At 72.6% G+C, this 57,671-nt stretch carries 52 protein-coding genes and 1 riboswitch (1 of these 53 only partly in view); of the genes, 35 read left to right on the forward strand and 17 right to left on the reverse strand.

Annotated elements, in window-relative coordinates; genetic code table 11:
- The first annotated feature begins 92 nt into the window (after positions 1-92).
- Both C1701_RS18480 and C1701_RS18485 read left to right on the forward strand, forming a co-directional pair.
- Entirely contained in the window at positions 93-1,382 is a 1,290-nt protein-coding gene (locus C1701_RS18480) for an acyl-CoA thioester hydrolase/BAAT C-terminal domain-containing protein (protein WP_026418507.1), read from the forward strand.
- Between the two features lie 132 nt (positions 1,383-1,514).
- Positions 1,515-2,168: an RBBP9/YdeN family alpha/beta hydrolase gene (locus tag C1701_RS18485; protein WP_051313860.1), complete on the forward strand. Its 654-nt coding sequence runs from the start codon at positions 1,515-1,517 to the stop codon at positions 2,166-2,168.
- Positions 2,169-2,231: 63 nt separating this feature from the next.
- On the opposite strand, the gene C1701_RS18490 is transcribed toward C1701_RS18485, so the two are convergent.
- The 7 genes from C1701_RS18490 to C1701_RS27680 form a co-directional block, all read right to left on the reverse strand.
- On the reverse strand, positions 2,232-3,164 hold the full coding sequence (locus tag C1701_RS18490; protein ID WP_245588762.1) for an alpha/beta hydrolase: 933 nt from the start codon (positions 3,162-3,164) through the stop codon (positions 2,232-2,234).
- A 183-nt stretch (positions 3,165-3,347) separates the two neighbouring features.
- Positions 3,348-4,196, reverse strand: a complete 849-nt coding sequence (gene fdhD, locus C1701_RS18495; protein WP_026418505.1) for a formate dehydrogenase accessory sulfurtransferase FdhD — start codon at positions 4,194-4,196, stop codon at positions 3,348-3,350.
- Between the two features lie 131 nt (positions 4,197-4,327).
- Positions 4,328-6,643 carry an FdhF/YdeP family oxidoreductase gene (locus C1701_RS18500; RefSeq protein ID WP_103056337.1) on the reverse strand — a complete coding sequence of 772 codons (2,316 nt, stop codon included), beginning with the start codon at positions 6,641-6,643 and terminating at the stop codon, positions 4,328-4,330.
- A 367-nt stretch (positions 6,644-7,010) separates the two neighbouring features.
- Complete coding sequence (locus C1701_RS18505) at positions 7,011-7,406, reverse strand: hypothetical protein (RefSeq protein WP_103056338.1); 396 nt, start codon at positions 7,404-7,406, stop codon at positions 7,011-7,013.
- A complete protein-coding gene (locus C1701_RS18510) occupies positions 7,400-7,834 on the reverse strand; it encodes a hypothetical protein (RefSeq protein WP_103056339.1) in 435 nt (144 codons plus the stop codon). Before C1701_RS18510 ends, C1701_RS18505 begins: the two co-directional genes overlap by 7 nt.
- A gap of 33 nt (positions 7,835-7,867) precedes the next feature.
- Positions 7,868-8,053 carry a hypothetical protein gene (locus C1701_RS18515; RefSeq protein WP_103056340.1) on the reverse strand — a complete coding sequence of 62 codons (186 nt, stop codon included), beginning with the start codon at positions 8,051-8,053 and terminating at the stop codon, positions 7,868-7,870.
- Positions 8,050-8,190, reverse strand: a complete 141-nt coding sequence (locus tag C1701_RS27680) for a hypothetical protein (RefSeq protein ID WP_156038783.1) — start codon at positions 8,188-8,190, stop codon at positions 8,050-8,052. Before C1701_RS27680 ends, C1701_RS18515 begins: the two co-directional genes overlap by 4 nt.
- A 209-nt stretch (positions 8,191-8,399) precedes the next feature.
- Here C1701_RS27680 and C1701_RS18520 point away from each other — a divergent pair, with 209 nt between their 5' ends.
- Both C1701_RS18520 and C1701_RS18525 read left to right on the forward strand, forming a co-directional pair.
- The gene (locus tag C1701_RS18520) at positions 8,400-9,227 is read left to right on the forward strand and encodes a helix-turn-helix domain-containing protein (RefSeq protein ID WP_337661815.1); all 828 of its coding nucleotides are present in this window, start codon (positions 8,400-8,402) and stop codon (positions 9,225-9,227) included.
- Positions 9,224-9,406 carry a DUF397 domain-containing protein gene (locus tag C1701_RS18525; RefSeq protein WP_103056342.1) on the forward strand — a complete coding sequence of 61 codons (183 nt, stop codon included), beginning with the start codon at positions 9,224-9,226 and terminating at the stop codon, positions 9,404-9,406. The genes C1701_RS18520 and C1701_RS18525 overlap by 4 nt, the downstream gene beginning before the upstream one ends.
- Before the next feature lie 61 nt (positions 9,407-9,467).
- Here C1701_RS18525 and C1701_RS18530 read toward each other — a convergent pair whose 3' ends face one another.
- The 5 genes from C1701_RS18530 to C1701_RS18545 form a co-directional block, all read right to left on the reverse strand.
- Positions 9,468-9,782 carry a hypothetical protein gene (locus tag C1701_RS18530; protein ID WP_103056343.1) on the reverse strand — a complete coding sequence of 105 codons (315 nt, stop codon included), beginning with the start codon at positions 9,780-9,782 and terminating at the stop codon, positions 9,468-9,470.
- 317 nt (positions 9,783-10,099) lie between these two features.
- Entirely contained in the window at positions 10,100-10,414 is a 315-nt protein-coding gene (locus tag C1701_RS18535) for a hypothetical protein (protein WP_103056344.1), read from the reverse strand.
- A complete protein-coding gene (locus tag C1701_RS27685) occupies positions 10,411-11,070 on the reverse strand; it encodes a hypothetical protein (protein ID WP_337661816.1) in 660 nt (219 codons plus the stop codon). The genes C1701_RS18535 and C1701_RS27685 overlap by 4 nt, the downstream gene beginning before the upstream one ends.
- Before the next feature lie 531 nt (positions 11,071-11,601).
- Positions 11,602-12,576 carry a hypothetical protein gene (locus C1701_RS18540; protein ID WP_103056345.1) on the reverse strand — a complete coding sequence of 325 codons (975 nt, stop codon included), beginning with the start codon at positions 12,574-12,576 and terminating at the stop codon, positions 11,602-11,604.
- Between the two features lie 75 nt (positions 12,577-12,651).
- Positions 12,652-13,353, reverse strand: a complete 702-nt coding sequence (locus C1701_RS18545) for a hypothetical protein (protein ID WP_155886094.1) — start codon at positions 13,351-13,353, stop codon at positions 12,652-12,654.
- A 545-nt stretch (positions 13,354-13,898) separates the two neighbouring features.
- Between C1701_RS18545 and C1701_RS18550 the strand changes: the two genes are divergently transcribed.
- The 13 genes from C1701_RS18550 to C1701_RS18610 all read left to right on the forward strand — a co-directional run bounded on the left by C1701_RS18550 (position 13,899) and on the right by C1701_RS18610 (position 28,811).
- Positions 13,899-16,541, forward strand: a complete 2,643-nt coding sequence (locus C1701_RS18550; RefSeq protein WP_026418502.1) for a valine--tRNA ligase — start codon at positions 13,899-13,901, stop codon at positions 16,539-16,541.
- A 152-nt stretch (positions 16,542-16,693) separates the two neighbouring features.
- Positions 16,694-18,061, forward strand: a complete 1,368-nt coding sequence (gene folC / locus C1701_RS18555) for a bifunctional tetrahydrofolate synthase/dihydrofolate synthase (protein ID WP_026418501.1) — start codon at positions 16,694-16,696, stop codon at positions 18,059-18,061.
- On the forward strand, positions 18,058-18,534 hold the full coding sequence (locus C1701_RS18560; protein ID WP_026418500.1) for a DUF4233 domain-containing protein: 477 nt from the start codon (positions 18,058-18,060) through the stop codon (positions 18,532-18,534). The genes folC and C1701_RS18560 overlap by 4 nt, the downstream gene beginning before the upstream one ends.
- Before the next feature lie 736 nt (positions 18,535-19,270).
- Positions 19,271-20,020 carry an ABC transporter ATP-binding protein gene (locus tag C1701_RS18565; protein ID WP_026418499.1) on the forward strand — a complete coding sequence of 250 codons (750 nt, stop codon included), beginning with the start codon at positions 19,271-19,273 and terminating at the stop codon, positions 20,018-20,020.
- The gene (locus C1701_RS18570; RefSeq protein WP_051313859.1) at positions 20,017-21,294 is read left to right on the forward strand and encodes a hypothetical protein; all 1,278 of its coding nucleotides are present in this window, start codon (positions 20,017-20,019) and stop codon (positions 21,292-21,294) included. Before C1701_RS18565 ends, C1701_RS18570 begins: the two co-directional genes overlap by 4 nt.
- Entirely contained in the window at positions 21,291-21,917 is a 627-nt protein-coding gene (locus C1701_RS18575) for a hypothetical protein (protein WP_103056346.1), read from the forward strand. The genes C1701_RS18570 and C1701_RS18575 overlap by 4 nt, the downstream gene beginning before the upstream one ends.
- A gap of 145 nt (positions 21,918-22,062) precedes the next feature.
- On the forward strand, positions 22,063-22,821 hold the full coding sequence (locus C1701_RS18580) for an SDR family NAD(P)-dependent oxidoreductase (RefSeq protein ID WP_016700377.1): 759 nt from the start codon (positions 22,063-22,065) through the stop codon (positions 22,819-22,821).
- Positions 22,822-23,026: 205 nt separating this feature from the next.
- The gene (gene ndk / locus C1701_RS18585; RefSeq protein ID WP_026418497.1) at positions 23,027-23,437 is read left to right on the forward strand and encodes a nucleoside-diphosphate kinase; all 411 of its coding nucleotides are present in this window, start codon (positions 23,027-23,029) and stop codon (positions 23,435-23,437) included.
- A 12-nt stretch (positions 23,438-23,449) separates the two neighbouring features.
- A complete protein-coding gene (locus C1701_RS18590) occupies positions 23,450-23,992 on the forward strand; it encodes a GNAT family N-acetyltransferase (RefSeq protein ID WP_026418496.1) in 543 nt (180 codons plus the stop codon).
- A gap of 153 nt (positions 23,993-24,145) precedes the next feature.
- Positions 24,146-25,078, forward strand: a complete 933-nt coding sequence (locus tag C1701_RS18595; protein ID WP_026418495.1) for an ABC transporter ATP-binding protein — start codon at positions 24,146-24,148, stop codon at positions 25,076-25,078.
- Between the two features lies 1 nt (position 25,079).
- Positions 25,080-25,913, forward strand: coding sequence for an ABC transporter permease (locus C1701_RS18600; RefSeq protein ID WP_026418494.1), 834 nt, complete (start codon positions 25,080-25,082; stop codon positions 25,911-25,913).
- A gap of 4 nt (positions 25,914-25,917) precedes the next feature.
- Positions 25,918-26,766 (forward strand): ABC transporter permease, encoded by an 849-nt coding sequence (locus tag C1701_RS18605; RefSeq protein ID WP_026418493.1) that lies wholly within the window; start codon positions 25,918-25,920, stop codon positions 26,764-26,766.
- A 29-nt stretch (positions 26,767-26,795) separates the two neighbouring features.
- Positions 26,796-28,811: a TIGR03960 family B12-binding radical SAM protein gene (locus C1701_RS18610; protein ID WP_030105370.1), complete on the forward strand. Its 2,016-nt coding sequence runs from the start codon at positions 26,796-26,798 to the stop codon at positions 28,809-28,811.
- A gap of 141 nt (positions 28,812-28,952) precedes the next feature.
- On the opposite strand, the gene C1701_RS18615 is transcribed toward C1701_RS18610, so the two are convergent.
- Positions 28,953-30,401 carry a S8 family peptidase gene (locus C1701_RS18615; protein WP_245588761.1) on the reverse strand — a complete coding sequence of 483 codons (1,449 nt, stop codon included), beginning with the start codon at positions 30,399-30,401 and terminating at the stop codon, positions 28,953-28,955.
- A 288-nt stretch (positions 30,402-30,689) separates the two neighbouring features.
- Between C1701_RS18615 and C1701_RS18620 the strand changes: the two genes are divergently transcribed.
- The 7 genes from C1701_RS18620 to C1701_RS18655 all read left to right on the forward strand — a co-directional run bounded on the left by C1701_RS18620 (position 30,690) and on the right by C1701_RS18655 (position 40,584).
- Positions 30,690-31,664, forward strand: a complete 975-nt coding sequence (locus C1701_RS18620) for a TIGR03936 family radical SAM-associated protein (protein WP_337661817.1) — start codon at positions 30,690-30,692, stop codon at positions 31,662-31,664.
- A 99-nt stretch (positions 31,665-31,763) separates the two neighbouring features.
- On the forward strand, positions 31,764-34,766 hold the full coding sequence (locus C1701_RS18625) for a translation initiation factor IF-2 N-terminal domain-containing protein (protein WP_103056347.1): 3,003 nt from the start codon (positions 31,764-31,766) through the stop codon (positions 34,764-34,766).
- A 362-nt stretch (positions 34,767-35,128) separates the two neighbouring features.
- Positions 35,129-35,440, forward strand: coding sequence for a 50S ribosomal protein L21 (rplU, locus tag C1701_RS18630; RefSeq protein ID WP_016697098.1), 312 nt, complete (start codon positions 35,129-35,131; stop codon positions 35,438-35,440).
- A gap of 14 nt (positions 35,441-35,454) precedes the next feature.
- Positions 35,455-35,715 (forward strand): 50S ribosomal protein L27, encoded by a 261-nt coding sequence (rpmA, locus tag C1701_RS18635; protein ID WP_016697099.1) that lies wholly within the window; start codon positions 35,455-35,457, stop codon positions 35,713-35,715.
- Positions 35,716-35,939: 224 nt separating this feature from the next.
- On the forward strand, positions 35,940-37,421 hold the full coding sequence (obgE, locus tag C1701_RS18640; RefSeq protein WP_026418488.1) for a GTPase ObgE: 1,482 nt from the start codon (positions 35,940-35,942) through the stop codon (positions 37,419-37,421).
- Positions 37,418-38,548 (forward strand): glutamate 5-kinase, encoded by a 1,131-nt coding sequence (proB, locus tag C1701_RS18645; protein ID WP_026418487.1) that lies wholly within the window; start codon positions 37,418-37,420, stop codon positions 38,546-38,548. Before obgE ends, proB begins: the two co-directional genes overlap by 4 nt.
- Before the next feature lie 398 nt (positions 38,549-38,946).
- Complete coding sequence (locus C1701_RS18655) at positions 38,947-40,584, forward strand: DUF7937 domain-containing protein (RefSeq protein WP_026418485.1); 1,638 nt, start codon at positions 38,947-38,949, stop codon at positions 40,582-40,584.
- A gap of 13 nt (positions 40,585-40,597) precedes the next feature.
- Here the strand turns inward: C1701_RS18655 and C1701_RS18660 are convergent, their stop codons facing one another.
- Complete coding sequence (locus tag C1701_RS18660; protein ID WP_103057096.1) at positions 40,598-42,715, reverse strand: RecQ family ATP-dependent DNA helicase; 2,118 nt, start codon at positions 42,713-42,715, stop codon at positions 40,598-40,600.
- Positions 42,716-42,839: 124 nt separating this feature from the next.
- Between C1701_RS18660 and C1701_RS18665 the strand changes: the two genes are divergently transcribed.
- From C1701_RS18665 to C1701_RS18700, 8 genes are all read left to right on the forward strand, one after another.
- Positions 42,840-44,165 (forward strand): glutamate-5-semialdehyde dehydrogenase, encoded by a 1,326-nt coding sequence (locus tag C1701_RS18665; RefSeq protein ID WP_103057097.1) that lies wholly within the window; start codon positions 42,840-42,842, stop codon positions 44,163-44,165.
- A 136-nt stretch (positions 44,166-44,301) separates the two neighbouring features.
- The gene (nadD, locus tag C1701_RS18670) at positions 44,302-44,892 is read left to right on the forward strand and encodes a nicotinate-nucleotide adenylyltransferase (protein ID WP_030105358.1); all 591 of its coding nucleotides are present in this window, start codon (positions 44,302-44,304) and stop codon (positions 44,890-44,892) included.
- Positions 44,893-44,999: 107 nt separating this feature from the next.
- Positions 45,000-45,401, forward strand: a complete 402-nt coding sequence (gene rsfS / locus C1701_RS18675; protein WP_026418481.1) for a ribosome silencing factor — start codon at positions 45,000-45,002, stop codon at positions 45,399-45,401.
- On the forward strand, positions 45,398-46,027 hold the full coding sequence (locus tag C1701_RS18680) for a histidine phosphatase family protein (protein WP_026418480.1): 630 nt from the start codon (positions 45,398-45,400) through the stop codon (positions 46,025-46,027). Before rsfS ends, C1701_RS18680 begins: the two co-directional genes overlap by 4 nt.
- A 62-nt stretch (positions 46,028-46,089) precedes the next feature.
- Positions 46,090-46,950, forward strand: coding sequence for a DegV family protein (locus tag C1701_RS18685; RefSeq protein WP_026418479.1), 861 nt, complete (start codon positions 46,090-46,092; stop codon positions 46,948-46,950).
- A 240-nt stretch (positions 46,951-47,190) separates the two neighbouring features.
- Positions 47,191-47,400: a hypothetical protein gene (locus tag C1701_RS27690; protein ID WP_026418478.1), complete on the forward strand. Its 210-nt coding sequence runs from the start codon at positions 47,191-47,193 to the stop codon at positions 47,398-47,400.
- A gap of 676 nt (positions 47,401-48,076) precedes the next feature.
- On the forward strand, positions 48,077-48,916 hold the full coding sequence (locus tag C1701_RS18695) for a ComEA family DNA-binding protein (RefSeq protein WP_337661818.1): 840 nt from the start codon (positions 48,077-48,079) through the stop codon (positions 48,914-48,916).
- 1 nt (position 48,917) lies between these two features.
- Positions 48,918-51,278, forward strand: a complete 2,361-nt coding sequence (locus C1701_RS18700) for a ComEC/Rec2 family competence protein (RefSeq protein WP_103056349.1) — start codon at positions 48,918-48,920, stop codon at positions 51,276-51,278.
- A gap of 98 nt (positions 51,279-51,376) precedes the next feature.
- Here C1701_RS18700 and thrC read toward each other — a convergent pair whose 3' ends face one another.
- Entirely contained in the window at positions 51,377-52,660 is a 1,284-nt protein-coding gene (gene thrC / locus C1701_RS18705) for a threonine synthase (RefSeq protein WP_030105353.1), read from the reverse strand.
- An 11-nt stretch (positions 52,661-52,671) separates the two neighbouring features.
- A riboswitch (SAM riboswitch) is annotated at positions 52,672-52,800 on the reverse strand.
- Positions 52,801-52,905: 105 nt separating this feature from the next.
- On the opposite strand from thrC, the gene holA reads away from it, so the two are divergent.
- Positions 52,906-53,898 (forward strand): DNA polymerase III subunit delta, encoded by a 993-nt coding sequence (gene holA, locus C1701_RS18710; protein WP_026418475.1) that lies wholly within the window; start codon positions 52,906-52,908, stop codon positions 53,896-53,898.
- A 283-nt stretch (positions 53,899-54,181) separates the two neighbouring features.
- Here holA and rpsT read toward each other — a convergent pair whose 3' ends face one another.
- Complete coding sequence (rpsT, locus tag C1701_RS18715; protein WP_026418474.1) at positions 54,182-54,442, reverse strand: 30S ribosomal protein S20; 261 nt, start codon at positions 54,440-54,442, stop codon at positions 54,182-54,184.
- A gap of 226 nt (positions 54,443-54,668) precedes the next feature.
- Here rpsT and C1701_RS18720 point away from each other — a divergent pair, with 226 nt between their 5' ends.
- Together C1701_RS18720 and C1701_RS18725 are read left to right on the forward strand one after the other, a co-directional pair.
- Positions 54,669-55,475 (forward strand): sulfite exporter TauE/SafE family protein, encoded by an 807-nt coding sequence (locus C1701_RS18720; RefSeq protein WP_026418473.1) that lies wholly within the window; start codon positions 54,669-54,671, stop codon positions 55,473-55,475.
- A gap of 736 nt (positions 55,476-56,211) precedes the next feature.
- Complete coding sequence (locus C1701_RS18725) at positions 56,212-56,556, forward strand: hypothetical protein (RefSeq protein WP_051313854.1); 345 nt, start codon at positions 56,212-56,214, stop codon at positions 56,554-56,556.
- 133 nt (positions 56,557-56,689) lie between these two features.
- Here C1701_RS18725 and C1701_RS18730 read toward each other — a convergent pair whose 3' ends face one another.
- Positions 56,690-57,671 carry the 3' portion of a 3-deoxy-7-phosphoheptulonate synthase gene (locus tag C1701_RS18730; protein WP_103057099.1) on the reverse strand. It continues 122 nt past the right edge of the window, so only the last 982 of its 1,104 coding nucleotides appear in the window; its start codon lies off the right edge, out of view; it ends in the stop codon at positions 56,690-56,692.

Genomic DNA, 57,671 nt, shown 5'->3' on the forward strand with positions numbered 1-57,671 from the left:
GGGAGGGGCCGGAGGCCCCTTCCACCGGGCCGGACCGGTGCCGGGGCGGCAGGTGGCGGACACGCGCTACCTCAGCGCGGAGGTTGGTCCGCATGGAGTTGGAGATCGACCCGCTCGACGGGCTGGTCGACCGCTGCCCGGCGGTGCGGGTACGGGCCAACCCCCACGTCGGAGTGAAGCTCGAGGTGAGCGTCACCGACGCGGCGGGGCATGACTGGGGCTCCCTGAACACCTTCGGCGCGGACGTGTCCGGACTCGTGGACACCGCCAGGGACGAACCTCTCGTCGGGACCTACGAGGGGGTCGACCCGACGGGCCCGTGGTGGTCCATGTCCTTCACGAACCGGGGCACCGCCCCGACCGACTTCGTCTCCAGCGCCGACTGGCTCGACTACCGGGTCGTCGCGCAGGCGGGGCGCGTCACGGAGACCCGGTGGATCCGACGGCGGTGGGCCGCCGACGGGGTGGAGCGGCGCGAACTCAACGACAACGGGGTTCGGCTGACCGTCTTCACCCCTGCCGGCGACGAGCCTGCTCCCGGGGTGCTCGTGGTGCCGGGGTTCGCGGGAGAGGCGGCGATCCAGCCCCGGGCCGCCCTGCTCGCCTCGCACGGGTACGTCGCGGCCGTCGTCGACTACCTGCCCAACGGCCCGGGCCCGCCGCACCTGGTGGAGATCCCGGTGGAGGTGGTCACCACCGGGCTGTCCGTCCTCGCCAGGCAGCCCCGGGTGGCGGCGGACAGGGTGGGGGTGTACGCGTCGTCGGTGGGCACCGAGGGCGCGTTCGCGGCCCTCGCGCTCACCGACCACGAACCGGTGCGCTGCGTGGTGGCCATCTCCCCGAGCAGCGTCATCTGGCAGGCCTCCTCCGGTGAGGGGCCGTCGATCCGAACGTCCTCCTGGTCCCACCGGGGGGAGCCGCTGCCCTGGGTGCGGGTGCACGCCAACCGGCTGCTGCCCGAGATGTTGGCGCACGCGATCCGGGACAGGGTGACCCGCTACCCCCGTCCGTCCGCCCTGCACCTGCGGTCCTCCTACGCGGCGGGGCTGCGGGACTACACCGCCGTGTCCGCCGCCCGGATACCGGTGGAGCGGGTGCGGTGCCCGCTGCTGCTGATCAGCGGGGAGGACGACCAGCTGTGGCCCGCGCCCGACATGGCGGCCACCATCCTGCACCGGCGGGACGCCCACGGCGTCGGGGAGGAGGACGAGAACATCGTGTTCCCCGACGCCGGTCACTTCCTCCGGCCCCCGTTGGTCCCCACCACGGCCGCGTGGAACGAGAACCTGGTGTCGGGCGGGTCGGCGGCCGGCACGGCCTCGGCGGACCGGGCGGGCTGGGAGGCGAGCCTGCGCTTCCTCCGACGCCACCTCGGGGCCTGAGCCGGCCGCCGCTCTTTCGGGTGATGGCCCGCGTGGGTCGGGCGTGTGCGCGGGACCGGGCGCCGGTGCTCGGGGTATCACCGACGGGGTGCCGCGAGGGCGGTCAGGTGATGACCGAGGGGAGTCCCGGGGATGTCCGATCGTCATGTCCTGTTGGTGCACGGCTGGCAGAGCCCCACCCGGGGCCACTGGCAGCTCTGGTTGTCCGCCGAGTTGCGCCATCTCGGCTGGCAGGTCCACTTCCCCCGGTTCCCGTCGCCGGGAACCCCCGTGCTGCGGTCCTGGCTACCGGTGCTCCGCGACCGGTTGGCCTCGGTACCCCGGGGTGACGAGCTCGTCGTGCTGGCCCACTGCGTCGGCGCGACGCTGTGGTTGCACCACGCGGCGACGCTGGGCGGGCGGGACCGGCGGGTGGACCGGGTCCTGTTGGCCGGTCTCCCCGGCCGAGGGTGGAACCACCCCGACCTCGTCGGCCTCCGGCCGCCGCCCCCGCACAGCTGGAGCCTGCGACGCGCCGCCGGGATCACGCGGATGGTGTGCGGTTCGGACGACCCGATCGCGCCGGTCCGCGAGTCGGAGGAGTGGGCGCGGGCGCTGCGCATCGGGCTTGACGTGGTGCCGGACGCGGGGCACCTGGACGCCGAGTCCGGGTACGGGCCGTGGCCCGGTGCGTTGGAGTGGGCGCTGGACCCGAGGGCGGAGTCCGTGGCGGCGGCCGGGAACCCGGGTCCTCCCGCCGACCTGGGGGCCCTGCACCACCGGGACGTCCTCGACGCCCGCCGTTGAGGGGCGGCGGGGCGGCGGCGGGGTGGTCGGTGTCCGAGCACCCCGCCGGTTCGCGCCGGCGGGTCAGCCGAGGTGCCGGCCGAGGAAGCGGACCATCGCCGGCAGCGACCCGTTGAAGTACTCGAGGCTGTGGCCGCCAGGGGAGAGCGAGCTGATCTCCGGTTTGGCGGCGGCGGTGAACAGCCGGGCCCCCTCGATGAACTGGTCCTCGGTGCCGCACCAGATCCCGTTGGGGACGGTGCCGAGCTTGTCGATGTGCCGCAGCGGGTCCATCGACGCCCAGTCCGCCTCGTCGTGGAAGGCGTTGCGCAGCTTCATCTCCTCCCAGGTGGTGATGAGGGCGGGGGCGAGGGTCGCGCAGGCCCGGACAGGTCGGCGGCGCTCGTTGCGCCGCCGGGCGTAGAGCAGGGCACCGAAGCCACCCATCGACACCCCGGCCACCGCCGCCGGCTGGCCGCTGGGGCCGCCGAGCCCCCGCCGGGCCAGCCACCGGGGGACCTCCTCCAGGAGCATTCCCATCGGGTCGTCTCCCCGCTCGTGCTCGTGCCAGTAGCTGTTGCCACCGTCGACCAGGGCGAAGGCGTAGGGCGGGACCGCGCCGGCCGCGATGGCGTCGCCGAGCGCCTGGGGCAGCGTGGTGAACCCGGGGTGGCGGGCGTTGCCGTTCCTGCCGTGGAGCACCAGGCACACCGGCGTCGACCTGGGCAGCTCGCCGGCGGGTCGGACCGTCAGGAGCTCGACCGTCCTCCCCCGGAAGTAGGAGTGCACCTCGTCGATGACCGTCTCCGGCGGGCCGGCCTGCCGCCAGTCCGTGCCGGGTGCCGGCGCGGGGGCCGTCGGCATCGTGTCCAGGGGCGGCATCGGGTCCAACCCGGAGGGGATGCCGACCTGGTTGCGGGAGCTGGCCTGGGAGATTCCCTGCGTGAAGGAGAACAGCATCGCGGCGAGGCTGCCACCGAGGGCACCGCCCGCCGCGAGGACCGTTCGCCTGTCCATGGAGCGGGACTGTCGGATGAGTCGGTGCTTCCCCATGTGGCGACCTCCGTCCGTGGCACGCGCCACCTGAGCGAGGTAACGATCAGGTCGCGTGCTGATCACATGTAGCTACGTGATCGTGTTCCGGGAGAAATCCTGCCCGATTCACGGTGCGGGAGGTCTGTGATGATCGCTACTGAGCGCTCACTCGGACGGGGGTACCGCCGTCGTGCCGGTCAGGCGGTGCGCGGCGCTGTAGACGTTCATGGACGGCCCCCGGAGGAAGCCCACCAGGGTCATGCCCTGTTCGGTGGCGAGATCGACGGCCAGTGAGGACGGTGCGGACACCGCGGCCAACACCGGCACGCCCGCCATCGCCGCCTTCTGCACCAGTTCGAACGAGGCCCGACCCGAGACCATCAGGACCTGGCCCCGGGCGGGCACCCGTCCCTCCAGCAACGCCCAGCCGAGCACCTTGTCCACCGCGTTGTGCCGTCCCACGTCCTCCCGGCACACCACCAGCGTGCCGTCGGAGGTGAACAGCCCGGCGGCGTGCAGACCACCCGTGGAGTCGAAGACGCGTTGGGCGGCCCGCAGCGTGTCCGGCAGTGAGGTCAGCACGGACACGTCGACGCGCACCTCGTCGCCCTCCGGGCCGAACCGGGTGCGCAGCCGGATGGCGTCCAGCGCGGCCTTGCCGCACACCCCGCAGGAGGAGGTCGTGTAGAAGTTCCGCTCCACGCCGTGGTCGGGTGCCGGGACGCCCTCGGCCAGGGTGAGGTCCAGGACGTTGTAGGTGTTGCGACCGTCGGGGCCGGCCGCGTCGCAGTACCGGGCGCTCGCCACGTCCTCCCGGGACCCGATCACCCCCTCGGTGAGCAGGAAACCGTGCGCCAGCTCGACGTCGTGCCCCGGCGTCCGCATCGTCACCGCGAGGGCCCCGCCGCCGACCCGCAGCTCCAGGGGCTCCTCGGCGGCCAGGGCGTCCGGGCGCCGCCGGGCACCCGCCGGCGACACCTTCAGCACCGGCCTGCGCACGGTCACTCGCCCCATGTCCGCTCCTCCGTCGCTCGACGATCCTCCACGGCACACCAGTCTGGCCCACGGAGCGGATCAGACGCCGCCTTCGTGCCCGCGACCAGCGAGTCACGGCGCGCGCCCGGCGGCTCGGCGGCGACCACGGATCACACCTCGCCCGCCGACACGGGTTCGAGCCGGATGACGACCGACTTCGAGGCGGGGGTGCCGGAGACCTCGGCGACCGAGTCGAGCGGCACCAGGGCGTTGGTCTCGGGGTAGTAGGCGGCGGCGCAGCCGGCGGCGGTGGGGTACGGCACGACCCGGAACCCGGGGGCGCGCCGTTCGACCAGCTCGTCCCCGGTGCGCCACTCACCCACCAGATCCACCAGCTGGCCGTCGGCGACGCCGAGGGCGGCGCAGTCGTCGGGGTGCACGAGAACCACCCGCCGACCGCCGCGGACACCCCGGTAGCGGTCGTCGAGCCCGTAGATCGTGGTGTTGTACTGGTCGTGGCTGCGCAGCGTCTGCAACAGCAGCCGGCCCGGGGGCACCCGGAGGACGTCGAGCTGGTTGGTGGTGAACCGGGCGCGCCCGCTGGCCGTCGGGAAGGACCGGCTGCCCCTCGGCGGGTGGGGCAGGACGAAACCGTCCGGCCGCCGCACCTTGTCGTTGTAGTCCTCGCACCCCGGCACCACGCGCCCGATCCGGTCCCGCACCAGGTCGTAGTCCTCGGCCAGCGACTCCCACGGGACAGGGTGGTCCGGCCCGAGGACCGCGCGGGCGAGGCCGCAGACGATCGCGACCTCCGAACGCAGGTGCGCGCTGGCCGGGGCGAGCCGTCCCCGGGAGGCGTGCACGCAGGACATGGAGTCCTCCACGGTCACGAACTGGTCGACGCCGTTCCGGACGTCCCGTTCGGTCCTGCCCAAGGTCGGCAGGATGAGCGCGCGCCGGCCCGTCACCACGTGCGAACGGTTCAGCTTGGTCGAGACCTGGACGGTGAGCGCGCAGGATCGCAACGCCCTCGCGGTGACCTCGGTGTCCGGAGCGGCGGCGGCGAAGTTCCCGCCCAGGGCGACGAAGACCCCGATCCGACCTTCGCGCATCGCGCGGATCGCCTCCACCGTGTCCAGACCGGGCGACCGGGGCATGGGCAACCCGAACTCGCGCTCCAGGGCGTCCAGGAACGCGGCGGGCGGTTTCTCCCAGATACCCATCGTCCGGTCGCCCTGGACGTTCGAGTGGCCGCGAACCGGGCAGAGACCCGCACCCGGACGACCGATCATGCCCCGCAGGAGCATGAGGTTGACCAGTTCGCGGATGGTGGCCACCGACTGGCGGTGCTGGGTCAGGCCCATCGCCCAGCACGCGACGGTCCGGCGCGAGGTCGCCAGGAGCTCGGCGACGCGTTCGATCTGCTCGCGGGGAAGTCCGGTGGCGGCGAGGACGGCAGGCCAGTCCAGGTCCCGGACGTGCGCCGCGTACTCCTCGTACCCCTCGGTGTGGTCGGCGACGAAGTCCCGGTCGACCACGGACCCGGGTTCGGCCCGCTCCCGCTCCACCAGCAGGTGCCCCAACGCGCGGAACAGCGCGAGATCCCCGCCGATCCGGATCTGGCAGAACTCGTCGGCCAGCCCGACCCCCCGCCCCAGCACGCCCCGGAGGTTCTGGGGGTTCCGGAAGCGGAGGAGGCCCGCCTCCGGCAGCGGGTTGACCGCGACGATCCGGGCGCCCCCGGCCTTCGCCCGTTCCAGGGCCGACAGCATCCTCGGGTGGTTCGTGCCGGGGTTCTGCCCGACGACCAGGACCAGGTCGGCTTGGTGGATGTCGTCCAGGCTCACCGAGCCCTTGCCGACGCCGATGGTCTCGGTCAGGGCCGAGCCCGAGGACTCGTGGCACATGTTGGAGCAGTCGGGCAGGTTGTTGGTGCCCAGGCCGCGGACGAGGAGTTGGTACAGGAACGCGGCCTCGTTGCTGGTCCGGCCCGAGGTGTAGAAGACGGCGGAGTCCGGGTCGGGCTGGGCGGCGAGTTCCTCGGCGACCATCGCGAAGGCCTCGTCCCACCCGATGGGTTCGTAGTGGTCGGCGCCCTCCCTGAGCACCATCGGTTCGGTGAGCCGTCCCTGCTGGCCCAACCAGTAGTCCGTGCGGGAGGCCAGGTCCGCCACCGAGTGGCTGGCGAAGAACTCCCGGGTCACCCGGCGGCGGGTGGCCTCCTCGGCGACGGCCTTGGCCCCGTTCTCGCAGAACTCGGCCGTGTGCCTGCCGTCTCCGGGCTCGGGCCAGGCGCAGCCGGGGCAGTCGAAGCCGTCCCGCTGGTTGACCAGGCGCAGCGTGTGGAGGGTGCGGCCTGGCCCCATCTGTTCCAGGCCGCGTCGCAACGAGGTGAGCACGCCCGGCATGCCGGCGGCCCACTCCTTCGGGGGGCTCACCTCGGTGGTGGTCTCGTCGATGTCCTCGTCCGGTCCCCGGTGGGTCATCTCCCTATCGTGGGTTACCCGGTGGCGGGGGACCAGGGTTCGGGGGATACGGAGTGCCCGGCAGGTGGTTCGGGGATGCCACTGTCGAGGTCGGGCATCGCCCGTTCGCCGGCTCCGCCGCCACCAAGTCGTGGCCGGCTGCGTCGTGGCCCGTTGTCGTGGCGGACGCCCGGGGTTCCTCGCCGATCAGGTCGCCGCCCCGTCGCGCGGGAAGCAGTCCGTCGCTGCCGCTGGCCCAGGGATCCCAGTTCGTCCGCGCCCAGCCCGCTGCCGAGCAGTGGAGAAGCCGCCGTGGCGGAGTCACTACCCCGGGAGCGGATGGTCCCCGTTCCCCCGGGGAGGGGTGAACGGGGACGGTGTCGCCCGCCTAGTCCCGGAACTCGAAGTAATCCAGCACGATCATCAGCAGCGGTGTCAGCCGGCCCACGAGCTCCCGTCCGCCTTCGGTGAGCTGGTGCCGCCGAATCACGGGCGCCCCGGGGGCGGGGCTGGCACGGACCACGCCCCGCAGCAGCAGGTGACGGCACTGGAGGTGCCTGCGGACCGTCTCCCACGCCGGGTGCGACAGACCCACCTGGTGGCGGACCGCGCTGGCCGTGGTGGCGCCGTCGGCGACGACTTCGAGCACGGCCGCGCCCGACACGGTCAGGTCGTGCACCCGGCAGGCGGTGGCGGTGAGCACCGCGACCGGGGCCGACGGGTCGAGGTGTCCCGCGCGTAGCGCGTGGGTGAGCCGGGTGGCGGGGGCGTAGGGGTTCACCACGGTCCCGCCTCCTCGTGGCGGGGGAGCCAGCAGGCCAGGCAGAACTCCACGCCGGGGGTGAGCAGGCTGACCAGTTCGGTGTCGGCCGCCGGGGTCCAGATGCCGCAGGCGGTCCGCACGTCCAGGTCGGTGCGGTCCCGGGTGAGGTGGGCGGCGGTGTGTCCGGGGACGACGAGGGCGGCGAACAGGTCCGGTTTCATGATCTCGGCGCAGTGCGCGCAGGGTTGGTAGGGGATCTCGGGTGGGCGTTCGTCGTGGCCCACGACGACCGGGTGTCCGCAGAGGGTGTGGATGGTGGTGCCGATGAGGTGCTCGCCGTAGCCGCCGAGCACCAGGTGTCGCCACCACAGCCAGCCGGCGGGTGGTTTCGCGTCGATGCGCCAGAAGGCGGGCGGCTGCCCGGCGGTGACGCGGTCATGTTCAGGCATGTGGGACCGTCCCCGACAGTCGGTCGACAGGGTTCAGGCGGCCAGGGCGGCCACGATGGCCACGGTGGTGGCGGTACTCAGCAGGATCACGGCGGTCACGTGGGCCATGGCGGCGAAGCGCCGCCGGCGCAGGCGCCGCCGCTGGGCCTGGAAGGCGCGCATCGCCGGGAGGTCGCGTGTGCGGGCGGTGTCGGCGAGGTCCCCGCCGTGGCCGGTCACCGGGTGGCTCGGGTGGTGAGGGTGCGGAAGGTTCCGGTCTCGGGGTCGTACTCGACGACCCGGTGGCCGCGTGGTTCCGGGGGTAGTCCGCGTTCCGCGAGCCACGCCGCCCCCCGCAGCAACAGGGCTACACCCATCCCCGATCCGACCAACCAGCACAACGCCCACATGGCAAGCCCCTCCAAGATGACCTGAAGTACTCGGTAAGTTACGCGGTGAAGCTTAGCTGTGAAGATTCACGAGATGCCATGACCCAAACGGGGCAACTCCGAGGCGGCATCGCGGCGGGTGACAGACTTCGTGCGACCGCTGGCGAGGAGGATGCGTGCCGCGAAACAATCCGACGGTGAGCAAGCGGCAGCTTGGTGCCGCACTCAGGCGGCTCCGGCAAGCCGCCAACCTGACGGGCGACGAGGTAGCCCGCCGGCTCGAGTGGTCCGGACCGAAGATCAGCAACATCGAGACCGCTCGCGTCACCACCCACCCCAACGACGTGCGCCTACTGCTTGACCTGTACGGCGTACGCAGCGAAGACGAGCGCGCCCTGCTGCTGGAGCTCTGCCGGGGATCGCGGATGCCCGGTTGGTGGCAGCGCTACGGGAACAAGGCCCTGCAAAACTGGGCCAACCAACATATCGGGCTTGAAGATGCGGCAACGAGCATCCGGTACTTCGGTGTGGATCTCGTTGATGGGCCGCTCCAAATCTCGGACTATGCAAGGTCGGTGATCAGCGCAGGTTCACCCGGTCACAGTGGCCAGGACATCGACAAGTCCGTTCAGCTTAGAGCGGAACGCCGCGAGCACTTCCTGGCCAACGGTTCGCCTCTGTGGGGTGTTCTTGATGAGGCTGTCATCCGTCGCACAGTGGGCGGGCCGGCAGTCATGCGCCAACAGATTGACTTCCTTGTGGAGGCGTGCGGGTTGCCGCATGTCACGCTTCAGGTCCTGCCCTTCGCTGCTGGTGCCCACGCTGCGATGGGAACCGCCTTTCGGATTCAAACCTTCGACGACGGGTCTTCGATCGTTTATGTGGAAAACCTCACGAGCGCTCAATATCTCGAGCGCGCCAGCGACATCAAAAAGTACTCTGTGGCGTTCGACTTCCTGCGCGCTGTAGCATTGAGTCCCGACGAATCTGTAACTCTGATGAAGAAGGTGGCAAAGGGGCTGTGAAGAACTTTCAGTGGTACAAGAGCAGCTACAGTGGAGGGTCTGCTAACTGTGTTGAAGTCGGAGTTGCCACCGATCTCGCGGCCGTCCGTGACACCAAGAATCGTGACGGTGGGACGCTGGTCGTCGACCGTGACACATTCGCGGCGTTTCTTGCTGCGGTGAAGTCCAACCGCCTGTAGCCAGCACCCCGGCGAGCCCCCGACCAATGCCGCGCATGGTCGGGGGTCGTTCTTTGTCAGCTCACGCGAACCACGCGATATCGCCGAAAAGCACTTCGCGCCCCTCCTCCTCGTACTCCCGTGTCTCCCGTTCGATGCGTGCCGCCTGCTCGTCTCGGCTTCCTTCCCACGGGGTGAACGTGCCTCCCTTTAGGCTTCCGGGTGTGATCCTGCCTTCGCGCACGAGTCCGGCCGCTATCCGACCTGCCCTGCTGATCTGCTGATCCCAGGGAACCCCACCCACGTCGACCAGTATGCCGATTATCGCGGTCATCGAAAGGTAGTCGATTTCGGCGAGATCGCACACGGATTCGCGGACCTCGTGGTCAATGTCCATCTGGTTTGTTCCTTACTGTGGCGTGTACTTTGGAGAAATTTCGGTGCACTTCCGTGGTGCCTGGCGTGGCTCGTGCTTCGTTGTTTTCGTACTTCCCCGCAAGCTAACAGTGTTTCGTCGGGGTGCTCCATCATGCTGCCGCCATGTTTGTGGCGTTTAATTTCCTGTGCGGGGTAACATGGAGTCCAGGTGAATCCGTAAGTCTGGTGAAGAAGGCGTCACGGGAGCTGTGAAGGCCGGCCGCCTGTAGCTGGTGCCGCTGTTGGCGAGCCCCCGGCCAGCACTACGCCTGGTCGAGGGGCTCGTTCCCCCTCAGCTCATGCGAACCATGCGATATCACCCAAATCAACGTCCCGGCCGGTCTCCTCGTACTCCCGCGTCTCACGTTCGATTCGGGACGCCATCTCCTCACGACTTCCCTCCCATGCCTGAAAAACACCCCTGCGCAATTCCCCTGGGGTGATCTTTCCTTCTCGTACAAGTTGAGCAGCTATCTCACCGGCCCGGCTAATCTGCCGGTCGGCGCTCACGCCGCCCACGTTGACCAGCGCCCCGATAATATCGGACATCATTACATAGTCGATCTCCACCAGGTCGCACACTGACTCGCGAACCTCTTGATCAATGCTCATATGTAGTCCTTCCTGGGAACGTGCACCTTAAATGCTCTTTTATGCTTGTCTCGAACGTCGAGGGTGGGGGCATTTTTCGTTGTTGCTGATTTAAACCTCAGTCCGACTGAGGTTCCATCTGGTGTTATCATCATAATGCCGTCATAACGCGGATCATTGACTCTTTGGCCACCCTGAGACAGTGCTTCGAAGATGTCGCGAATTTCGCGGGAGGTGTCTACTTCCCGTACCGAAATCTTCTTTCCTCGCGGCGATCGCCTGCCGATTCCCTCGCCCTTGTCCCTCGCGTACTCGCTCGCGGTCTTCCCTCGCCACGTCCCCACGGTGGGTGGCGCGGCCGGTGGCCCGGCAGCCGTAGGAGCGGGCGGGGGAGGTGCTGTCCCCGGGCCGCCGTTTCCGGCGATGCCGTCGAGGTAGCGGCGGATCAGGTCGGCGGACCGTCCGAACGCCGCGTACGCCTGCTTCAACGGCTCCGTCGCGTCGGCGGCCGACTTCACCACCCACACCACGTCGTGGTTCGCCGAAGCTAGGAGGAGTTGGGCGGAGAGCTGACACCCGCGTTCCGCTTTGTCGAGTGCCACCACCAGGCCGCGCTGAGCCTCCTCGATCTCCACCAGGGCCGCCCGTGCCTGAGCCACGACGTCGGCGACGGACACCAGCCACCCTTCTCACACCCCCGTTGCACACCGTGACGAACGGTAGCAACGGGTAACTGTTGGGTGTGGGGAGAATGGCCACTTCCGCGTGGAAGGGCGCCGTGCCAGAGTCAGCACGAGGTCAGCACGGGGGCGATCACCCGCACCAACTCGCGAGAACGGGCCGGAGCGTGAACCCGACCTCACGCCCCTGATCAGGTTGTGTGGCAGGGCGTCACCCGCGTCGACGTGGGACCTCGAGATTCCGCCGCCGAGTTCCGCGAGAACCTTGCGCTGTGCCGGCCGCCGGCGGCTCGGGCCAGGCGCAGCGGGGGCAGTCGAACCCGTTTCCGCTGACTGAGCGGTCGCGGTGTTTGGGTGGCGCGGCCTGGTCCTACCCGCCCCGCCGCCCCGCACGAAGTGGGCACGCTGGGGATTTCGGCGAACTCCCTTCAGTCCCTGACCTCGGTGGTGGTCCCGTCGATGTCCTCATCCGGTCGCCGGTACGTCACCCCGGACGTGGGCGGGGGACCAGACGTGGGGGCCGGGTGCTCAGCAGGTGCTCCCTGGGAGTTCGCTGTCGAGGTCGAACATCGCCTGTTCGTCGACCCCGCCGAGGCCCGCCACGACCTGGTCCGCGCTGGTGGCGGGCGCCAGCAGCCCCTCGTCGATCAGGTCGCAGTCCATCCCGTAGACCAGCCCGTCGCTGCCACCCGCCCACAGCCCCCAGCTCGACTCCAACCACTCCTCCCCCGAGTAGTAGAGGAACTCGTCCGTCTGCCGCTGGAACACCACGGCCGGATGGGACTCGAACAGGTACCCCGCCAGGTAGCTGACCTCCACCACGAGGACGCCCTCCTCCTCGGCGGTGACCGAGACACGACCGTCCATCCGGGGCGGTTCGTCGGCGAGCGTGTGCTCCGGCGAGATCATGGTGACGAAGGCGTCCAGGCCCAGCCTCCTGATGTGCTCCTCGGTGTCGGCCCTGGCGTCCGGCCCCAGCAGGTCGAGCAGCGGATCGGCCGAGTGCTCCTCGATGGCCTCCGGATCGAGCCTCGTCGCCTCGACGGCACGCAACGCGAGGTCGACGGCTTCCGCCACCTGGTCGCGGCTGTGCCCCTCGACCGGCGTCGTGACCGTCCTGTCGATGCCGTCGATGCCCTCCTCCCACCCGGCGGCGACGGTGTCCGTGAACGCGAGGGCACCGGTCTCCCCACCGTCCCCGGTCCGATCCCCGTGCCCGGCGGTCGGCTCCGGGGGGAGGGTGGCAGGGGTGCTCGCGCTCACCGGGAGCGCGGTTGGAGCCTCGTCGACCAGGCCGGTCTGGCGTACGACGATGACGGCGCCGGCCACGAGGACGAGCGCGCCGGCGGCGAGGAGCACCCGCCGGAGTGGCGTGGAACCGGCGCCGCGCCGTTCGTCCCGAGCGGTGTTCGCTGGTGAGGGCGTGGTGCCGAGCGGGTCGGGGGAGGGTGTCGAGCCGGGGCTGTCGTCACCGGGATGAGCCTGGTTCGTCAGGTGCGGCATGGTCGGGTCGCCGTTCCTCGGAGGTGCGGGTTCGGGGGTGCGGGGCGGAGCGCTGAGCCGCCGGAACGGATCGGGTCAGGCGGGTTCGAGGACCTCCGCCACGCAGGACCCCTCGTCGGAACCTGGGCCGATGACCCCGGTGGCGACGTCGCAGTCGACGGCCCGGTGCCCCACCTCCCCGCCGAACTCCACCCACAGACCGCGCGCGCCGGTCTCCCACCCGTCGCCGATCGCGTACGAGTAGGCCTCGACCCACCGTTCGTAGACGACGCCGTCCGAAGAGGTCGACCCCTCCGGGTCGAAGGGGTAGGCGGTCGTGTAGTTCAACTCGACCAGCAGCGAGCTGTCCGGGTGCAGGGACACCTCGAGTGAACCGTTCATCCGGGGCTCGGCGGCCAGCGTCCGGCCCGAGGCCAGCATGGTGATGTAGCCGCTGGGCCCATAGGCGTCGATCTCCGAGCTGACCGCGTCCCGTGAGTAGGGGGCGAGCAGGCCCAGCAGTTCGTCCGGGTCGTGCCGGAGGAGCGCGGCGTCGGAGAGCCGGGAGGCCCGCACCGCGGACAGGGCCGCCGAGGTCGCCTCGCGCACCTCCTCCACGGTGTAACCGGCGAAGGCCGTGGGCGTGGGAACGCTGATGCCCTCGGTTCCCGTCCGCCAGTGCTCGGCGGAGGTCCCGGCGAAGGGATCGGCCGCCCGAGCCTGGTTCACCCGTTCGTCTCGGATCAGGAGGAAGACGACGAGGGAGAGGACGACCGCGACCACGGTCCCGGCCAGCACCCACGGCACCAGGACACCGGCCCGCCGGGACGCCGCCGGCGGTGGCCACGCGGCCGGGGTGCCGGAGGGTCCGAACGCGAAACCGGTGGGAGCACTCGGTGGGGGCGCGGCCGGGCCCCATCCGGCGTGCGGAGGCCCGGAAGCGGACCAGCCCTGGTGGGTGCCTGGCGCGGCGGCGGAAGGCTGGGGTAATGGGTGGGAGGTTCGCGCGTCGTCGTGCGCGCCCCGTCCGGCAGGCTCTTCCTGGAACCCGTCCCCGCGACCGGCGGGGAGGGGTGGCGGTGGGACGGGGGCGCTCCCAGCCGCTTCGCTGGTCGCCGCGTCTCGCTCGAAAGGGTGGTCTTGCACGGAGCCCCTCGTCTTCTCCAGTTGTCGTGCCGAAAACTAGCGTTTGTCACCGATGATCTCGAATCGACCCCGTCGGCGGGGGTCGTTCGGGAGAGCGATCTTCGCTGGATGGGTGACGTCACCAGCACCCGTCGTCACCCGAGCGGCCCAGCGACGGCCCCGTGAACCGGGTTGCCCGCCGTTCGTAGACTTTCCCCGTGACCGAGACCCATTCATCGCCCGGCCCTGCCCAGTTTCCCGTCGGCCTCGCGCCCAAGTGGGAGCCGGTAGCGGTAGAGGCCGCGCTGTACCAGGAATGGGTCGAGCGCGGTGACTTCACCGCCGACGCCAGCAGCGACCGGCCGCCGTTCTCCATCGTGATCCCGCCGCCCAACGTCACCGGGGTGCTGCACATGGGGCACGCGCTGGACCACACCCTGATGGACACCCTCACCCGGCGCCGCCGGATGCAGGGTTACGAGGCGCTGTGGTTGCCGGGCATGGACCACGCAGGGATCGCGACCCAGACCGTCGTCGAGCGGGAGCTCGCCAGCGAGGGGAAGTCGCGCCACGATCTCGGGCGTGAGGAGTTCGTCCGCCGGGTCTGGCAGTGGAAGGCCCAGTCCGGCGGTCAGATCAGCCAGCAGATGCGGCGGCTCGGCGACGGCGTCGACTGGAGCCGTGAGCGCTTCACGATGGACGAGGGTCTGTCGCGCGCCGTGCAGACGATCTTCAAGCGGTTGTACGACGACGACCTGATCTACCGGGCGGAACGCATCATCAACTGGTGCCCCCGGTGCCAGACGGCGCTGTCGGACATCGAGGTCGAGCACAGCGAGGACGAGGGCGAGCTCGTCTCGATCCGCTACGGCGAGGGTGACTCGTCGATCGTGGTCGCGACCACCCGTGCCGAGACGATGCTCGGCGACACGGCCGTGGCGGTGCACCCGGAGGACGAGCGCTACCGGCACCTGGTGGGGACCGAGGTCGAGCTGCCGCTCACCGGCCGGCGGATCCCGATCGTGGCCGACGAGCACGTCGACCCGGAGTTCGGGACCGGCGCCGTCAAGGTCACGCCGTCCCACGACCCCAACGACTTCGAGATCGGCCAGCGGCACGGCCTGCCGAACCTCACCGTGCTCGACGAACGGGGCGTCATCACCGCCGCTGGTCCCTTCGAGGGGCTGGACCGGTTCGAGGCGCGGCCGGCCATCGTCGCCGCCCTCCGCGCGGAGGGCCGGATCGTGGCGGAGAAGCGCCCCTACCTGCATGCCGTGGGGCACTGCGAGCGGTGCGGCACGGTCGTCGAACCCCGGCTGTCCAAGCAGTGGTTCGTCAACGTCGGTCCGCTGGCCAAGGCGGCCGGTGACGCCGTCCGGGACGGCCGGACCCGCATTCACCCGCCCGAGATGGCCAAGCGCTACTTCTCCTGGGTCGACAACCTCCACGACTGGTGCATCTCCCGCCAGCTGTGGTGGGGGCACCGCATCCCCGTCTGGTACGGGCCCGACGGGGAGATGCGGTGCGTCGGCCCCGGCGAGGAACCGCCCACCGGTGAGGGCTGGCACCAGGAGACCGACGTGCTGGACACGTGGTTCTCCTCGGCGCTCTGGCCGTTCTCCACGCTGGGCTGGCCGGAGAAGACCCCCGACCTGGAGCGCTTCTACCCGACCAGCGTCCTGGTCACCGGCTACGACATCCTGTTCTTCTGGGTCGCCCGGATGATGATGTTCGGGCTCTACGCGATGGACGGCGCGCAGCCCTTCAACGACGTGTTCCTGCACGGCCTGGTTCGGGACAGCACCGGCAAGAAGATGTCGAAGTCCAAGGGCAACAGCATCGACCCGCTGGAGTGGCTCGACCGCTACGGCGCGGACGCCCTGCGCTTCACCCTGGCCAGGGGCGCCAACCCGGGCGCGGACGAGGCGGTCGCCGAGGAGTGGGCGGCGGGAGCGCGGAACTTCGGCACCAAGTTGTGGAACGCCAGTCGGTTCGCCCTGATGAACGGGGCGAACACCAGTACCCCGCTGCCCGACCGCGCGGAGCTGACCGACGCCGACCGGTGGATCCTCGACCGGCTCGACACCGTGGTCGCCGGCGTCGACGAGCTGTTCGAACGCTTCGAGTTCGGCAAGGCCTGCGACACGCTGTACCACTTCGTGTGGGACGAGTTCTGCGACTGGTACCTGGAGCTGGCCAAGACCCAGCTCAACGGTGACGAGGCCAGGGCCACCGCCACCCGCGCGGTGCTCGGGCACACCCTGGACGCGACGCTGCGGCTGCTGCACCCGGTGATGCCGTTCATCACCGAGGTGGTGTGGCGGGAGCTGACCGGCGGGCAGGCCCTCGACCGCGCGGCCTGGCCGGTCCCCTCCGGGGCGACTCCCGACGTCGAGGCCGAGCGGCGCATCGACGACCTGCGGAAACTCGTCACGGAGGTGCGCCGCTTCCGCTCCGACCAGGGGCTCAAGCCCGGCCAGCGGGTTGACGCCCGGCTCACCGGCACCGCTGTCGACCGGCTCGCCGACCAGCTGGTCGCCGCGCGCGCCCTGACCCGGCTCGACGAGCCCGGCGACGGCTTCGCCCCGACGGTCTCCCTGGAGGTCGGGCTCGCCTCGGGCGAGATGACCGTGGAGATCGACACCTCGGGCGCGGTGGACGTCGAGGCCGAGCGCAAGCGGTTGACCAAGGACCTCGCGGCGGCGGAGAAGGAACTCGCCGGCTGCGAGAAGAAGTTGGGGAACCCCGCGTTCACCGAGAAGGCCCCACCGGAGGTGCGGGCCAAGATCGAGGCGCGGCGGGAGACCGCCGAGGTCGACATCCGGCGGCTCCGCGAGCGGCTGGCCGGGCTGCCCGGCTGAGCGCCGGCCCTTCGGGCCGAGGAGGACACCAGGAACGGGCGACGACCCCGGTGTGACCGTGGTGGGTCACACCGGGGCGCACCGCCGCATGACCGGCCGTCCGTCGGAACTAGACTCGGACCCGGACCGGTAACCGCACGTCAGGAGGGTCCGTGCCCAAGCCCGACTCCGATGCCCTGGTGGCGTTGCGCGCCGTCGAGGACGAGCTCAACACCCGGTGGCCGGAGACGAAGATCGAGCCGTCGCTGGACCGCATCCGGGTGCTGCTGGACCTGCTGGGCGAGCCGCAGCGCTCGTACCCGGTGCTGCACATCGCCGGCACGAACGGCAAGACCTCCACCGCGAGGATGCTCGACGCCCTGCTGACCCGGGTGGGGCTGCGGACCGGCCGCTACACCAGCCCCCACCTGCAACTGGCCACCGAGCGGATCAGCCTGGACGGGGCGCCGATCTCCCCGGAGCAGTACGTCGACACCTACCGCGACATCGAGCCCTACGTGACGATGGTCGACGGGCGGAGCGAGATCCGGATGAGCAAGTTCGAGGTGCTCACCGGCATGGCGTTCGCGGCCTTCGCCGACGCGCCCGTGGACGCGGCCGTCGTCGAGGTCGGCCTCGGGGGCAGCTGGGACGCCACCAACGTCGCCGACGGCACGGTGGCCGCTATCACCCCGATCGCGCTCGACCACACCGAGTACCTCGGCACCGACCTCCTCGGCATCGCCAGGGAGAAGGCCGGCATCATCAAACCCGGTTCGGTCGCGGTGCTGGCCAAGCAGGAACCCGAGGTCACCCGAGTCCTGTTGGAACGCGCCGTCGAGGTGGACGCGGCGGTGGCCAGGGAGGACTCGGAGTTCGGCGTCCTCGAACGCACCCACGGCGTGGGTGGTCAGATGCTGCGGTTGCAGGGCCTCGGTGGCGTGTACGAGGAGATCTTCCTGCCCCTGCACGGGGCGCACCAGGCGCGGAACGCGGCGATGGCCCTCGCGATCGCCGAGGCGTTCTTCGGGGCCGGGCCGGAGCGGCAGCTGGACGTCGAGGCGGTCCGGGAGGGTTTCGCCGCCGTCAGCTCCCCGGGCCGGTTGGAGCCGGTCCGCTCCGCACCGACCGTCCTGGTGGACGCGGCGCACAACCCGCACGGCGCGGGGGCGCTCGCCGAGGCCGTCACGGCGGAGTTCGCGTTCCGCCGGCTGGTCGGCGTGGTGGGTGTGATGGACGACAAGGACGCCACCGGCATCCTCCAGGCGCTGGAACCGGTGCTCGAACACGTGGTGATCACCCAGACGAGTTCACCGAGGGCGATGAGCGCGGAACGGCTCGCGGCCCAGGCCGAGGAGATCTTCGGGTCGGAGGCCGTCACCGTCCAGCCGGCGTTGGACGTGGCGGTGGAGACCGCGATCGGCCTCGCCGAGGAGGTCTCCGAGCCGGACGAGCCGGTCGCGGGCGGTGGCGTGCTGGTGACGGGCTCCGTGGTGACCGCCGGTGAGGCTCGCGCGCTGTTGGGGAAGGAACCGACATGACCGACCAGCCCACGGCCGACGAGACGCGGACCGACCCGGCGGCGTCGTCCCCGGCCACCCCGGGTGACGGGCCGGTGGCCTTCACACCCCCGGCCAAGGACCCCTTCAGGAGCTTCCGGGGCGTCCTGGCCGGCACCCTGGTGCTGGAGGCGATCGTCGTCGGTCTCGCCGTGCTCGTGGTCGACAACCTCGGCTCCGGGGTCGGCAGCGTCGGCGGCTGGCTGGTGGGTGGCCTCGCGGTCGCGATGGTCCTCGCCGCCGGCGTGCAGGGCCGGAGCTGGGGGCTGCCCGTGGCCATCGCCCTCCAGGCCGCCATGATCTGCTGCGCGTTCATCACCCCGGCACTGGGGGCGCTCGGGCTCGTCTTCGGACTGGTCTGGGTCGGTCTGCTGTGGATGCGGTGGGACGTCCAGCTGCGGATGAAGGAGGGCCGGCTCCCCGGTCAGCGGCCGGTGGGCGAGCACACCGACTGAAGCCCCGGCCGCCTGGCCGGTTCCCGTGCCACCCGACCCCGCCCGACAGCCGTCGGTCCGGTGGCACGGTGTGCGTCGGGCGCGGCAGTGCGCGGGGTCCGACCCCCGGGGTGCTTTCACGACCGAATTCGCGGATCCACTCGGAGAATGGCGGCACCGGTTCCCGCGTTCGGAGTAGGGAATCGGATTCTGATGGGTGCCGGTGGTCGGTTCGCGGGTTCCGTGGTCCGAACGCTTCCCCACTCGCGTCGCCCTTCGGCGTCCGGGTTGGGGAATTCCTGGCCATGAACCGCGCCGCCGCGCCAGCGCACCCCCGTCGTGGCGAACCAGCCGCCCATCGACGTGCCTGAGCTCGGGCCTCCAGGGTGGAGCACCGGTCCCGGACCGGCGAGGCCTGGCGCGCGGTGTCGGTGCGTACCTGGCCCGCGAACCGCCTCCTCGCTGCGGGAACGGGAAGAGGTGCTGCGGGCGGCTTGCTGGCGGCGGCGACGGAACGGCGTGGTCCTCGGGACAGCGTGGCCCCGTCGAGGACGCGGCCTGGGTCGGCTGAGGGACGGCCGAACCACCGGGGCGTGACCCGGCCGTGGGCAATTCGACGTCGGCTGGTGCGCCCAGGCGAGGTCGGTCCTTTTCCTGGGTGGGAATCCGGATCAACGACAACTGTCGGTGGGTTAGGATCTCGGCGGTTTCGTTTCGCCGTGACCCGGAGGGAAGAACCGCGATTGGACGGGCCGCGATGAGGTTTTCCGACGTCCACTTCTCCTACGGGAGGAAAAGGGTCCTCCGGGGCGTTGACTGGGAGTTGGGGCGGGGGATCAGCGGGCTCCTCGGGCCGAACGGGTCGGGCAAGACGACGCTGATCTCCCTGGCCGTCGGCGCGCTGCCCGGCCGAGGTGGGATCACCGTCGGGGACGCGGGCACGTCGGGACCGAACGGCGGTGCCAGCCCGTCGCTGGGGTACGTCCCGCAGTCCTTCTCCCTCGTCCCCGGGATGTCCGTCCTCCAGACCGCCGCCTACGCGGCGTGGGTGAACGGCGTCCCGCGCCGGGAGTGCGAGGACGCGGCCCGCCGGGCACTGGGGCTCGTCGACCTCGCCGGCCGGGCCGGCGAGCGGGTCCGCGCCCTGTCCGGGGGCCAGCGTCAACGGCTGGGCATCGCCGCCGCCCTCGCCCACGAGCCGCGTGTCCTGGTCCTGGACGAACCCACCGTGGGTCTGGACCCGGCGCAACGGCTGCGGGTGCGGGAGGTGATCGCCGATCTCGGTCAGGACCGGACGGTGCTGCTGGCCACGCACCTCGTGGAGGACATCGCCTACCTGTGCCGGCGGGTTGGCGTGCTGGTGGCCGGCCGCATCGTCTTCGACGGCACCGTCGAGGAGCTGACCGGGCTGTTCGAGGACGAGGCCCCCGAGGACGGCCGCGCGCTCGGCTCCGCCTTCGAACGCGGCTACGAGCGGCTGGTCCGGCGCTGGGGAGCGGGGGAGTGAACCGGCTGGCGGCCCTGTGGTGGCCGCTTCCGCCGGTCGTGCTGGTGTCCTCCGCCGCGCTGGTCGCGGCCTCGCTCGTCCTGTCGACCCGCTGGTTGTGGGACCAGCGGTTCCAGGAGTGGGTGGTCACGTCCTTCGAGGCCCACGAGCAGGTGCTGTGGGCGGCCGTGCTGGCGGCCGTGGTGAGCTGCTGGGCGGCCACGCGCCTCACCCCGACCAGGATGCTGTTCGGCGGTGCGCACCACCCCCGTACCGGTTGGCCGGTCGTGCGCCGGCACCTCGCCGTCCTCAACGGGTGGTTCCTCCTCGGGTACGTGGTGGGCATCGCGCCCGCCCTCGTGCTCACCGCCACCCGGGCCCAGTACGGCGGTCCCGACGTGCTGGCCATCCTCGGCGGACCGCTGGGGATCGCGGCGGCCTCCGCCCTGGGCTACCTCTTCGGCGTGGTGGTCCCGGTGGCGCTGCTCTCGCCGGTCCCCGGCCTGGGGGTCTACCTGCTGTACTCCCAGTCCGCGGTCGCCGACGGGTGGACCGCGCTGCTGCCGCTCGTCCGGGTGTGGATCTCGCTGGGCAGGTCGGAGAACCCCGCCGTCACCGGCTACCGGGTGATCTTCCTCCTCGCCCTGCTGGCGGCCTGCGCGGTGACCAGCGCGGTGCTGCTCCGCGCGACGCGGCGGACCGCGCCGCGCGCGCTGGTGGCGGTGCTGGGCTGCCTCGCGCTGCCCGGCCTGCTCGCCGTCGTGCCCTTCGTCCGCACGCCGGCCCCGCTGGTCCACGACGCCGAACGCCCCCGGGTGTGCGCGGAGCGCGGGGGCACCGAGTACTGCGTGCACGAGGGCCACGCCTCCGAGCTGGACGTCCTCGGGGCGGTCGGCGAGACGGCGCTCGCGCGCCTCGGGGACTCGGTTCCCGCTCCCCGGCGGGTCTGGGACCTGGCCCTCGCCGGCCGTGGGGAGGACCCCGGGGTGGTGTGGGTCCAGCTTGATCCGGTCCTCCCCCTCGAGCCGGCAGTGGCTTCCACGATGGCGGCCAGCATCGCCGGGGATGACGCCTGCCGGCAGCGCTACGGGGATCCCGGACCCGAGGAGGACTGGCCGGAGGCCGTGGCACTCGCCGACGACCTCCGGTGGCGGGTGGCCGCGCTGTTTCACGAGGAGTACGCCAGGGTGGATGGCCCGTTCAGCGAGCTCTCCGACGCGGAGCTGGTGCGGTGGCTGGCCGAGCACCAGCACACGGTGGCCAGCTGCGAGCTGGGCCAGGAGGACCTGCCGTGACGGCGCTGCGCCTCGTGGTCCTCGCCCGCCGCCCCGGCCGGTGCCTGCTGGCGTTCACGGTGTCCCTGCTCGGCGCGCTGCTCTTCTGGCGGGTGGCCGTGCACGTCGAACCCTTCAGCGCCAACCCCCGGCGGACCCTGCCCTACCCGGAGTTGGCCGGGGTCGTGACCGGGGCCGTGTTCGCCGGTCTGCTCGCTCCCGGGTTCTGGGAGTGGGAGCGCCTGGGCGGGGCGCGCAGCCGGGCCGTCGCGGGTGTGGTGGCGGCGCTGGGGTGCCTGGCGCCGCTGCCGGCCTTCCTGCTCGGCGTGGCCCAGGTGCCCGAGCGGTACCACGCGCTCACGCTGTGGTCGAAGGTGCTGCTGTTCACCGCGCTCGCGTTCCTGCTGGCGGCGCTGGTCGGCCCGGCGGTGGGCGCCGCGGTGACGGTCGGGTCGTTCCTGCTGGTGGTGCTGCTGACCAACGCCGCCCCGGCGGCGGTCGGGTGGCTGCCCGTGACGGCCCCCGAGGACCCGACGAGCCACCCGGTCGCGGCGCTCGCCCTGCTCGGCGTCGCGGTCGCCGCCCACGCGGCGACCTTCGGGTCCACCGGGTTCGCGCGGCGGCTCAGCCGAGGCGCCGGCTAGCGGGTCCGCGTGGACCCCACCGAGCGCCGTTCCGCCGGGAGGACGAAAATGTGCGTCCGAACGGTGGAACATCGGTGCTCGGTCGGGAGGGCGGGATGCGCGGTCGTCGCGTTCCCCGCCGGCCGGGCGGGAACGGGGCGGTGCGATGCGGGACGAACTCAAGGACAAGGTCGGTCTGGTCACCGGCGGGGCCTCCGGGATCGGGCGGGAGGTGGCCCTGCGGATGGCCGCGTCCGGGGCGACCGTCGTCGTCGCCGACCTGCGCGCGGAGGCCGCCCTGGAGGTGGCCGAGGAGATCAACGGCAGCGGTGGGCAGGCCAGCGGGATCGCCGTCGACGTGGCCGACCCCGCCTCGGCCGCGGCGATGGTGCAGCACGCCGTCACCACCCACGGGCGGCTGGACCTCGCCGTGAACAACGCGGGCATCGGCGGTGACAGCGGGGACGTCGCCTCGTACTCCACCGAGTCCTGGCGGCAGGTCCTCGCGGTGAACCTCGACGGCGTCTTCTACTGCCTGCGCGCCGAACTCGCCGCCATGCACGACGGTGGGGGCGGGTCCGTGGTCAACATGGCCTCGATCCTGGGGTCGGTGGGGTTCGCCAGCTCCCCGGCCTACGTGGCCGCCAAGCACGGCGTGGTCGGCCTGACCAAGAGCGCCGCCCTGGCCCACAGCGCGGAGGGGATCAGGGTGAACGCGGTCGGGCCCGGTTTCATCGAGACCCCGTTGCTGTCGCAGGCGGCCATGCCGGCGGAGGCCCGCGCCGCGCTGGTCTCGGCGCACGCCGCCCAACGGCTCGGCACCCCAGGGGAGGTCGCGGAACTGGTGGTCTTCCTGCTGTCGGACCGGGCCTCCTTCATCACCGGCAGTTACCACCTGGTGGACGGGGGTTACACCGCGCAGTGATCGGGGGACCCGTGGCGACCGGGGAGCGGGGGAACTGGTCACTCGCCGACGGATGTCCTCGGTGGTGGGCCGCCCACCCGTGTCACCGTGGATCACGCCACCTGACTAGCCTTCCCCCCAAACCGGACAACACCGTGCCGCCGCGCGCGGGCCGGACGTGGACACCCGTCCCGTCCGGTGGTGTGAACAACGAAAGCGAGTGGTCGTGAGCGAGCGCACCCTGGTTCTGGTCAAGCCCGACGGCGTCGAGCGTGGCCTGGTCGGCGAGGTCATCGCCCGCATCGAGCGCAAGGGGCTGCGGTTGGCCGCCCTGGAGCTGCGCACCGTCAGCCGCGAGGTCGCCGAGCAGCACTACGCCGAGCACGACGGCAAGCCCTTCTTCACCTCGCTGCTCGACTTCATCACCTCCGGCCCGGTCGTCGCCGCCGTCGTGGAGGGGCCGAGGGCGATCGCCGCGTTCCGGCAGCTCGCCGGCGGCACCGACCCCGTGGAGAAGGCGACTCCGGGCAGCCTGCGCGGTGACTTCGCCGTCGAGGTCGAGTCGAACCTGGTGCACGGCTCGGACTCCCCGGAGTCGGCCGCCCGGGAGATCAAGCTCTGGTTCCCCAGCCTCTGAGAGGGACGTGACATGACCGACCGCGACCTTGACGACTCCTTCGTCTCCGGCCCCCACTTGGTCAACCAGGTCCACCCCGGTCTGGTGGACGGGTTGACCGACCTGTGGGGGCGGGTGGGCGCCGCCGGGGGAGCGGTCGGCTTCACTCCCGAGACCCCGTTGGCGGAGGTGCGGACCGCCGCCGAACGGGTCGTGGAGGCCGTGAGCGCCCGACGGGAACAACTGTTGACCCTGGGCCGGGCTGGCGTGCTGGTCGGCGCGGTCGTCCTCCGCCCGGACAGCGGCCCGCTCGTCGCCCACCGCGGCCTCGTGCTCGACCTGATGGTCGACCCCGACCTCCAGCGGCAGGGGTGGGGGCGTGTCCTGCTGGACGCCGTGGTGGCCCAGGCGACCGCCCACGGGCTGCGACGGCTGTTCCTCTCCGCCCGCGACGGCACCGGGCTGGACGACTTCTACCGGGCGGCCGGGTGGACCGAGTGCGGGCGCGCGCCGGACGCGGTCCTCCTGCCCGACGGGACCTACCGCGACGAGCTCTGGTTCACCCGTCGGATCTGAGGGAAGCCGCCGGCGCTGCCGGCCGACGTCCGCGCGTCAGGACGGCGCCGGGGCACGATCCCGGCGTCCACGTGGCGGAGTGGCGGTGCCGGCTTGGCCACCTCGGGGAAAACGTTCGCTTTCCGTCGGTGCCACCTCCTAGGGTCGATCCTCGTGGCAACAGCTGGTTCTCTGATCCATGCCAGGGGGCTCGTCAAACGGTTCGGCTCCTTCGAGGCCGTCCGGGGCGTCGATGTCGACATCGCACCGGGCGAGTCCTTCGGTTTCCTCGGCCCCAACGGCGCGGGCAAGTCGTCCACCATGCGCATGGTGTCCTGCCTGTCCCCCCGGAGCGGCGGTGAGCTGCGCGTCCTCGGCATGGACCCGGACACCGACGGCCCCCGCATCAGGGCGAGGTTGGGGGTCGTGCCGCAGCAGGACAACCTCGACGTCGAGCTGACCGTGCGGGAGAACCTCCAGGTCTACGGGCGCTACTTCGGGTTGTCCCGTGCCGCCGTGCGGGAACGGGCCGGTGAGCTGATGGAGTTCGCGCAGCTCACCGACCGGGCCGACGCGAAGGTCGAGCCGCTGTCCGGGGGCATGAAGCGGCGCTTGACGATCGCCCGCGCCCTGGTGAACGACCCGGAGGTCCTGCTGCTGGACGAGCCGACCACCGGCCTGGACCCGCAGGCCAGGCACGTGCTCTGGGACCGGCTGTTCCGGCTCAAGCAGCAGGGCGTCACGCTCATCGTCACCACCCACTACATGGACGAGGCCGAACAGCTGTGCGACCGGCTCGTCGTGATGGACGGGGGACGCATCGCGGCCGAGGGGTCGCCCTCCGAGCTGATCCGCCGCTACTCCACCCGCGAGGTGCTGGAGCTGCGGTTCCCCTTCGGGCGGGTCGCCGACCACACCGAGGTCGCCGCCCGGCTGGCCGAGCGGGTGGAGGTCCTGCCGGACCGGCTGTTGCTCTACACCGACAACGGGGACGCCGCCCTCGCCGCAGCCCACGAGGCGGGCCTGCGACCGGTGAGCGGCCTGGTGCGTCGCAGCACCCTGGAGGACGTCTTCCTCCGGCTCACCGGCCGGAGCCTGGTGGACTGACGTGACGACGAACGACGCAGCAACCACCCGCACCGCACCCGCCGCCACCGGCCGGTCCGGTTCGCTGTTCGCCGAGGTCGGCCGGGTCCTCGAGGGGCACTGGGTCTGGTACCGCCTGAACTGGCGGGCGACCGTGATCTCCAGCGTCCTGATGCCAGCCCTGTACCTGATCGCGATGGGCATCGGCATGGGGTCCCTCGTCGAACCGGGGGAGTTCACCCAGGGCCACGACTACCTCGTCTACCTCGCGCCCGCCGTCCTCGTCGTCAGCCTCGTCCAGACCGCCGCCGGCGAGTCCACCTACCCGGTGCTCTCCGGGTTCAAGTGGCAGCGGAACTACCTGGCGGTGGCGGCCACCCCGATCAGCCCTGCCCGGCTCGCCCTCGGCGAGCTGACCTGGATCGCGCTGCGCCTGCTGTTCTCCGGCCTGGTCTACCTGCTGATCGCCGCGCTGCTCGGCGCGCTGCTCAACCCGATGGTGCTGGTCTCGCTGCTCGCCGCCGTGCTCACGGGAATGGCCTTCGCCGCACCGGTGGTGGCCTACTCGGCCACGGTCCAGGGGGAGGGCGCCGGGTTCAACGCGCTGTTCCGGTTCGTGGTGATGCCGATGGTGCTCTTCGCCGGCACGTTCTACCCCGTGAGCCAGCTCCCGGAGGTGGTCCAGCCGGTGGCGTGGATCACGCCGCTGTGGCACGGCACCGAACTGGCCAGGGGCCTGGCCTTCGGCACGCTGGAGGCGCTCCCCGCGCTCCTGCACCTCTCCTACCTGCTGGCCCTGGCCGGCGTCGGCACGGTCCTGGCCTGCCGCCATTTCCACAAGCGGTTGGTGGTGTGACGCGATGACGACGGACGTGCCGACCCGCGAGGTGCCACCGCCGCCCCCGTCCCGGGGCACGGTGCTGCGCATCCTCCCGCCCGGGCTCTACGCCGGTCGGGCGAGCGCCCTGCTCGAACGGGCCTTCGTGGCCAACCGCAGGGCCTGGCTGGCCCTGCTCTCCGGCTTCTTCGAGCCGCTGTTCTACCTGTTGTCGCTGGGCGTCGGTTTCGGCGCGCTCGTCGGGCAGGTGGTCGGCCCCGGCGGGGAACCGATCGACTACGCGGCCTTCATCGCCCCCGGCCTGCTCGCGGCCTCGGCGATGAACGGGGCCGTCTACGACGCGACGTTCAACATCTTCTTCAAGCTGCGGCACGCCAAGCTCTACGACGCGGTGCTGGCCACCCCGTTGGGGCCGTTGGACGTGGCCATCGCCGAGATCAGCTGGGCGCTACTGAGGGGTGGGGCCTACGCGACCGGGTTCCTCGCGGTGATGTTCGGCATGGGCTTGCTGACCTCGCCGTGGGCGCTGCTCGCGCTGCCGGCGGCGCTGCTGGTGTCCCTGGCCTTCGCCGCGGTGGGGATGGCGTGCACCACGTTCATCCGCTCCACGCAGGACTTCGACTTCGTCCAGCTGGCGATCCTGCCGATGTTCCTGTTCTCCACGACCTTCTACCCGATCGACGTCTACCCGGGCGGGCTGCGGGTGCTCATCGAGTGCCTGCCGCTCTACCACGGCGTGGAGCTGATGCGGGCGTTGAGCACCGGCGCCGTCCACTGGGGGCTGTTGGGGCACGTCGCCTACTTCCTGGTGATGGCCGCGGTGGGCCTGTGGGTGGCGACGAGGCGCCTGGGCACGCTGCTCCTGCGCTGAGCCGGCGGGGCTCGTTACCCTGTCGCGCTGTGAGCACGCGGTCCGTCTTCCCCGAACTCGAGCAGCTGCTGCCCAGGGTGTCCAAGCCCGTCCAGTACGTCGGTGGTGAGCTGAACTCCACCACGAAGGACTGGGAGGCGACCGAGGTCCGCTGGGCGCTGATGTACCCGGACGCCTACGAGGTGGGTCTGCCCAACCAGGGGCTGATGATCCTCTACGAGATCCTCAACGAACGGGAGGACGTGCTCGCCGAGCGCACCTACTCGGTGTGGCCGGACCTGGAGGCGTTGATGCGGGAGCACGGCGTGCCCCAGTTCACCGTCGACGCCCACCGGCCCGTCGGTGACTTCGACCTGCTCGGGGTCAGCTTCGCGACCGAACTCGGCTACACGAACCTGCTGACCGCCCTCGACCTCGCCAGGATCCCCCTGCGCGCCGACGCGCGGACCGAGGAACACCCCGTGGTGGTCGGCGGCGGGCACGCGGCCTTCAACCCGGAGCCGATCGCGGACTTCCTCGACGCGGTGGTCCTCGGTGACGGCGAGGAGGCGGTGCTGGAGATCACCGACATCACCCGTGACTGGAAGCGGGAGGGCTCCCCGGGTGGGCGGGACGAACTCCTGCTGCGGCTCGCCGAGACCGGCGGTGTCTACGTCCCCCGCTTCTACGACGTCGAGTACCACGAGGACGGCCGGATCCGGCGGGTAGCCCCGAACCGGGACCGGGTGCCGTTCCGGGTCTTCAAGCGGACCACGATGGATCTCGACCAGTGGCCCTACCCCAAGCAGCCCCTGGTGCCGCTCGCGGAGAGCGTGCACGAGCGGATGAGCGTGGAGATCTTCCGGGGTTGCACCCGGGGGTGCCGGTTCTGCCAGGCGGGGATGATCACCCGCCCGGTGCGGGAGCGTTCCGTCGAGGGCATCGGCGAGATGGTCAGGGCTGGTCTGGAGCGGACCGGGTTCGAGGAGGTCGGGCTGCTGTCCCTCTCCAGCGCCGACCACTCGGAGATCGCCGAGATCACCAAGGGGCTGGCCGACCGGTACGAGGGGACCAACACCGGGCTCTCCCTGCCTTCGACGAGGGTGGACGCCTTTAACGTGGACCTCGCGAACGAGCTGGCCCGCAACGGGCGGCGCTCCGGCCTGACGTTCGCCCCGGAGGGCGGCAGCGAGCGGATCCGCCGGGTGATCAACAAGATGGTCTCGGAGGAGGACCTGATCCGGACCGTCACCACCGCCTACGCCAACGGGTGGCGTCAGGTGAAGTTGTACTTCATGTGCGGGTTGCCAACCGAGACCGACGAGGACGTCCTGCAGATCGCGCGGATGGCCAAGGAGGTGGTCCGCGCGGGGCGGGAGGCCTCCGGGCGGCGGGACATCCGGTGCACGATCTCCATCGGCGGCTTCGTCCCCAAACCGCACACGCCGTTCCAGTGGGCCGCGCAGTGCGCCCCGGAGGTCGTGGACGGGCGGCTGCGGCGGTTGCGAGCCGAGGTCGGCGGAGACCGGAGCCTCGGCAGGAGCATCGGGATGCGCTACCACGACGGCAGGCCCTCGCACATCGAGGGACTGCTCTCCCGGGGCGACCGGAGGCTGGGACCGGTGGTCGAACGGGTCTGGCGGGACGGCGGGCGGTTCGACGGCTGGAGCGAGCACTTCTCCTACCAGCGGTGGGTCGACGCCTGCGCGACCGAACTCGCCTCCACCCCGGTCGACCTGGACTGGTACACGACCAGGGAACGCGAGGAGCACGAGGTGCTGCCCTGGGACCACCTCGACTCGGGTCTGGAGAAGGAATGGCTGTGGGCGGACTGGCAGGACGCGCTCGACGAACGGGAGCAGGACGACTGCCGTTGGACGCCGTGCTTCGACTGCGGGGTGTGCCCGACGATGGGGACCGACATCGAGATCGGTCCGACGGGACGGACGCTCCTGCCGATCGCGTCGGTGGGCACCGGGAGCCCGGTCCGCAACCCGGCGTTCTCGCCGCCGGACCGGGCCGGGGTGGCACCCGGAGCGGCCAGCGACGACGGAGGACCGGCGTGAGCTGATCACGAGGTCGTGGTCCGCCCGATCGTCGTCGGGCACCTGGCGGCCGGCGTCGGCTGGGAGCGGGCGGACCGCTCGGTGGGGTGGGCCAGGGTGCGGAGGTCGACCGGCGGGACGCCGACGAGCGCGCGCCCGGGGTCAACCGCCCACGGCGGCGAGCGCGTTGACCAGCCCGGCCCCGTGGAAGCTGTTGTAGTAGGGCGACCCGGTGCACACGCCGTCGGGCACCCCGTCGCCGTCGAGGTCGTACGCCTCGGGGCAGCCGATCGGGTTGGCCTGCCCCCGGACCAGGCCCCGCAGCTGGGGCGGGGTCAGGTCGGGACGGTGGGAGGCGAGCAGCGCGGCCACGCCGCTCGCGTGCGGAGCGGCCATCGAGGTGCCGCACAGCTCGTCCCGGCCACCCGGCACGGTGGAGCTGACACAGCCACCGCCGGGAACCCCGGACTGCCACCGGTCGCCGCCCGGGGCCACCACGTCCACCACCCCGTACCCGTAGGAACTGGCGCGTGCCTTGACCCCGGCCGGGCCGACCGAGCCGACGGTGAGCACTCCGCGCACCTCGGCGGGCAGGGCGGAGCACCGGGCCCCGCCACCACCGCGCGCCTCGACACCCCGGAAGGGCGCGGAGAGATCCACCGCGTCGTTGCCGACGGCCGCGACCGTGAGCACCCCGTGGTCCTCGGCGAACCGCACGGCCCGCCGCACGGCCTCACCGGCCACCCGATGGCCCGGGTCGCCGGCGCACAGCAGCGGCCACGGATCGACGAGGTAGCTGTTGTTGGTGATGTCCATCCCGTTGGTCGCCGCCCACATGAGGCCGCACACCGCGTACTCGGGGTAGATGTAGCCGTCGTCGTCGACGACCTTGACCGAGGCGATCCGCACCCCCGGCGCGACGCCGGCCGGACCGCCGTCCGCCCCCGTCGCGGCGATGATCCCGGCGACGTGCGTCCCGTGGGGCGAGGTGCTGGGCGTCCAGGCATCCCGGGCCCGATCCGGTCGGCCCGTCAGGCACCCGGCGGACCGGAAGACGTCGACGCTGCCCGTCAACGCGGGGTGGGCCGGGTCGACCCCGGAGTCGAGCACCCCGACCACGACCTCCTCCGGGCCGGTGCCCACCCGCCGGGCCTCGTCGGCCCCCACCTGTCTGAGGTTCCACTCCAGGTCGCCGGCCGGTGGCGAGCTCGCGGCGGGCGCCGGGAGGGTGGCCCCGGTGGAGGTCAGGCGGGTCTCCCCGCCCCGGTCGAGGGCGGTGCGGGAGCGTTGCGCGCTCACCGCGCGGCCGCCGACGAGGCGGTCGTCGAAGGTGGGGTCGTGCGCCGTGACGACGGCCACCCCGATCTGGTGGTAGTGCGCCACGGTGGTGCCGCAGGCCTCGGTGATGCGTTCCTCCGCGCTCCGGCGGTCGAGCCCCTCGGGGAAGACCACCAGGTACCGCTCGGCGTCCGAACCCTCGGCGCAGAGACCGGGGCGCTCGCCGCGGTGCCCCGGCGAGGCGGCCTCCGACGAGGCCGGGTCGACCACGCAGCAGCCGACGGCCAACGCCACGCTCATCGAGACGAGCTGGGTGCGGCATGGCAGGGGCACCGTGACTCCCATCCCGTTCGGGGCGTGGACACGCCGCGTCGTCGTACCGACGTCGCGGACGCTAGCCACATCGTGCCCGTCGGACAAGCACGAGTGGCCCGGATCGCGGGCGGTACCTTCTTCCACTGATGGGAAATGGCTGTCCGGTGCAGGTGCCGGACCGCCGACAGGAGGAGCGGACCGCCCCTGCCTGGTCCGTCCGGGTGATCTTCGGGGATCACCCTCCGTGACTACGGAAAGGAATCGGCACTGAGTCGTCAACCAGCGACCGGGACCCTGCCGACGTCGGTGCGGAAGGTCCGCCTGCGGTACGCCAAACGGGAACGGCTGCGGTTCATGTCCCACCGGGACGTGGCGAGGGCCTTCGAACGCGCGCTGCGGCGCGGAGGCGTTCCCATGGCCTACTCGCAGGGCTTCAGCCCTCATCCACGGGTGTCCTGGGTGGGGGCCGCGCCCACCGGGGCCGCGAGCGAGGCGGAGTACGTGGAGGTGCAACTGGCCGAACGAGTACCGGCGGCCGTGCTGCGGAGCGAACTGAACAGGGCGTTGCCGGCCGGTCTGGACATCCTCGACGCGGTGGAGGCCGGGCCGGGTGTGCTGGCCCACCGCATCGACGTCAGCCTGTGGGTGATCGAACTGCCAGGGGTGTCGCCCCTGGCGTTGGCCAGCGCGGCCGCCTCCCTGTGGGCCGAGGACCGCGCGGAGGTCGAACGGCTGACCAAGAACGGCCGGGTGCTGATGGACGTCCGACCGGCGCTGCTCGGGCTGTCCGCCGGCCAGGCGGGTTGGGGCGTCCCTATCGTGAGTCCGCTCACCATGGGCGACGCGCGCGACGACGGCCTTCCCGGAGGGGCGGGGCGGCCGGTAGCGGCCGAGGTTCCACCAGGTCACGACCACGGCGCTGCCCAGGGTGGCGCAGTGGTCTCCGACGATCGGGTGGACGACCGGCGGCGTGGCGCACCGCCATGTGGGATACTGGCGGCGGTCGTCCGGCAAGCCACACCAACCGTGCGGCCAGATGACGTGTTAGGTGCGCTGCGCGTCGTCGCTGGTCTGGAGCCGCCGGTGCCCGCGAAGGCGACCCGGATGGCCCAGGGGACGCTCGACGACGACGGGTGCATCGTCGACCCACTGGCCGCCGACAGAACGGTTGCCAACGAGGCGACAGGGCCGACCCAGGTGGAGGCTGACGGGCGGTTCGACGCGTCGTCACGAGACATCGCCTGCGCGGGCGCGGAGAGCACACCGACACCCGGCAGGTAGCCGACAGGATTGCCGTCGCCTCGAGCGGCGGATGACGAGAACACAAGGCCCCTGCGCGGCCGCGTCCCGGTGGGACGCGCCCGGGGGCGGAGGAGTTGCATGTCGAAGAACGAGACACCCGCCGGTTCCGCCGGTGGGGCCACCGTCGCACCCACGTCCGGTGCCACCTTCCCCCCCAAGCTGCGGGTGCACGCGCTCGCCAAGCTGCTGGGGGTCACCAGCCGGGAGGTCATCGCGACCCTCGCCGACCTCTCCATCGAGGTGCGCAGCGCCCAGTCCAGCGTGACCAGGGAGCTGGCGGAGCAGGTGGCGGAGGCGCTGCTGCCCCCCGAGGACACGGGCCGACCCGAGGCCGAGGAACGTGCCGCCCAGGCCACCGGTACCGAGGAGACCACCGCCTCCGGTTCCCAGGACGCCTCCGGTGGTGACGCGGTGGGGGCGCTGGCCCCGGTGTTCGCTCCGCCGCAGGCCGTCTTCCTGCCCCCGCAGCCGGCGGCGGCCAGGCCCGAGTCACGGCCGGCCAAGCCGCGGCGCGAGGAGCCCCAGGAACGGGAGGAACCGCGCGCCCAGGACGAGCCGGTCGTGGAGCAGCCGCCCGCGGCGGACCAGGCGACAGACGAGGACGAGGACGGCGGCGGTCGTCGCCGGCGCCGCCGTGGCCGCCGGGGCCGGGGTCGCGGTCGGGGTGGTCAGGACGGCGACGGTGACGGCCCGCGCGACCAGGAGGCCGACGAGGAGGCCGCCGAGCAGCCGGGGTCGGCCGAGGACGGCGTCCAGGAGAAGGACCAGCACCGGGACCAGGCGGCGGAGGCTGGTGAGTCGGAGGCCGAGTCCGGCGAGGGCGAGGGCAGCCGGCGTCGCCGCCGGCGCCGTCGGCGCAAGGGCTCCTCGGACGACGAGACCGGGCTGCGGGAGGACGACCCGCCGAACACCGTCGTGCACGTCCGGGAGACCAAGGCCCCCAAGCAGGAGTCCTCGGACGACGAGGTGCGGGCCGTGCGCGGCTCCACCAGGCTGGAGGCCAAGCGGCAGCGCCGGCGGGACGGTCGTGAGGCGGGCCGGCGGCGCACCCCGGTGCTGTCCGAGGCGGAGTTCCTCGCCCGGCGGGAGGCCGTCGAACGCGAGATGGTGGTGCGGGAGCGCGGCGACCGCACGCAGATCGCGGTGCTGGAGGACGGTGTCCTCGTCGAACACTTCGTCGCCTCGGCGAACAGCGGCTCGATCGTGGGCAACGTCTACCTGGGCCGCGTGCAGAACGTGCTGCCCAGCATGGAGGCGGCCTTCGTCGACATCGGGCGGGGCCGCAACGCGGTCCTCTACGCGGGCGAGGTGGACTGGGACGCCGCCGGCCTCGAGGGCAAGGCCCGTCGCATCGAGCAGGCGCTCTCCACCGGCGACAGCGTGCTCGTCCAGGTCACCAAGGAACCGCTCGGCCACAAGGGCGCCCGGCTGACCACCCAGATCAGCCTGCCGGGGCGCTTCCTGGTCTACGTGCCCAGCGGTGGGGCGACCGGGATCAGCCGCAAGCTGCCGGACACCGAGCGCAAGCGGCTCAAGGAGATCCTCCGCCGCATCGTTCCCGAGGAGTCGGGTGTCATCATCCGCACCGCCTCGGAGGGCACCAGTGAGGAGGCGCTGGACCGCGACGTCCGGCGGCTCCAGGCCCAGTGGCAGGTCATCAAGGACAAGGCCGAGACCGTTCGCTCCTCCGCCCCGCAGCTCCTCTACGAGGAGCCGGACCTGCTGGTCAAGGTGGTCCGGGACCTGTTCACCGAGGACTTCTCCGGTCTGACCGTCCAGGGCGGGCAGGCCTGGGACACCATCCAGTCCTACGTCGAGCACGTCGCACCGGACCTGGTGGGACGGCTCAAGCGCCATGTCGGGGCCGTCGACGTGTTCACCGAACACCGGGTGGACGAGCAGCTGGCCAAGGGGCTCGACCGCAAGGTCTGGCTGCCCTCGGGGGGCTACCTCGTCATCGACCGCACCGAGGCGATGACCGTCGTCGACGTGAACACCGGGAAGTTCACCGGTTCCGGTGGGAACCTGGAGGAGACGGTCACCAGGAACAACCTGGAGGCGGTCGAGGAGATCGTCCGCCAACTGCGGCTGCGTGACATCGGCGGCATCATCGTCATCGACTTCATCGACATGGTGCTGGAGTCCAACCGCGACCTGGTGCTCCGCCGGCTGACCGAGTGCCTGGGCCGGGACCGCACCCGCCACCAGGTGGCCGAGGTCACCTCGCTGGGGCTCGTCCAGATGACGCGGAAGCGGGTCGGCACGGGCCTGCTCGAGGCCTACAGCACCACCTGCGAGCACTGCCGGGGTCGGGGGCTGCTGGTCTCCACCGAGCCGGTGGGCGTGGGCGGCGGCAACGGCCACCAGCACGGCAACGGCGGTCAGAACGGGGCCGCCGCCTCCGCCGGCAACGCCGGCGGCGGGTCCGGTCGCCGTGCCCGGCAGCGCAACAAGGGCGGTCAGGGGCTCGAACAGGTCGCCGAGGCGACGCTGAACGGTGCGTCGGACAAGGCCGCGTCCCCGGATGCGGAGGAGCCGGGCCAGCGGGAGGAAACGAAGCCGGAGGCGAAGCCCGTCGAGGAGCAGCGCCCCAAGGAGGCTCGGAGCGGCGGCCGGCGTCGGGCCTCCAGGCCGGCGGCGAGCGCGCAGCCAGCGGCCGAACCGGCTCAGCCCCCGGCCGACCAGCCGGCGTCCGCTCCGAGGGTGGAGGAGGTTCCGCCCGCGCGGGAGGCCGGCGAGGAACCGGCCGTGGCCGAGCGTGCCCGTGAGGAGCAGCGCGAGGAGAAGCCGGCGCGGAGCGAGAAGCCGGCATCCCGGCGCCGCACGGGTGAGCGGCGCGCCGCGACCCGCGCGGCCGGCGCGGCGGCGTCCTCGGCCGAGCCCGTCGCCGTGGTGACGACGACCACCGACTCGGCGAACTCCTCCAACGCGGTGGACTCGGGTGCGCGGCGGAACGGGCACGTGGAGTCCCACGACGGTGGTGAGGACCAGCTGGTCACCGCCGGCCGGCCCCGCGCCCGCTCCGGGCGCCGTCGGGCCGCGTCCCGTCCGGCGGGCCCGCCGGGAGGGCCGGACGCCTGAGGTCGTCCCGATCACGTTCCGGCGCCACCGCCCTCCGAGGGCGGTGGCGCCGTCGTGTGTGTGTGGCGGGTCGCGTTCCTCGAATCGCGGGGGGCGCGTCAGGCGGCCCGACGGCAGGGGTTAGACTCGTCTCGTTGCAGGTCAGGACGCTGCCCACTCGGGTGGTGGCGGGGCCGACGTTCGGTGCAGGGCCGGAGACGACCGGGAGGTACCCCGGTTTGACCGGCTTCGAACGGGCCACGTACCCTGAACCTGATCCTCCGTCAGGAGGACCCTAGTCGTGTGTCCTTCGTGGCTCCAGCTGGAGCGGGCGAGTGCACACGTCGCCCATCATCGTCGAGTAGCAGGAGACTTCCGTCCCGATGTACGCGATCGTCAATTCCGGCGGCAAGCAGTACAAGGTGGCTGTCGGCGACGTCGTCGAGGTCGAGAAGCTTGCTGGCGTGCCGGGCACCGAGGTCAACTTCCCGGCGCTGCTCGTCGTCGATGGCAGCGACGTCACCACCGATGCGGACGCGTTGGGGAAGTTCTCGGTGACCGGCAAGGTCGTCAAGCAGACCAAAGGCCCCAAGATTCGCATCCACAAGTTCAAGAACAAGACCGGCTACCACAAGCGGCAGGGTCACCGTCAGCAGCTGACCCGCGTCGAGGTCACCGGCATCACCAACAAGTGAGGATCTGACCAGCCATGGCACACAAGAAGGGCGCATCCAGCTCCCGGAACGGCCGCGATTCCAACGCGCAGCGGCTTGGTGTGAAGCGGTTCGGCGGCCAGGCCGTCAACGCTGGTGAGATCCTGGTCCGCCAGCGCGGCACCAAGTTCCACCCCGGTGTGAACGTCGGCCGTGGCGGCGACGACACACTGTTCGCGTTGACCGACGGTGCCGTGCAGTTCGGCACCAAGCGTGGTCGCAAGACCGTCAACATCGTCCCGGTGCCGGCCGCCTGAGGCCTGCGTCCGACGACGACCACTGACACCCCGAACGGGGGGCGGGCCGCAGTAGCTGGTCCCGCCCCCCGTTCTGGCGTCTCGGGGTCCGTGGGCGAAGGCCCTGGCGGTGTGGACTGGTCCGATGTCCCACCGCGTGGTGCCCCGCGACGCTCCCGGCCGGGCGCGCACCGCCGGGAGACCCCTGACCGCGGCCTCGCCGCGACGAACCGAAGGAGCAAGCCGTGTCCCGCTTCGTTGACCGCGTGGCGATCCACGTGGCCGCAGGCAACGGTGGCAACGGGTGTGCCTCCGTCCACCGGGAGAAGTTCAAGCCGCTGGGCGGGCCGGACGGCGGCAACGGTGGCCGGGGCGGCGACGTGGTGCTGGTGGTCGACTCCGGCGTGCACACCCTGCTGGACTTCCACTACCGGCCGCACGCCAGGGCGACCAACGGCCGGCAGGGGCAGGGTGGTCACCGGGAGGGTGCCACGGGCCAGGACCTGGAACTGCGGGTTCCGGAGGGCACCGTCGTGCTGGGCCCGGACGGGGAGGTGCTCGCGGACCTCGTCGGCGAGGGCACCCGGTTGGTCGCCGCCCGGGGCGGGCGTGGAGGGTTGGGGAACGCGGCGCTGGCGTCCCGGGCCCGGAAGGCCCCGGGGTTCGCGTTGTTGGGCGAACCCGGGGAGGAACGGGACTTCGTCCTCGAGCTGAAGTCCGTGGCCGACGTGGGCCTCATCGGGTTCCCCTCCGCCGGTAAGTCCTCGTTGATCGCCGTGCTCTCCGCCGCCCGGCCGAAGATCGCCGACTACCCGTTCACCACCCTCGTGCCCAACCTCGGGGTGGTCACGGCCGGGGACAAGGTCTTCACCGTGGCGGACGTGCCAGGGCTGATCCCCGGCGCCAGCTCCGGCCGGGGGCTGGGGCTGGACTTCCTGCGCCACATCGAGCGGTGCTCGGTGTTGGTCCACGTGGTGGACTGCGCCAGCGAGGAGATCGACCGGGACCCGGTGGCCGACATCGAGGCCATCGAGCGTGAACTGGCCGAGTACACGCCCTCCCTCGACGCGGACCTCTCCTCCCGGCCCCGGGTCGTGGTGCTCAACAAGATCGATATCCCGGACGGTCGGGCACTCGCCGAGATGGTGGAGGAGGAGCTGCGGGCGAAGGGCCACCAGGTGTTCGCGGTGTCCACCGCGAGCCGCGAGGGCCTGCGGGAGCTCACCTTCGCGTTGGCCGCGATCGTCGAGCGCGACCGGGCCGGGCGGGAGGCCCCGGAACCGACCCGGCTGGTGCTGCACCCGACCGCGGTGGACGACTCCGGGTTCGAGGTCGTCCGGGACCCGCACGACCAGGACGGTTTCCTCGTGCGGGGTGAGCGGCCGGAGCGGTGGGTGCGGCAGACCGACTTCAACAACGGTGAGGCCGTGGGCTACCTGGCTGACCGCCTCGCCAGGCTGGGTGTCGAGGACGAGCTCGCGAAGAAGGGCGCCCGCCCTGGCAGCGCGGTCACGATCGGCGGCGTCACCTTCGACTGGGAGCCGTCGACGCCGGCCGGGGTCGCGGTGACCATGATGAGCCGAGGCGAGGACCCCCGGCTCGACCGGACCGACCGCCCCACGGCGGCCGAGCGCAAGTCGGCCAAACGGGTCCGCCGGGGCATCGAGGAGCCCCCGCCCGCCGGTGCCACCGAGGACGGGGGCGACGCCGGGGAGGCACGGCGGTGACCTGCGAGATCCAGTCGGCGGCGCGGTCGGCGGTGGCCGCCGCCCGCCGGCTGGTGGTCAAGGTCGGGTCGTCGTCGTTGACGACGGCCGGGGGAGGGCTCGACCGGGGGCGCCTCGACAGCCTCGTGGACTCCGTCGCGCGGCGGTGCGAGTCGGGAACGCAGCTGGTCCTCGTGTCCTCGGGCGCCATCGGCGCGGGACTCGCCCCGCTCGCGCTCGCCAGGAGGCCGAAGGACCTCGCGACCCAGCAGGCGGCGGCGAGCGTCGGCCAGTTGCAGTTGGCCCATGCCTACGCGCTGTCGTTCGGGCGCTACGCGCGCACCGTGGGGCAGGTGTTGCTGACCGCGCACGACGTCGTGCGCCGGGCGAACTACCGGAACGCCCAACGCACCTTCGAGAGGCTGCTGGCCCTGGGTGCCGTTCCGGTGGTCAACGAGAACGACACGGTCGCCACCGAGGAGATCCGGTTCGGGGACAACGACCGGCTGGCGGCGCTGGTGGCGCACCTGGTGGGAGCGGACGCGCTCGTGCTGCTCTCCGACGTGGACGCCCTCTACGACGGGGACCCCCGGCTGGGCGGGGCCCGGGTCGTGCGGGAGGTCGCCTGCGCGAACGACATCGCCGGCGTCCGCGCCGGTGGGGTCGGTGCCTCGGGCTTGGGAACAGGGGGGATGGCGTCCAAGCTCGCCGCCGCCCGGTTGGCGGCGGGTGCGGGGATCCCGGTGTTGCTGGCGGGAGCCGTCGACGCTGGCGCCGCCCTGACGGACGCCTCGGTGGGCACCGCGTTCGCGCCCACGGGCGCGCGGTTGCCGGCCCGCAGGTTCTGGCTCGGCTACGCCGCCGACCCGGCGGGGAGACTGCACCTGGACAGCGGTGCCGTCGCCGCGGTGGTCGAGTCCCGCCGTTCGCTGTTGGCCCCGGGCGTGACCCGGGCGGAGGGCTCCTTCCACGCGGGCGACGTCGTGGACCTGCTCGATCCCACCCAGCGCGTGGTCGCCAGGGGCGTGGTCAACTTCGACGCCTCCGAACTGCCGGCCCTGATCGGATCGTCCAGCCACCGGTTGCCGCCCGAGCTGCGTCGTGAGGTGGTCCACGCCGACGACCTGGTTCCGCTCCCCCGGCTGTGACCGAGCGCGGCTGGACGTGGTGCTGGCCGTCGTCCCGCCCCCACCCCGGCCACCGGTCCGCTACCGGGCTGGCCCGCCGGGAGCGACGTCCTGATCCGAACGGTGGAGGGTTGGGCGGCGGTGGTTGGCTCCCGTTGCTCCGAGGGTCCCCCGACCGTCCTGGCCGATACGATCAGGCGCCTGATCACGGTGGCGATCGAGGCCGCCGTCGCCGGTGCGGCGGTCGCGCCGTCCGGGCCCGCCGTCGTCGGGAGCACGACGACCGGTGGGACGACGCCGGGGTGCGTCCGGCGCGGGACGAGCCACGGGGTCGCGACAGCACGGGCGGGTCGTCGGCGGTCGATCCCTGGCGCCCCGCGTCGTGCCGTCACCGGCGAGCCTGACCGAGAGGACGTCCAGTGAACTTCTGCGGGGAGTGCGGTCATCCGGCGGGTGGCGGCCGTTTCTGCGTGCACTGCGGTGAGCGGCTGGCCGCCACCGTCCAGGCCGGCATGGCGGACGGAGGTGGCGGGGCGGCCAGCGCCGAGCCGAGCGGCCCGGCGGACCCGCCACCCGGACCGCACCACCCGACCCCGCCACCGGACGCCCCGGCCACCGTGCCCAACCCCTTCACCGGGGTGCACTGGAGCGATTTCGTCCGGGACGGCGTCGCGCTGGTGCTGCTGCTCGTCCCCCTGGCGCTGCCCTGGACCTTCGCCGAGGACGGCGCGGATCGTCTCGAGGTCGTGTTGGTCACCCTGGTCTCGCTCGCCTCCCTCAGCGTCTTCTACCTCGCGCGGATCGGGACGTTCGGCCCGTCGGTCGGGCCGGAACGCGCGTGGTTGCTCCGCCTGGTGCTCAACACCCCGTACCTGGTGGTCGTGGTGGTGACGGTCGTCCTCGACGTGGTGAACGGGGACGCGACGACCGCGAACGCGAGCCTCGTCGGCGGCGGTGCGTTGACGGGCGCGGGGGGCGGCCTCGGCGCGGGTGTCGCGATGGGACTCGCGGGGGCCGTGCTGGCCCTGTCCCCCCGGTGGGCCGAGACGTCGGCCTGGTCGGGCCGGCGGCTGGGGGAGCGGTGGCGGGTGGTGGGGGTGGCGGTCAGCGGCCTGGCCGCGGTCCTCCTCGTCGCCAGCAGCGTGGTCTTCCTGGCGGGCGACGTGGCGGGGGCGGCGGGTGGCCCCCTGGTGGCGGCGCTGGTGCTGGCGTCGGCGTCGGGGCTGGTGCTGGTCGCCGTCGTCCTGGTCGGTCTGCTCCGGCGTGATCACACCCTCCGCCGGGTGGCGGTGATGGTCGGGGTGGTGGTGCTGCTGGCGTCGTCGTTCACCGGGCACCAGGAGAGCCTGTGGATCCCGGCCTCCGGGCTGGTGTTCCTGCCGGCGGCCGTCGTCGCGGCCTCGGTGCCGGCCGTACTGCTCACCCTGCGACCGGGGCCACCGCACCTGCTGTGGTTCGTCACGGCCCGCCGGGCCCTGGAGCTGGCGGCGGTGGTCACCGCCCCGGCGTTCGTCGGGGTGGTCCTGATGATGGCCGAGAGCGCCACCGACCGGGGCGCGAAGGTCGCGATGCTCGTCTGCCAGGTGCTCGTCGTGGTCGCCGCGATCACCGCGAGGTCGATGCTGCTCAGGGAACCCAGGCAGGGGCGGGTCGCCGCCGTGGCCGTCGCCGGGGTCCTGCTGTTGCTGGGCGTGATCCAGTTGGCCGTGGAGGTGAGCCTCTCGGACGCGGTGAGCCCCTACGTCCTGCTGATCGCCTTCGGGGTGCCCGGGCTGGTCGTGCTCTCGCTCACCGCCCCGGCCCCGGTGCGCGCCTACCTCCGTTCGCTGCCCGTCGCCGGACCACCGCCCGGGTGGGGCGGCGGCGGTTGGGGAGCGCCGGTGGACGCTGGGCGTCCCGCCGGCTCCCAGCCCCCCGCGTCCACCCAGGCCACCTCGGCTCCGGTGGGGAGCGACTCGTCGCCCCGTCCGACGCCGGGAGCACCGGCGGCGACCACGAACCCTGCCGGGGTGGCCGGCACCGGGGAGGAGGGCACCGGCCCGTCCCGGTCCGGCTGATCCCCCGGTGGCCTCAGCTGGTGGCGGCCAGCGCGAACGGCAGCACCTGGGGAGCCCCGGCGCGGCGCAGCAGCCTGCCGACGACCGCGAACGTCCAGCCGGTGTCCACCCGGTCGTCGACCAGCAGCAGCGGTCCACCCGCCTCGGCCACCCGCTGGGCGAGCCCGTCGTCCAGCGCGAAGGCCTCCCACAGGCTGGCCAGCCGTTGCGCGCTGTTGGCGCGGCGCGCCACCGGTCGGGTCATGGTCACCTCGCCGAGGAGTGGGAGCCGCCCGATGGTGGCGATGCGTTCGGCCGTCGCCCGGCTCAGGGAGTCGGCGCGGGACGAACCCACGGCGACGACGCCGACCGGGCGGGTCGCCCACCCCCAGCTCGCCAACACCTCGACGCACCCCCGCACGACGTCCTCGGGCAGCTCGGTCGGCGCCGGTTCACCCTCGCGGAGCAGGCCCCGGAGCCGGCTGCCCCATCCGACGTCGGTGAGCCGGCCGAGTGCGCGGCCGGGCTCGGTGCGTTCGTCCTCGGCGATGCGGCCGCTGACGCGGACGCCGAGCGTGCCCATTCCGGTGGGCCACTGGCGTCGTGGCTGGACACTGACGCCGGGGGTGTGGAGCCGCGACCGCGCGGCGGCCCGCTCGCCCTCCGAGACGCCGGCCGACCACCGTCGCCCGGTGCAGTTGTCGCACCGGCCGCACGGAGCCGCGTCCGGGTCGTCGAGCTGGCGGCGCAGGAACTCCATCCGGCAGCCGTCGTGGGCGAGGTAGTCCAGCATGGCGCTCTGCTCGGAGCGGCGAGCCTCGGCGATCCGGCCGTAGCGGTCGGCGTCGTAGGTCCACTCCCGGCCGGTGGACTCCCAGCCACCCCGCACCCGCCGGACCGCCCCGTCGACATCGAGGACCTTGAGGACCACTTCCAGGCGGCCGCGGTTGAGGTCCACCCGGGGCTCCAACGCCGTGGTGGACACCGGGCCGTCCGCCTCGGCGAGGACGGACAACAGGTGCCGGACCACGGGTTCCGGGGGGAACGCGAGGGAGGCGAAGTACCGCCAGATGTCGGCGTCCTCACGCTGGGGCAGGAGCAGCACCTCGGCGCGTTCGACACCTCGCCCGGCGCGCCCGACCTGCTGGTAGTAGGCGATGGGGGAGGCGGGAGCGCCCAGGTGGATGACGAAACCCAGGTCGGGTTTGTCGAAGCCCATGCCGAGCGCGGAGGTCGCCACCAGCGCCTTCACCCGGTTGGCCAGCAGGTCGGCCTCGGCGCGTTGCCGGTCCTCGGGGTCGGTGCGTCCCGAGTAGGCGCTGGCGGGGAAACCCCGCTCCCGCAGGAACGTGGCGACATCCTCGGCGGCCGACACCGTCAGGGTGTAGATGATGCCCGAGCCGGGGAGGCGGCCCAGGTTCTCGGCCAGCCACCCCAGCCGCGTCTCGGCGTCGGGCAGGCGGAGCACGGACAGCCGCAGGCTCTCCCGGTCCAGCGGTCCGCGCAGCACCAGGGTCCGCTCCCGGCCGGTGTCCGCGCCGACGCCCAACTGGTCGGCCACGTCCCGCACGACCCGGTCGTTGGCCGTCGCCGTCGTCGCCAGGACCGGGACGTCCGGGTCCAGCCCCTCCAGGAGGGAGCGGAGCCGCCGGTAGTCGGGGCGGAAGTCGTGGCCCCAGTCGGAGACGCAGTGCGCCTCGTCCACCACGAGCAGCCCCGCGTTCTCCGCGAGCGAGGGCAGGACGGTGTCCCGGAAGTCCGGGTTGTTCAGCCGCTCCGGGCTGACCAGGAGGAGGTCGACCTCCCCGACGGCGACCGACTCCTGGATGTCCTCCCACTCCGTGGTGTTGGCCGAGTTGATCGTCGCGGCCCGGACACCGGCGCCCTCCGCCGCCGCCAGCTGGTTGCGCATCAACGCGAGGAGCGGGGAGATGATGACGGTGGGTCCCTCGCCCAGCTCCCGCAACAGCGCCGTGGCCAGGAAGTACACGGCGGACTTGCCCCAACCCGTGCGTTGCACGACCAGGACCCGGTGCCGGTCGACCACCAGCGACCTGATGGCCCGCCACTGGTCCTCCCGCAGCCGCGCCCCGGGGCCGGCCAGGCTCCTCAGCCGGTCCTCGGCGATCTCCCGCAACACCTCGTCGTCCACGTCCACCTCTTCCGTGCCTGACGTTCCCTCACCGGACGAGGACCGGCCGTCGTGACCGGACCGGTGACCCAGTGTCCTCTCCCGCGGTGGTCGGGCGGGTGCGGTGGGGACCCCGGACCGCGAGATGACTACCCTAGGTGTGGTGACCACCACGTTCGACCAGGTCGGAACCGGTTCGCACGACTCCGAGGACCTGCGTGGGCGCGTCCTGGACGCCGCCCGGCGGGCCCGGACCGCCGCCACCACCTTCGGTCCGCTGCCCCAGTCCCGCAAGGACGAGTTGCTGCTCACGATGGCCGATCGGCTGGTCGCGGCGTCGCCGACCCTGCTGGCCGCCAACGCCGAGGACGTCGAACTGGGCACCCAGGCGGGCCTGCCGGCGGGGATCATCGACCGGCTCGTCCTCACCGACCAGCGGGTTCGGGACATCGCCGAGGGCCTGCGGACGGTGGCGGCCCTCCCCGACCCCGTCGGTGAGGTGCTGCGGGGGCGCACGTTGCCGAACGGCCTCGAACTGCGGCAGGTCCGGGTTCCGCTCGGCGTGGTCGGGATGGTCTACGAGGGGCGTCCGAACGTCACGGTCGACGCCTCCGGGTTGGCCCTGAAGTCCGGGAACGTGGTGCTGCTCCGGGGCTCCTCCTCGGCGGAGAACTCCAACCGCGCCCTCGTCGCGGTGCTGCGGGACGTGTTGGAGGAGTTGGACCTGCCCGCCGACGCGGTCCAGCTGCTGCCCTGCCACGACCGGGCCACCGTGCGGCACCTGATCACCGCCCGGGGCCTGGTGGACGTCGTGATCCCCCGGGGCGGGGCCGGGCTCATCTCCGCCGTGGTCGAGCAGGCCACCGTGCCCACCCTCGAGACGGGGGTGGGCAACTGCCATGTCTACGTCGACGCCGCCGCTGACGTGGACCAGGCCATCCCGATCGTGTTGAACTCGAAGGCACGCCGACCCAGCGTCTGCAACGCCGCCGAAACCCTGCTGGTCCACCAGGGGATCGCTGACCGCTTCCTGCCCGCCGTCGCCGTCGCGCTCCGCCAGGCCGGTGTGACCCTCCACGCGGACGAGTCGACCCGGGCCCTGGTGCCCGACGCCGTGGCGGCCACCGACGAGGACTGGGACACCGAGTACCTCTCCCTCGACCTCGCCGTGCGGGTGGTCGGCTCCCTGGACGAGGCGGTCCGGCACGTCGCCCGGCACGGTACCGGCCACACCGAGGCCATCGTCACCGACGACGTGCGGGCGGCCCGGGACTTCGTGACCCGGGTCGACGCGGCGGCGGTCGTGGTCAACGCGTCCACCGCCTTCACCGACGGCGGGGAGTACGGCATGGGAGCGGAGATCGGGATCTCCACCCAGAAGCTGCACGCGCGGGGGCCGATGGGCCTGCCCGAGCTGACGTCGACGAAGTGGGTCGTCTGGGGGGACGGCCACACCCGCCCGGCGTCCTGACCGGCGCCTGGGCTGTGGTGTTCGACACCGCTGTGGTCGGCGAGAACAGCGCACGACGGCGGTAGGCTCGCCGTTCATGGCCGAAGGCAATGTCCACGATCCCGGTCGGCGCGGCCGGGGGCGCAGGGTCGGTGTCATGGGCGGCACGTTCGACCCGGTGCACCACGGTCACCTCGTCGCCGCCAGCGAGGTCGGGGCGCGGTTCGACCTCGACGAGGTGGTGTTCGTCCCGACCGGGCAGCCGTGGCAGAAGTCCGACGCGGAGGTCAGCCCGGCCGAGGACCGCTACCTGATGACCGTGATCGCGACCGCCTCCAACCCTCGGTTCTCCGTGAGCCGGGTGGACATCGACCGGCGTGGCCCCACCTACACGGCCGACACCCTGGGTGACCTGCACCGGGCGTATCCCGAGGACGAGCTGTTCTTCATCACGGGCGCCGACGCCCTCGAACAGATCCTGTCCTGGCACCGCGTCGACGAGCTGTTCGAGCTGGCGCACTTCGTCGGCGTCACCCGACCCGGCTACCGGCTGGCCGACCACCACCTGCCCAGGGGCTCGGTCACGCTGGTGGAGGTGCCGGCGATGTCGATCTCCTCCACCGGCTGCCGCGACCGGGTCGCCGCCGGGCTCCCCGTCTGGTACCTGGTGCCGGACGGGGTGGTGCAGTACATCTCCAAGCGGGGCCTCTACCGGCGGGGCGCCGATACCGCCCGACCCGGGCCGTAGCGGACGCGTCAGCGGGCGGTGGGGAAATGCCGTCGGGTGCCTCCCACGTCGGCCGGTAGGCTCCGGGAGTCGCGTGGACGCGTCCCGCCCGCGCCGGAAGGAGAAACGTGGTAGCAACCGACGAGGCCCGCGAACTGGCGCTGCTCGCCGCGCACGCGGCCGCCGACAAGAAGGCGAACGACGTCGTCGTGCTCGACGTGTCCGAGCAGCTCGTCATCACCGACTGCTTCGTGATCGCCTCGGCTCCGAACGAACGCCAGGTCGAGGCGATCGTCGACAACGTCGAGGAGAAGCTGCGTGAGCACGGCGTGAAGCCGGTGCGGCGGGAGGGCGCCCGGGAGGGCAGGTGGGTGCTGCTGGACTTCGTGGACGTGGTCGTCCACGTGCAGCACTCCGAGGAACGGGCGTTCTACGCCCTCGAACGACTGTGGAAGGACTGCCCCCGGGTGCCCTTCCACGACCCGGCCGGCGGCGAGCCGGAGCAGACGACCGGGAGCGAGCCGGCATGAGCGCCGGCCTGGGGCGACTCGTCCTGTGGAGACACGGGCAGACCTCCTACAACGTCGCCCACCGGTTCCAGGGTCAGCTCGACATCGAGCTGACCCCCACCGGCCGGGAACAGGCACGCCGCGCCGCGCCCGTCCTGGCGGAGTTCGCGCCCGCGGTGTTCGTCTCCTCCGATCTGCGGAGGGCCAGCGCGACGGCCTCGGCGTTCAGCGCCGTCACGGGCGTCGAGTCGCGGTTGGACAAGCGGTTGCGGGAGACCCACTGCGGGCAGTGGCAGGGTCTGACCCACGACGAGGTGGAAGCGGGTTGGCCGGGAGCGCTGCGGGAGTGGCGGGCGGTCTCCACGGTCGCGCCTCCCGGCGGGGAGAGCAGGGTCGAGGTCGCCGTCCGGGCCTCCCAGGTGGTCGACGAGGTCGACCGCGAACTGGGTGGCGGCGGCCCCGAGCCCGCGACCGCGCTGTTCTGCGCGCACGGCGGTCTCATCGTCGGGCTGACGGCGCGGCTGCTCGGTCTGCCCCTCGAGCAGTGGGGGTCGTTGGCCGCGGTCTCGAACTGCAACTGGGTGGTCTTGGAGCGCTCCACCACCACGGGGTGGCGTCTTCGCGCCTACAACGCCGGACCCACCTGAACCCGGGGGGGCCAGCCGGGTTCGGTGGGCGCCGCCCTCGCCGGCCCGTAGGGTGGTGTGCCATGCCCGTCGCGATCGTCACGGACTCCACCGCCTACCTGCCGGAGGGCGCGGCGGAGCGCCACGGCATCCACCGCGTCCCGCTGCACGTGGTGGTGGACGGAGTGGGGACGCTGGACGGGGAGGGCTCGGACGGCCCGGGGGTGGCCGACGCGCTGCGGCACCACCGCCGGGTGACCACGTCCCGACCGTCCCCGGCCGAGTTCGCCTCGACGTTCCGTTCCCTGCTGGACGGTGGGGCGTCCTCGGTGCTGTCGATCCAGCTCTCCCGTGAGCTCTCGGGTACGTGGGAGGCGGCCAGGAGCGCCGCCGAGGAGGTCGCGCCCGACCGCATCCGGGTGGTGGACTCCCGGTCCACTGCGATGGGCATGGGCTTCGGGGTGCTCGCCGCGGCCGCCGCGTCGTCCCGGGGCGCTGACCTGGACGAGGTCGCCTCGGTGGCGGAGACGACGACGGCCCGGACCCGCACCGTCTTCTGCCTCGACACCCTGGAACACCTGCGGCGTGGCGGCCGCCTCGGCTCCGCGTCCGCGCTCCTGGGCACGGCCCTGGCGATCCGGCCGTTGCTGCACGTCGACGACGGGCGGATCGTCCCGTTGGAGAAGGTGCGCACCACCCGACGGGCGATGACCCGGCTTGTCGAGCTGGTCGCGCGGAGTTCCGGCTCCGGACCGGTCGCGGTGGCCGTCCACCACCTGGACGCTCCGGAGCGGGCGGTCGAGCTGGCAGGTCTGATCGAGGAACGCGTACCGGGGTGCGACGGTTGCCTGGTGTCCGAGCTCGGTGCCGCGCTGGGGGCGCACACCGGCCCCGGCGCGCTGGGAGCGGTTGTCCTACCGGGAGGGCTGCCCGCCGGGGCCTGAGCGTCGGCGTCGCCTGACCGGTCCGCTCGGGTGCGCTTCACGGCTTCGGCCGGGTGGTGACGTCGGGGGCCTCGGCGCACGGCGCCGGAGTCCGGCCGTCCCTGATCGCCGGGGCCGCGATCACCCAGGCGCCCACCAGCGCGATCGCCCCGACGACGGGGATCGCGGGTGGACCCAGCCGGTCGAGGACGAGACCGCCGACAGCTCCGGCCGACGGCGGCGCCGAGGTAGAGACCGGAGATGTTCAGCGAGACCGCCGTCATCGCGGCCCCTGGCGCGGCGGCGATGGTGCTGGCCTGCATGGGTGGGTTGAGTGCCCAGGCGAACACCGACCACGCGACCACGGCGATCCCGAACGGCCAGAGGGGCGCACCGGTGGCGACCAGGACCGCGACGAGGCTCAACGCCACGGCATGCCCACCGAGGACCGCCAGCCGTGGGTCGGCTTGAAGTAGGCGCGCTCCCCGTCCGGCCGCCCCGGATTCCGGCGACTGCGAGGCACCGGGAGGCCCGGGCGGATCGTCCGAGGGGAACCGAGGCCGGCTGCCGCAGCGCCGCCCTGCCCCGGTGGGCACGCGTCACCACTGCCCGTGCCGCACGGCTCGTCGAGCCAGGCTGCGAGGAGCGGTACCAGCCGTGCGGCAGCCAACCGGATCACGCGAGGGCGCAGCGGGGCGCGAGGCCCACCAGCACGCCCCGCACCCCAGCGCGAAGACCCCCGTTCCAGCCAGCGACCAGGCACGGCACCCTGTCGCCGGCGCGATCGGCGGGAGCACACCAGCGCAGGTCACCGGCTGGCTCCCGAGAGGCGCTCGCCGCCCGCCACGAGGTGCCGGCACCCGAGCGGAACGGGCGCCAGCGGCTCCTCCCGGTCCCGATCCGTCGACCGATCAGTCGACCGATCCGTTGTGGACCCTGATGTGCGCTTCGTGGCGGGTCCGGGCTCCGCGGCGGGGCCGTCCCCGCCGGTCCGCCGTCCACTCGAACACGTCACGCCCCCGACCGAGCGGGTGCGGTGGGCCGCTGTTCGGTCTCTCGTGGGCGGAGTTGTCCCCATCCCGGGGTTGTCCACAGGGGAGCCGCCGGGAGGCGCGCGGCGACCGCTGTCGTCCCTAGCGTCTGGGCCATGACGAGCTTCCATGCCTACGATCCGCGTGCGGAGCCTGTCGTGGCCGCCCGCGACCGGTTGACGGTGCTGGCCGAGACGACGGGAGGCGATGCGGAGGAACCCCGCGCCGACGGACGCCGGAGCACGGGGACACCCCGCCACGCCGCGAGTACCACCGCCGGCGGCTGGGCGAGGAGGTGGCTGCCCGACGGGATGCGCGGAGTCCGGCTGGACCCCGGCCGGTCGGCTGCCCTGGCCGTGGGAACGGCCGCGCTCCTCGGCGCGGGGCTCGTGTGGTGGCTGGCGTCCCGCCCGCCCGCCGAACCCGCGCCCCCGCTGCCGGTGGCCGCGGTCGCCGAGTCCGTCCCGTCGCCGACAACCCCCACCAACACACCCTCGTCCGCGCCCACCGAGGTGGTGGTCAGCGTCGTGGGTCTGGTGTCCCGGCCCGGCCTGGTCACCCTGGCACCGGGGGCGCGGGTGGCGGACGCGGTCCGCGCGGCGGGCGGGCAGGTGCCGACCGCCGAGGTCGGCGAGCTCAACCTCGCGCGGCGCCTCGCCGACGGTGAGCAGGTCCACGTCGGGGTGCCGCCCCCGCCGGGTGCCAGGGAGGGGGTGGCTGGTGGGGAGGGGCCCGGGGCGGAGGACGGATCCGGTGGAGCACCCGGCGTGGTGAACCTGAACTCGGCCGATGCGGAGGGGCTGCGCGCGCTCCCGGGCATCGGCCCGGTGATGGCGGACCGGATCGTCGAGTGGCGAGCGGAACACGGCGGTTTCGCCAGCGTGGAACAGCTGCGCGACGTCGACGGGATCGGACCGACCCGGTTCGAACGGCTGCGTGAGCTGGTGACGGTGTGACATGGCACGTGCGACGGACGCCCGTCTCGTCCCCGCCGCCCTCGCCGTCTGGGGCACGGCGCTCACCGGGATCCTCGGGGAGTGGTGGCTGGCACCGCTCGTCGGTGTCGGGACCGTGGTGGTCGCCGCGCTGGTGGTGCTCGTGGTGCGGTGGTGCCGGCCGGCGTGGTACCGACGCACCTGGCCCCAGGCGGCGGTCGTGGCCGGGCTGGCGGTGGTGAGCGCGGTGGTCACGGCGGTGGAGGTCCGCGACGCCGTCGAGCATCCGCTGCGGATCGCCGCCGGGGAGGGGCGGTCGGCGGCGATGGCGGTGGTGGTCAGCGACGACCCTCGCCGCGTTGGTGGTGCGCCGTCGGGTCGCCCCGACCAGCGGGTGGTCGTCGAGGCGCGGTTGGAGTCGTACCGCGTGGCCGGGGAGCCCGGGGTGCGACGAGGGCGAGGACGAGTGCTGGTGATCGCGCCCGCCGACAGCTGGGGCGAGCTCCTGCCCGGGCAGGAGGTCTCGGTCGAGGGGCGGCTGTCACCGCCTCGGTCCGGCGAACCCCTGCTGGCGGTGGTCAGCGCCCGCGACCCGCCCGGGCACCCGAGTGAGCCACCGTGGTGGCAGCGGGGGGCAGGGGAGCTCCGGGAGGGGCTGCGGGACGCGGCACGGGTGTTGGCCCCGGAACCGGCCGGGCTGTTGCCCGCCCTGGTCGTGGGGGACACCAGCCAGCAGTCCCCGCAGGTCGTCGAGGAGTTCCGGACCGCCGGGCTGACCCACCTCACGGCCGTCAGCGGTTCGAATCTCGCCATGGTGTGCGGCGCCGTGCTGTTGGCCGCCCGCGCCGTCGGAGCCGGACCCAGGGGCAGCGCCGTCGCGGCGGGAGTGGCTCTGGTCGGGTTCGTCGTGCTCGCTCGTCCCGAGCCCAGCGTGCTGCGGGCGGCGGGCATGGGAGCCGTCACCCTGCTGGCGTTGGTGCTCGGCCGGGAGCGCTCGGCCCTGCCGGCCCTGGCGGCGACGGTGGCCGCGCTGCTGCTGGTCGATCCGGCGTTGGCCGTGAGCGCCGGTTTCACGCTGTCGGTGCTGGCCACCGGTGGTCTGGTGCTGCTCGCCCCGCCCTGGGTGGCGGCCCTGCGGACGCGAGGAGTACCCGCCGGGCTGGCCGAGGCGCTGGTCGTACCACTCGCGGCGCAGGTCACGACCGCGCCCGTCGTGGCGGCCCTGTCGGCCGAGGTGAGCCTGGTCGGCGTGGTCGCGAACATCGTGGCCGCGCCCGTGGTCGCGCCGGCCACGGTGTTCGGTGTGGTCGCGGCCGTCCTCTCGGTGTGGGCTCCCGGGGTGGCGGAGTTCTTCGTCCGGCTGGCCGGGCCGGAGGTGTCGTGGCTGATCTGGGTGGGTCGGACGGCGGCGGGTGTCTCCCATCCCACCCTGCCCTGGCCGGCCGGGGCGGGCGGCGGCCTGGTGTTGGCTGCGGTGTTGGCCGTCGTCCTGGTCGCGGCCCGGTCGAGCCGGTTCCGGGTGGCCGCGGTCGGGGTCGTCCTGGGTGGCGCGTTGATGGTGGTCCCCGCGCGCACCGCCTTCCCCGGGTGGCCCGGGCCGGACTGGTCGTTCGTGGCCTGCGACGTGGGCCAGGGGGACGCGCTGGTGCTGGCGACCGGTGAGCCGGGGCGCGCGGTGGTCGTGGACGCCGGGCCGGATCTGACCGGGGTGGGCGACTGCCTGCGCCGTCTGGGGGTCACTCGCGTCCCGCTGGTCATCCTGAGCCATCTGCACGCCGACCACGTGGGTGGGCTGGACGGGGTGCTGGCCGGTCGGCGGGTGGGAGCGGTCGCGCTCGGGCCGGCCAGGTCCCCGACCTGGGCCTACGAGGAGGTCGCGGCCGTCGCGGCGGGCAGGGGCGTTCCCCTGGTCGAGCTGCGGTTGGGGCAGCGGCTGCGGTGGTCGGGGCTCGCCATCGACGTGCTGGGCCCGCTGGACGGGTACGTGGCCGACGAGACGTCGGGAACGGAGGTGAACAACGCGTCGCTGGTCCTGCTGGCCACCACCTCGGTGGGGCGGGTGCTGCTGACGGGGGACGCGGAGCTTGCGGCCCAGTCGGGCCTGCTGGGCGCGGGGGTGGATCTGGCCGCCCCGGTGCTGAAGGTGCCGCACCACGGTTCCCGGTACACGCTCCCGGAGTTCCTCACCAGGGTCGCCCCGCGGGTCGCGATCATCAGCGTGGGTGCCGACAACCGGTACGGGCATCCGAGCGGCCAGGTCATCGCCGAGCTGCGGGCGTTGGGCGCGACGGTGGTGCGCACCGACCTCAACGGCCACCTGGCCGTCGGGCCGGGGCCGGAGGGGGTTCGGGTCCGGGTGTGGCGGGAGGCTACCGCCGAGTGACCCGGGTGGGACGGCGTCCCACCCGGGCCAGGGTCTCCGCGGTCCTCGGGTGGGGCCGGGGGTCCCGCCCCGGTCGCGTGGGGCGGGACCTGGCCGGATCAGGAACCGGGCTGTCCCAGCACCTCGTGCACCGCCTGCGCGGTGGGGGGCACGGTGGCCTTCGGCCCGACGTGGTCGCTGATCGCGTCGAGGGTCTTGAGGCCGTCGCCGGTGATGAGCAGCACCGTTTCGGCGTCGGGGTCCAGTTGTCCGGACTCGATCAGCTTCTTGGCGGTGGCGACGGTGACACCACCCGCCGTCTCGGTGAAGATGCCCTCCGTGCGGGCGAGGAGTCGGATGCCCTCGACGATCTCCTGGTCGGTGACGTCCTCGATCGCCCCGCCGGTGCGGCGCACGGTGTCGAGGACGTAGGGGCCGTCGGCGGGTGCGCCGATGGCCAGGGAACGGGCGATCGTCTCCGGTCGTACCGGTTGGACGACGTCGAGTCCCGCTTTGAACGCGGAGGCCACGGGCGAGCACCCGTTGGCCTGGGCGCCGAAGACCCGGTAGGGCGTTGGCTCGACCAGGCCGAGTTCACCGAACTCCCGGAAGGCCCTGTCCACCTTGGTGAGCTGGGAACCCGAGGCGATCGGGACGACGATCTGCTCGGGCAGCCGCCACCCGAGCTGTTCGGCCACCTCGAAGCCGAGGGTCTTGGATCCCTCGCCGTAGTAGGGGCGCACGTTGACGTTGACGAACGCCCAGTCCTCGTGTTCGGCGGCCAGTTCGGTGGCCAGCCGGTTCACGTCGTCGTAGTTGCCGTCGACGGCGATGAGCGTGCCGTCGTACACGGCGGTGGTGAGCACCTTGGCCCGTTCGAGCGTGGAGGGGACCAGCACGACCGAGTCCCAACCGGCGCGCGCGGCCGCGGCGGCGACGGCGTTGGCGAGGTTGCCGGTGGAGGGACAGGCCAGCACGCGGAACCCGAACTCCCGGGCGGCGGCGAGGGCCACGGCCACCACGCGGTCCTTGAAGGAGTGCGTCGGGTTGCCGGTGTCGTCCTTGACCCACAACCGGCGCACCCCGAGCTCCCTGGCCAGGCTGTCGGCACGCACCAGCCTGGTGCAGCCGGGGTCGGTGCTGGGGATGGTCTCGATGTCGCTGGGGACCGGCAGCAACCGCTTGTACCGCCAGATCGAGCGGGGCCCGGCCTCGATGTCCTCGCGGCGGACGCGACCGAAGTCGTACACGACCTCCAGCGGAGCGAAGTCGTCCGGGGAGACGAACTCGGGGGCGAGGGGGATCTGGTGGCCGCTCTCCTTCGAGGCCAACGCGACGGCGGGGCCGAGGTCGAGCGGGCGGCGGGTTCCTGGCGTCGTGCTCGAGCCAGCAGTGACTGTCATGGCGAGGCCTCTCCTCATCTTTCCCGCTGGGCGGGCCGGATTTGGCACCGAGTGCGGCAGCGGCGTGGTGGGGCCACGTCCAACTGGCGCTGGTTGCCGGGGTGTCGTCGGGCCGATCCCTCTACCCCTCTGGATGAGCGCTGTTCGGTTGTGCGGCACACGCTAGGGCATGGGGGTGGGCCGGGGCCAGCGGTGTCCGGAATGCGGGAGCGCGACGGTCCGGGCCTGCGTGGGAGAATCCCGGCGTGCCCCCCCAGCCCGCTCCGCCAGCCCCGCTCCAGCTCATCCTCGGTGATGAGGAACTGCTGGTGGAACGGGCCACCCGGGAGACCCTGCGCCAGCTGCGCGTGGCGGAACCGATGGCCGAGCTGACCAGGCTCCGCGCCACCGAACTCACCCCGCCCCACCTCGCCGAGCTGGTCAGCCCGTCGTTGTTCGCCGAGGCGAGGGTGGTGGTGCTCGAGGCCGCGCAGGAGGCGGGGGCGGAGATCTGCGAGGCCGTGGCCGCCTACTGCCGTGCGCCAGCCGAGGGCGTCGTGCTGGTCGTGGTGCACTCGGGTGGTGGTCGGTCGAAGCTGGCGAAGCAGTTGCCGGCCACGCTCCGCTCGGCCGGTGCGGAGGTGACCGAGTGCCCCAAGGTGACGAAGGCGTCCGATCGGGAGGCCTTCGTCCGCAACGAGGTGCGGGTGGCGGGGGGACGCATCGACGCGGCGGGGGTGCACGCGCTCATCGAGGCGGTGGGTTCGGACCTGCGGGAGCTCGCCTCGGCGGCCGCGCAGCTGGTGTCGGACCACGACGGCCCGCTGGACGAGGCGACGGTGCGGCGCTACCACCGCGGCCGGGCCGAGGTCACCGGATTCGCCGTGGCGGAGCGCGCGGTGGTCGGGGACGTCCCCGGGGCGCTGGAGGCGTTGCGGTGGGCGCTGAGCCTGGGGGTTCCCCACGTGTTGGTCGCCGACGCCCTGGCGGACGCGGTGCGTTCGGTCGCGCTGGTGCGCGGCGCGGGCGGCGGGGACCCGTTCCGGCTGGCCGGGCAGCTGGGGATGCCGCCGTGGAAGGTCAAGAAGGTGCGCAACCAGATCCGGGGCTGGGAGGACGACTCGCTGGTGCGGGCGATGCGGGTGGTGGCGACCCTCAACGGGGAGGTGAAGGGGCAGGCGGCCGACGCGTCGTACGCCCTGGAACGGGCGGTGCTCGAGGTGGCGCGTGCCCAGCGCGCGGGGCAGCGCGCCCGCTGACCAGCGCACACTCCGCGCATGTCCCGCACACGCTCCGCGGCTGCCCTCGTCGGGGCCGTCGTGCGCGCCGCCCGGTGGGGACCAGCTCCTCGTCCCGTTCACCTGTGCCGGTCCGGACGCCGGGCGTGCGGGCCCTGGTTTCGACTGAGGAGCTACCCGGGGTGATCCCCAGGGCGCGGACCGGGTCCGGTGGCGGAGTCCGGGGCGTCGACGGGGCGGGAACGACGGTGGGGGCCGCCCCGCGAACGGGAGGCCCCCACCGGACGTGACCGCGGTCCGCGGGTCAGAGCGAGTTGGCGCGCTGCGCGATGGCCGACTTCTTGTTGGCGGCCTGGTTGGCGTGGATGACGCCCTTGCTGACAGCCTTGTCGAGCTTGCGGTTGGCCTCGCGGCTGAGCTGCACGGCCTTGTCCTTGTCGCCGGCCTCCACGGCCTCGCGGAACTTGCGGATGGCGGTCTTCACCGAGGAGCGGACGGCCTTGTTCCGCAGCCGGGCCTTCTCGTTGGTCCGGATCCGCTTCATCTGGGACTTGATGTTCGCCACGAGGGCACCCCTTGATCTCGACGTGGTTCGTGCCGCGCTGTGTTGGCGCCGCCACCTGGCGCGAGGTCGAGTGGTGACTCGACCGTCCGAGCGGTGGCGGGTTTCCTCCCTGGCGGAATGCCGCACGGCACGGCGGACAACGGTACCAGCGACCCGACGGCGTGGTCGTGGTGGCCGGTCGATGGCATCGCGGAACCACCGCCACGCACCTCGTACGCTCGTTCGAGTGACTAGCGCGCTGAACTGGCCGGGCTTCGCCGACGTGTCCCTGGCGGCACTGCTGCTGCTCTGCGCGGCGGCGTTCGCGGCCGGGGCGGTGGATGCGATCGTGGGCGGTGGTGGCCTGATCCAGTTGCCCGCGCTGCTCCTGGTCATGCCGGGAGGGGAACCGATCTTCTCGCTGGCGACGAGCAAGGTGGCGGCGGTGGTGGGCACCGCGTCCGCCGTCCCGACCTATGCCAGGCGGACCAGGATCGACTGGAGCACGGCGGTGCCCATGGCGGTCGTGGCGTTCCTGGGGGCGGTGGGCGGCGCGGCCTTCGCGAACCTGCTCCCGTCGGTCGCGTTGAACTCCGTGGTGCTGGTCGCGTTGGTCGTCGTCGGCGTCTACACCTGGCGTCGGCCGTCGCTGGGCAGCGTCGAAGCGCCGCGTTTCGGCCGCCGGCACCAGATCCTGCTGGCTTCCCTTGGCGGCGCGACCATCGGTTTCTGGGACGGTCTCGCCGGACCCGGCACGGGTTCCTTCCTGGTGTTCCTGCTGGTGGGGCTGGTCGGCTACGCCTTCCTGCACGCCTCCGCGACAGCGAAGCTCGTCAACACCGCGACGAACATCGGGGCGCTCTGCTACTTCATCCCGGCTGGCAAGGTGCTGTGGGGGCTGGGCCTGGTGATGGCGGTCTGCAACCTGGCGGGCAGCGTGTCCGGCGCGATGCTGGCGAGCCGGCGGGGCTCCGAGTTCATCCGGCGGGTCTTCCTGACGGTGGTGGTGGCGATGGTGGTCAGCCTGGCTTGGCGGTTGGCGACGGGCGGCTGACCGGCCGGGCGTGGTCCTGGTGCCCGTGCGGGGGTCAACGGCGCGCTGGCGGCGGGTGGAGGGGTGTGAGGCCGAGGGCGGCCCCGGCTGGTCGTCGACCCACTCCCGGGCCGTCGCGAGGGCCTTCTCGGACGCGGGTGTCCCGGGCGCGCCCTGGTCGTGGGTGGTTCGGGTTCGGGAGGTCCACGATCGACGCGGCGAGGGGTGCTGGCGCCGCCGTTCGCCCCCGGCTGTCCGACGCCGCTTTTCGGGGGAGGGCGGTTCCCGGTGCTGGCCCGCCTGGCGCGGGAAGGGGCGCACCGGCGTCGCGGGGTGGCGGACGACTCCTCGGCTCCCGGGCCCGGAAGCGCGGGGCGGGCCCGAGCGGGCGCTCCCGCCGGACGCGCGTCCGTTCCACCGGCTCGGCAGGGCGCGGGGAACGAGTCGGTTCGCGTGGTCGGCGGGCGGGGCGAGCCCTCGGGCCGCGCGACCGGCGGGTCCGAACGGCCGCGCGGCGCTCGCCCCGGCGGCCGCCGGGGCGGCGGCAGGTGGGCGAGTTCCCGTCGATCCTGTCGTCCGAACCGTTCTCACGGGTCGACAGACACCGTCGACGAGTTGAGAATCTTCAGGCGTGTCGGCAGCTGGCGAGAACTCCTATCAGCCCAGACCAATCCGATTCCTGGGAATCGAGGCGGTCGCGGGGTGGCGGATCAAGTGCTACGGAATATCAGCCCGGTCCAGACAGCCGGATGGTGAGGTGATCGACGCCGCCGTCACGCAGGCCGTCTCGGTGGTCTCGGCGACCGGGACCGATTCGGAGGTGCACGGGGTCGGGTTCGTGGTGGCGCACGAGACCTCGGAGCACTGCCTGACGCAGGTGCACTGGTGGGAGCGGAGCGCGACCCTCGTGCAGCGCCGGTTCTCCTCGACCCGCGACAGCGCGCACACTTTCCGCGAGGTGCGGTCGCAGACGATGGGTTCGGTCTGGGACCTCGCCGTGGTGGCCTACGAACGGGGAGCGTGGGTGCGCCACGTGCTGGCGAATTCGGCGGGGCCGGATCTCGCGGCCTACCTCGACGACGGATTCAGCGGGCTGGTGTGAATTGGTGGAACGTTGACCGGTTGGGAAATCGGCGTGTTGTCCCCTGACCACTTTCCCGCCGATTCCCCGGACCGGGGCACGGTCCAGCGCTCCCTCCGCTGGCTGACCAGCCCGCGTCCTCCGCGTCCTCCCGTCACCCCGTGCCGGCTCCCGAGCGGGTGGGGTCGGCCGCCCGGAGGGTGGCCGCCAGCGTCCGCAGCACGTCGGCGGTGTCCGGCCAGCCGAGGCACGCGTCGGTGACGCTCCGCCCGTACACCAGCGACGCCGGGTCCGCCAGCGGCTGGTTCCCCTCCTCCAGGAAGCTCTCCAGCATCACACCCCGCACACCCCGTTCGCCGCCGGCCAGCCGCCGCGCGAGGTCCGCCACCACGGCCGGCTGGCGTCGGTGGTCCTTGCCGCTGTTGCCGTGGCTGGCGTCGACGACGACCCGTTCCGGGAGCCCGGCCGCCGCCAGGCGCTCCAGGGTGGCCCGCACGGAGGCGGCGTCGTAGTTCGGCCCCTGGGCGCTGCCCCGGAGCACCACGTGGCAGTCCTCGTTGCCGGTGGTGCTGAGGATGGCCGCCTGGCCGTCCTCGTTGATGCCGGTGAAGACGTGTTCGGCGGCGGCGGAGCGGACCGCGTCGACCGCGGACTGCACGTCACCCTCGGTGGAGTTCTTGATGCCGATCGGCATGGACAGCCCGCTGGAGAGCTGGCGGTGGACCTGGCTCTGCGCGGTCCTGGCGCCGATCGATCCCCAGCTGACCGTGTCGGCGATGTACTGCGGCGTGATCGGGTCCAGGAACTCGCAGCCGACGGGGAGGCCGAGCGCGAGGACGTCCAGCAGCAGTTGACGGGCGAGGGTGAGGCCCTCGTTGACCTGGTAGCTCCCGTCGAGCCCCGGGTCGTTGATCAGGCCCTTCCACCCGAGAGTGGTCCGGGGCTTCTCGAAGTAGACCCGCATCACGACGAGCACCTGGTCCCGGACCTCCTCGGCGAGCGCGGCGAGCCTGGTCGCGTAGTCGAGGGCGGCGGCGGGGTCGTGGACGGAGCACGGGCCGACCACGGCCAACAGGCGCTCGTCCCGGCCGGTGAGGACGTCGACGACGTCCCGGCGGCCTCGCAGCACCACGTCC

The sequence above is a fragment of the Actinoalloteichus sp. AHMU CJ021 genome, assembly GCF_002895405.1.
Classification (GTDB): Bacteria; Actinomycetota; Actinomycetes; order Mycobacteriales; family Pseudonocardiaceae; genus Actinoalloteichus_B; species Actinoalloteichus_B caeruleus.

Bases quoted from the DNA above. Each gene is read 5' to 3' on its own strand.
- C1701_RS18480 (WP_026418507.1), top strand. From the start codon at position 93: ATGGAGTTGGAGATCGACCCGCTCGACGGGCTGGTCGACCGCTGCCCG.
- C1701_RS18485 (WP_051313860.1), top strand. From the start codon at position 1,515: ATGTCCGATCGTCATGTCCTGTTGGTGCACGGCTGGCAGAGCCCCACC.
- C1701_RS18490 (WP_245588762.1), bottom strand. From the start codon at position 3,164: ATGGACAGGCGAACGGTCCTCGCGGCGGGCGGTGCCCTCGGTGGCAGC.
- fdhD (WP_026418505.1), bottom strand. From the start codon at position 4,196: ATGGGGCGAGTGACCGTGCGCAGGCCGGTGCTGAAGGTGTCGCCGGCG.
- C1701_RS18500 (WP_103056337.1), bottom strand. From the start codon at position 6,643: ATGACCCACCGGGGACCGGACGAGGACATCGACGAGACCACCACCGAG.
- C1701_RS18510 (WP_103056339.1), bottom strand. From the start codon at position 7,834: ATGCCTGAACATGACCGCGTCACCGCCGGGCAGCCGCCCGCCTTCTGG.
- C1701_RS27680 (WP_156038783.1), bottom strand. From the start codon at position 8,190: ATGGGTGTAGCCCTGTTGCTGCGGGGGGCGGCGTGGCTCGCGGAACGC.
- C1701_RS18530 (WP_103056343.1), bottom strand. From the start codon at position 9,782: ATGGACATTGACCACGAGGTCCGCGAATCCGTGTGCGATCTCGCCGAA.
- C1701_RS18535 (WP_103056344.1), bottom strand. From the start codon at position 10,414: ATGAGCATTGATCAAGAGGTTCGCGAGTCAGTGTGCGACCTGGTGGAG.
- C1701_RS18540 (WP_103056345.1), bottom strand. From the start codon at position 12,576: ATGCCGCACCTGACGAACCAGGCTCATCCCGGTGACGACAGCCCCGGC.
- C1701_RS18560 (WP_026418500.1), top strand. From the start codon at position 18,058: ATGACCGACCAGCCCACGGCCGACGAGACGCGGACCGACCCGGCGGCG.
- C1701_RS18565 (WP_026418499.1), top strand. From the start codon at position 19,271: ATGAGGTTTTCCGACGTCCACTTCTCCTACGGGAGGAAAAGGGTCCTC.
- C1701_RS18580 (WP_016700377.1), top strand. From the start codon at position 22,063: ATGCGGGACGAACTCAAGGACAAGGTCGGTCTGGTCACCGGCGGGGCC.
- C1701_RS18590 (WP_026418496.1), top strand. From the start codon at position 23,450: ATGACCGACCGCGACCTTGACGACTCCTTCGTCTCCGGCCCCCACTTG.
- C1701_RS18605 (WP_026418493.1), top strand. From the start codon at position 25,918: ATGACGACGGACGTGCCGACCCGCGAGGTGCCACCGCCGCCCCCGTCC.
- C1701_RS18625 (WP_103056347.1), top strand. From the start codon at position 31,764: ATGTCGAAGAACGAGACACCCGCCGGTTCCGCCGGTGGGGCCACCGTC.
- rplU (WP_016697098.1), top strand. From the start codon at position 35,129: ATGTACGCGATCGTCAATTCCGGCGGCAAGCAGTACAAGGTGGCTGTC.
- rpmA (WP_016697099.1), top strand. From the start codon at position 35,455: ATGGCACACAAGAAGGGCGCATCCAGCTCCCGGAACGGCCGCGATTCC.
- C1701_RS18665 (WP_103057097.1), top strand. From the start codon at position 42,840: ATGACTACCCTAGGTGTGGTGACCACCACGTTCGACCAGGTCGGAACC.
- nadD (WP_030105358.1), top strand. From the start codon at position 44,302: ATGGGCGGCACGTTCGACCCGGTGCACCACGGTCACCTCGTCGCCGCC.
- C1701_RS18680 (WP_026418480.1), top strand. From the start codon at position 45,398: ATGAGCGCCGGCCTGGGGCGACTCGTCCTGTGGAGACACGGGCAGACC.
- C1701_RS18685 (WP_026418479.1), top strand. From the start codon at position 46,090: ATGCCCGTCGCGATCGTCACGGACTCCACCGCCTACCTGCCGGAGGGC.
- C1701_RS27690 (WP_026418478.1), top strand. From the start codon at position 47,191: ATGTTCAGCGAGACCGCCGTCATCGCGGCCCCTGGCGCGGCGGCGATG.
- C1701_RS18695 (WP_337661818.1), top strand. From the start codon at position 48,077: ATGACGAGCTTCCATGCCTACGATCCGCGTGCGGAGCCTGTCGTGGCC.
- C1701_RS18700 (WP_103056349.1), top strand. From the start codon at position 48,918: ATGGCACGTGCGACGGACGCCCGTCTCGTCCCCGCCGCCCTCGCCGTC.
- thrC (WP_030105353.1), bottom strand. From the start codon at position 52,660: ATGACAGTCACTGCTGGCTCGAGCACGACGCCAGGAACCCGCCGCCCG.